The sequence below is a fragment of the Microbacterium sp. 4-7 genome (assembly GCF_014332665.1).
Taxonomy (GTDB): Bacteria; Actinomycetota; Actinomycetes; order Actinomycetales; family Microbacteriaceae; genus Microbacterium.
On the sequence record NZ_MCRH01000001.1, the window covers coordinates 228,564 to 284,466 of the forward strand.

The 55,903-nt window shown below is 67.3% G+C and carries 59 protein-coding genes (2 of these 59 only partly in view); 31 read left to right on the top strand and 28 right to left on the bottom strand.

Annotated elements, in window-relative coordinates:
* From BEP68_RS01010 to BEP68_RS01035, 6 genes are all read right to left on the bottom strand, one after another.
* A protein-coding gene (locus tag BEP68_RS01010) for a FecCD family ABC transporter permease (RefSeq protein WP_072590572.1) crosses the window boundary here: on the bottom strand, positions 1-294 show its 5' portion. Its footprint begins 750 nt before the window's first position; only the first 294 of its 1,044 coding nucleotides appear in the window; it begins with the start codon at positions 292-294; the stop codon falls past the left edge of the window.
* A gap of 32 nt (positions 295-326) precedes the next feature.
* A complete protein-coding gene (locus BEP68_RS01015; RefSeq protein WP_053098526.1) occupies positions 327-1,361 on the bottom strand; it encodes an iron-siderophore ABC transporter substrate-binding protein in 1,035 nt (344 codons plus the stop codon).
* Between the two features lie 266 nt (positions 1,362-1,627).
* Positions 1,628-1,831 (bottom strand): cold-shock protein, encoded by a 204-nt coding sequence (locus BEP68_RS01020; protein WP_042538190.1) that lies wholly within the window; start codon positions 1,829-1,831, stop codon positions 1,628-1,630.
* A 77-nt stretch (positions 1,832-1,908) separates the two neighbouring features.
* Positions 1,909-4,821: a helix-turn-helix transcriptional regulator gene (locus tag BEP68_RS01025; protein WP_187248977.1), complete on the bottom strand. Its 2,913-nt coding sequence runs from the start codon at positions 4,819-4,821 to the stop codon at positions 1,909-1,911.
* Positions 4,822-4,889: 68 nt separating this feature from the next.
* Positions 4,890-5,129, bottom strand: a complete 240-nt coding sequence (locus tag BEP68_RS01030) for a hypothetical protein (RefSeq protein WP_187248978.1) — start codon at positions 5,127-5,129, stop codon at positions 4,890-4,892.
* A 184-nt stretch (positions 5,130-5,313) separates the two neighbouring features.
* Positions 5,314-5,769: an SRPBCC family protein gene (locus BEP68_RS01035; RefSeq protein WP_053098523.1), complete on the bottom strand. Its 456-nt coding sequence runs from the start codon at positions 5,767-5,769 to the stop codon at positions 5,314-5,316.
* 117 nt (positions 5,770-5,886) lie between these two features.
* Between BEP68_RS01035 and BEP68_RS01040 the strand changes: the two genes are divergently transcribed.
* Positions 5,887-6,921: an FUSC family protein gene (locus tag BEP68_RS01040; protein ID WP_056276315.1), complete on the top strand. Its 1,035-nt coding sequence runs from the start codon at positions 5,887-5,889 to the stop codon at positions 6,919-6,921.
* Between the two features lie 22 nt (positions 6,922-6,943).
* On the opposite strand, the gene BEP68_RS01045 is transcribed toward BEP68_RS01040, so the two are convergent.
* Complete coding sequence (locus BEP68_RS01045) at positions 6,944-7,141, bottom strand: hypothetical protein (RefSeq protein ID WP_053098521.1); 198 nt, start codon at positions 7,139-7,141, stop codon at positions 6,944-6,946.
* 101 nt (positions 7,142-7,242) lie between these two features.
* Here BEP68_RS01045 and BEP68_RS01050 point away from each other — a divergent pair, with 101 nt between their 5' ends.
* Complete coding sequence (locus BEP68_RS01050) at positions 7,243-7,911, top strand: DNA alkylation repair protein (protein WP_053098520.1); 669 nt, start codon at positions 7,243-7,245, stop codon at positions 7,909-7,911.
* Between the two features lie 71 nt (positions 7,912-7,982).
* Here BEP68_RS01050 and putP read toward each other — a convergent pair whose 3' ends face one another.
* Positions 7,983-9,494, bottom strand: coding sequence for a sodium/proline symporter PutP (gene putP / locus BEP68_RS01055; RefSeq protein ID WP_187248979.1), 1,512 nt, complete (start codon positions 9,492-9,494; stop codon positions 7,983-7,985).
* A 106-nt stretch (positions 9,495-9,600) separates the two neighbouring features.
* Here putP and deoD point away from each other — a divergent pair, with 106 nt between their 5' ends.
* Both deoD and BEP68_RS01065 read left to right on the top strand, forming a co-directional pair.
* On the top strand, positions 9,601-10,314 hold the full coding sequence (deoD, locus tag BEP68_RS01060; protein ID WP_053098518.1) for a purine-nucleoside phosphorylase: 714 nt from the start codon (positions 9,601-9,603) through the stop codon (positions 10,312-10,314).
* A gap of 170 nt (positions 10,315-10,484) precedes the next feature.
* On the top strand, positions 10,485-12,998 hold the full coding sequence (locus tag BEP68_RS01065) for a DEAD/DEAH box helicase (protein ID WP_187248980.1): 2,514 nt from the start codon (positions 10,485-10,487) through the stop codon (positions 12,996-12,998).
* On the opposite strand, the gene BEP68_RS01070 is transcribed toward BEP68_RS01065, so the two are convergent.
* Genes BEP68_RS01070 through BEP68_RS01080 form a run of 3 tightly spaced genes read right to left on the bottom strand, consistent with a single transcriptional unit; the run spans position 12,995 to position 15,740 of the window.
* Positions 12,995-13,990, bottom strand: a complete 996-nt coding sequence (locus BEP68_RS01070; protein ID WP_187248981.1) for a D-alanine--D-alanine ligase — start codon at positions 13,988-13,990, stop codon at positions 12,995-12,997. The two genes, BEP68_RS01065 and BEP68_RS01070, sit on opposite strands and share 4 nt — an antisense overlap.
* The gene (gene alr, locus BEP68_RS01075; protein ID WP_187248982.1) at positions 13,987-15,135 is read right to left on the bottom strand and encodes an alanine racemase; all 1,149 of its coding nucleotides are present in this window, start codon (positions 15,133-15,135) and stop codon (positions 13,987-13,989) included. Before alr ends, BEP68_RS01070 begins: the two co-directional genes overlap by 4 nt.
* A complete protein-coding gene (locus BEP68_RS01080) occupies positions 15,132-15,740 on the bottom strand; it encodes a M15 family metallopeptidase (RefSeq protein WP_187248983.1) in 609 nt (202 codons plus the stop codon). The genes alr and BEP68_RS01080 overlap by 4 nt, the downstream gene beginning before the upstream one ends.
* Before the next feature lie 102 nt (positions 15,741-15,842).
* Here BEP68_RS01080 and BEP68_RS01085 point away from each other — a divergent pair, with 102 nt between their 5' ends.
* A complete protein-coding gene (locus BEP68_RS01085) occupies positions 15,843-16,514 on the top strand; it encodes a response regulator transcription factor (RefSeq protein WP_053098514.1) in 672 nt (223 codons plus the stop codon).
* Positions 16,515-16,542: 28 nt separating this feature from the next.
* Positions 16,543-17,619 (top strand): sensor histidine kinase, encoded by a 1,077-nt coding sequence (locus tag BEP68_RS01090; protein ID WP_053098513.1) that lies wholly within the window; start codon positions 16,543-16,545, stop codon positions 17,617-17,619.
* Positions 17,620-17,817: 198 nt separating this feature from the next.
* Here BEP68_RS01090 and BEP68_RS01095 read toward each other — a convergent pair whose 3' ends face one another.
* On the bottom strand, positions 17,818-18,474 hold the full coding sequence (locus BEP68_RS01095) for an FMN-dependent NADH-azoreductase (protein ID WP_187248984.1): 657 nt from the start codon (positions 18,472-18,474) through the stop codon (positions 17,818-17,820).
* A 79-nt stretch (positions 18,475-18,553) separates the two neighbouring features.
* Here BEP68_RS01095 and BEP68_RS01100 point away from each other — a divergent pair, with 79 nt between their 5' ends.
* Complete coding sequence (locus BEP68_RS01100) at positions 18,554-18,892, top strand: winged helix-turn-helix transcriptional regulator (protein WP_053098511.1); 339 nt, start codon at positions 18,554-18,556, stop codon at positions 18,890-18,892.
* 164 nt (positions 18,893-19,056) lie between these two features.
* Here the strand turns inward: BEP68_RS01100 and BEP68_RS01105 are convergent, their stop codons facing one another.
* From BEP68_RS01105 to BEP68_RS01115, 3 genes are all read right to left on the bottom strand, one after another.
* Positions 19,057-20,574: an SDR family NAD(P)-dependent oxidoreductase gene (locus tag BEP68_RS01105; RefSeq protein WP_187248985.1), complete on the bottom strand. Its 1,518-nt coding sequence runs from the start codon at positions 20,572-20,574 to the stop codon at positions 19,057-19,059.
* Between the two features lie 181 nt (positions 20,575-20,755).
* Entirely contained in the window at positions 20,756-21,961 is a 1,206-nt protein-coding gene (locus tag BEP68_RS01110) for a hypothetical protein (RefSeq protein WP_187248986.1), read from the bottom strand.
* A 67-nt stretch (positions 21,962-22,028) separates the two neighbouring features.
* Entirely contained in the window at positions 22,029-23,246 is a 1,218-nt protein-coding gene (locus BEP68_RS01115; protein ID WP_187248987.1) for a hypothetical protein, read from the bottom strand.
* Between the two features lie 238 nt (positions 23,247-23,484).
* Here BEP68_RS01115 and BEP68_RS01120 point away from each other — a divergent pair, with 238 nt between their 5' ends.
* Genes BEP68_RS01120 through BEP68_RS01135 form a run of 4 tightly spaced genes read left to right on the top strand, consistent with a single transcriptional unit; the run spans position 23,485 to position 25,506 of the window.
* Positions 23,485-24,549: a M4 family metallopeptidase gene (locus BEP68_RS01120; protein WP_187248988.1), complete on the top strand. Its 1,065-nt coding sequence runs from the start codon at positions 23,485-23,487 to the stop codon at positions 24,547-24,549.
* Positions 24,524-24,829, top strand: a complete 306-nt coding sequence (locus tag BEP68_RS01125; RefSeq protein WP_053098506.1) for a protealysin inhibitor emfourin — start codon at positions 24,524-24,526, stop codon at positions 24,827-24,829. The genes BEP68_RS01120 and BEP68_RS01125 overlap by 26 nt, the downstream gene beginning before the upstream one ends.
* 35 nt (positions 24,830-24,864) lie before the next feature.
* Positions 24,865-25,203, top strand: a complete 339-nt coding sequence (locus tag BEP68_RS01130) for a hypothetical protein (RefSeq protein ID WP_187248989.1) — start codon at positions 24,865-24,867, stop codon at positions 25,201-25,203.
* 60 nt (positions 25,204-25,263) lie between these two features.
* On the top strand, positions 25,264-25,506 hold the full coding sequence (locus BEP68_RS01135) for a hypothetical protein (RefSeq protein WP_053098504.1): 243 nt from the start codon (positions 25,264-25,266) through the stop codon (positions 25,504-25,506).
* Between the two features lie 9 nt (positions 25,507-25,515).
* On the opposite strand, the gene BEP68_RS01140 is transcribed toward BEP68_RS01135, so the two are convergent.
* Positions 25,516-26,571, bottom strand: coding sequence for a mechanosensitive ion channel family protein (locus BEP68_RS01140; RefSeq protein WP_056276280.1), 1,056 nt, complete (start codon positions 26,569-26,571; stop codon positions 25,516-25,518).
* Positions 26,572-26,656: 85 nt separating this feature from the next.
* Here BEP68_RS01140 and BEP68_RS01145 point away from each other — a divergent pair, with 85 nt between their 5' ends.
* Both BEP68_RS01145 and BEP68_RS01150 read left to right on the top strand, forming a co-directional pair.
* A complete protein-coding gene (locus BEP68_RS01145) occupies positions 26,657-27,394 on the top strand; it encodes a ribonuclease H (protein ID WP_053098502.1) in 738 nt (245 codons plus the stop codon).
* A gap of 38 nt (positions 27,395-27,432) precedes the next feature.
* On the top strand, positions 27,433-27,855 hold the full coding sequence (locus BEP68_RS01150) for a DoxX family membrane protein (RefSeq protein ID WP_053098501.1): 423 nt from the start codon (positions 27,433-27,435) through the stop codon (positions 27,853-27,855).
* A gap of 78 nt (positions 27,856-27,933) precedes the next feature.
* On the opposite strand, the gene BEP68_RS01155 is transcribed toward BEP68_RS01150, so the two are convergent.
* The 3 genes from BEP68_RS01155 to BEP68_RS01165 all read right to left on the bottom strand — a co-directional run bounded on the left by BEP68_RS01155 (position 27,934) and on the right by BEP68_RS01165 (position 30,181).
* The gene (locus BEP68_RS01155) at positions 27,934-28,911 is read right to left on the bottom strand and encodes an SRPBCC family protein (protein WP_187248990.1); all 978 of its coding nucleotides are present in this window, start codon (positions 28,909-28,911) and stop codon (positions 27,934-27,936) included.
* Position 28,912: 1 nt separating this feature from the next.
* The gene (locus tag BEP68_RS01160; protein WP_053098499.1) at positions 28,913-29,308 is read right to left on the bottom strand and encodes an ArsR/SmtB family transcription factor; all 396 of its coding nucleotides are present in this window, start codon (positions 29,306-29,308) and stop codon (positions 28,913-28,915) included.
* Positions 29,309-29,827: 519 nt separating this feature from the next.
* Positions 29,828-30,181 (bottom strand): MerR family transcriptional regulator, encoded by a 354-nt coding sequence (locus BEP68_RS01165; protein WP_042538356.1) that lies wholly within the window; start codon positions 30,179-30,181, stop codon positions 29,828-29,830.
* 192 nt (positions 30,182-30,373) lie between these two features.
* On the opposite strand from BEP68_RS01165, the gene BEP68_RS01170 reads away from it, so the two are divergent.
* The 3 genes from BEP68_RS01170 (at position 30,374) to BEP68_RS01180 (ending at position 33,507) form a co-directional block, all read left to right on the top strand.
* Positions 30,374-31,891: a SulP family inorganic anion transporter gene (locus BEP68_RS01170; protein WP_042538242.1), complete on the top strand. Its 1,518-nt coding sequence runs from the start codon at positions 30,374-30,376 to the stop codon at positions 31,889-31,891.
* Between the two features lie 273 nt (positions 31,892-32,164).
* Positions 32,165-32,746 carry a hypothetical protein gene (locus BEP68_RS01175; RefSeq protein ID WP_042538244.1) on the top strand — a complete coding sequence of 194 codons (582 nt, stop codon included), beginning with the start codon at positions 32,165-32,167 and terminating at the stop codon, positions 32,744-32,746.
* Positions 32,747-32,961: 215 nt separating this feature from the next.
* On the top strand, positions 32,962-33,507 hold the full coding sequence (locus BEP68_RS01180) for a hypothetical protein (protein WP_136057006.1): 546 nt from the start codon (positions 32,962-32,964) through the stop codon (positions 33,505-33,507).
* Positions 33,508-33,783: 276 nt separating this feature from the next.
* Here the strand turns inward: BEP68_RS01180 and BEP68_RS01185 are convergent, their stop codons facing one another.
* The 5 genes from BEP68_RS01185 to BEP68_RS01205 form a co-directional block, all read right to left on the bottom strand.
* Positions 33,784-34,149, bottom strand: coding sequence for a rhodanese-like domain-containing protein (locus tag BEP68_RS01185; protein ID WP_042538246.1), 366 nt, complete (start codon positions 34,147-34,149; stop codon positions 33,784-33,786).
* 32 nt (positions 34,150-34,181) lie between these two features.
* Entirely contained in the window at positions 34,182-34,700 is a 519-nt protein-coding gene (locus tag BEP68_RS01190; RefSeq protein WP_042538248.1) for a DUF4395 domain-containing protein, read from the bottom strand.
* A 20-nt stretch (positions 34,701-34,720) separates the two neighbouring features.
* Entirely contained in the window at positions 34,721-35,491 is a 771-nt protein-coding gene (locus BEP68_RS01195; RefSeq protein WP_042538250.1) for a sulfite exporter TauE/SafE family protein, read from the bottom strand.
* 17 nt (positions 35,492-35,508) lie between these two features.
* A complete protein-coding gene (locus tag BEP68_RS01200) occupies positions 35,509-36,918 on the bottom strand; it encodes an MBL fold metallo-hydrolase (RefSeq protein WP_042538252.1) in 1,410 nt (469 codons plus the stop codon).
* 160 nt (positions 36,919-37,078) lie between these two features.
* Positions 37,079-37,444 carry a thioredoxin family protein gene (locus BEP68_RS01205; RefSeq protein WP_042538256.1) on the bottom strand — a complete coding sequence of 122 codons (366 nt, stop codon included), beginning with the start codon at positions 37,442-37,444 and terminating at the stop codon, positions 37,079-37,081.
* 294 nt (positions 37,445-37,738) lie between these two features.
* On the opposite strand from BEP68_RS01205, the gene BEP68_RS01210 reads away from it, so the two are divergent.
* From BEP68_RS01210 to BEP68_RS01225, 4 genes are all read left to right on the top strand, one after another.
* A complete protein-coding gene (locus tag BEP68_RS01210; protein WP_042538258.1) occupies positions 37,739-38,032 on the top strand; it encodes a metal-sensitive transcriptional regulator in 294 nt (97 codons plus the stop codon).
* A gap of 168 nt (positions 38,033-38,200) precedes the next feature.
* Positions 38,201-39,088, top strand: coding sequence for a prolipoprotein diacylglyceryl transferase (lgt, locus tag BEP68_RS01215; RefSeq protein ID WP_052492873.1), 888 nt, complete (start codon positions 38,201-38,203; stop codon positions 39,086-39,088).
* A gap of 236 nt (positions 39,089-39,324) precedes the next feature.
* The gene (locus tag BEP68_RS01220) at positions 39,325-40,038 is read left to right on the top strand and encodes a response regulator transcription factor (protein WP_228385636.1); all 714 of its coding nucleotides are present in this window, start codon (positions 39,325-39,327) and stop codon (positions 40,036-40,038) included.
* Entirely contained in the window at positions 40,035-41,012 is a 978-nt protein-coding gene (locus BEP68_RS01225) for a sensor histidine kinase (RefSeq protein WP_042538261.1), read from the top strand. The genes BEP68_RS01220 and BEP68_RS01225 overlap by 4 nt, the downstream gene beginning before the upstream one ends.
* On the opposite strand, the gene BEP68_RS01230 is transcribed toward BEP68_RS01225, so the two are convergent.
* From BEP68_RS01230 to BEP68_RS01245, 4 genes are all read right to left on the bottom strand, one after another.
* Positions 41,003-41,842, bottom strand: a complete 840-nt coding sequence (locus tag BEP68_RS01230; protein ID WP_052492863.1) for an FAD:protein FMN transferase — start codon at positions 41,840-41,842, stop codon at positions 41,003-41,005. The genes BEP68_RS01225 and BEP68_RS01230 overlap by 10 nt on opposite strands.
* Entirely contained in the window at positions 41,842-42,321 is a 480-nt protein-coding gene (locus tag BEP68_RS01235; RefSeq protein ID WP_042538263.1) for an FMN-binding protein, read from the bottom strand. Before BEP68_RS01235 ends, BEP68_RS01230 begins: the two co-directional genes overlap by 1 nt.
* Before the next feature lie 14 nt (positions 42,322-42,335).
* Positions 42,336-43,757: a ferric reductase-like transmembrane domain-containing protein gene (locus BEP68_RS01240; RefSeq protein ID WP_042538265.1), complete on the bottom strand. Its 1,422-nt coding sequence runs from the start codon at positions 43,755-43,757 to the stop codon at positions 42,336-42,338.
* Between the two features lie 73 nt (positions 43,758-43,830).
* Positions 43,831-44,547, bottom strand: coding sequence for a VIT family protein (locus tag BEP68_RS01245; RefSeq protein ID WP_136042897.1), 717 nt, complete (start codon positions 44,545-44,547; stop codon positions 43,831-43,833).
* A gap of 710 nt (positions 44,548-45,257) precedes the next feature.
* On the opposite strand from BEP68_RS01245, the gene BEP68_RS01250 reads away from it, so the two are divergent.
* From BEP68_RS01250 to BEP68_RS01300, 11 genes are all read left to right on the top strand, one after another.
* On the top strand, positions 45,258-46,034 hold the full coding sequence (locus BEP68_RS01250) for an alpha/beta fold hydrolase (RefSeq protein WP_171821974.1): 777 nt from the start codon (positions 45,258-45,260) through the stop codon (positions 46,032-46,034).
* Positions 46,035-46,176: 142 nt separating this feature from the next.
* Positions 46,177-46,542 (top strand): ArsR/SmtB family transcription factor, encoded by a 366-nt coding sequence (locus tag BEP68_RS01255; RefSeq protein ID WP_042538269.1) that lies wholly within the window; start codon positions 46,177-46,179, stop codon positions 46,540-46,542.
* The gene (locus tag BEP68_RS01260; RefSeq protein WP_042538271.1) at positions 46,539-47,564 is read left to right on the top strand and encodes a cation diffusion facilitator family transporter; all 1,026 of its coding nucleotides are present in this window, start codon (positions 46,539-46,541) and stop codon (positions 47,562-47,564) included. The genes BEP68_RS01255 and BEP68_RS01260 overlap by 4 nt, the downstream gene beginning before the upstream one ends.
* Positions 47,565-47,672: 108 nt before the next feature.
* On the top strand, positions 47,673-47,954 hold the full coding sequence (locus BEP68_RS01265; protein WP_042538273.1) for a metal-sensitive transcriptional regulator: 282 nt from the start codon (positions 47,673-47,675) through the stop codon (positions 47,952-47,954).
* A 32-nt stretch (positions 47,955-47,986) separates the two neighbouring features.
* Positions 47,987-48,313, top strand: a complete 327-nt coding sequence (locus tag BEP68_RS01270; RefSeq protein ID WP_042538275.1) for a heavy-metal-associated domain-containing protein — start codon at positions 47,987-47,989, stop codon at positions 48,311-48,313.
* A gap of 55 nt (positions 48,314-48,368) precedes the next feature.
* Positions 48,369-50,489 (top strand): heavy metal translocating P-type ATPase, encoded by a 2,121-nt coding sequence (locus BEP68_RS01275; RefSeq protein WP_396653629.1) that lies wholly within the window; start codon positions 48,369-48,371, stop codon positions 50,487-50,489.
* A 576-nt stretch (positions 50,490-51,065) separates the two neighbouring features.
* On the top strand, positions 51,066-51,662 hold the full coding sequence (locus tag BEP68_RS01280; RefSeq protein WP_042538281.1) for a DUF305 domain-containing protein: 597 nt from the start codon (positions 51,066-51,068) through the stop codon (positions 51,660-51,662).
* 147 nt (positions 51,663-51,809) lie between these two features.
* Positions 51,810-52,655 (top strand): F510_1955 family glycosylhydrolase, encoded by an 846-nt coding sequence (locus BEP68_RS01285; RefSeq protein WP_042538283.1) that lies wholly within the window; start codon positions 51,810-51,812, stop codon positions 52,653-52,655.
* Positions 52,656-52,926: 271 nt separating this feature from the next.
* A complete protein-coding gene (locus BEP68_RS01290) occupies positions 52,927-53,262 on the top strand; it encodes an ArsR/SmtB family transcription factor (RefSeq protein WP_074731945.1) in 336 nt (111 codons plus the stop codon).
* Positions 53,263-53,468: 206 nt separating this feature from the next.
* On the top strand, positions 53,469-55,349 hold the full coding sequence (locus BEP68_RS01295; protein ID WP_187249295.1) for a heavy metal translocating P-type ATPase: 1,881 nt from the start codon (positions 53,469-53,471) through the stop codon (positions 55,347-55,349).
* A gap of 182 nt (positions 55,350-55,531) precedes the next feature.
* A protein-coding gene (locus BEP68_RS01300; protein WP_139305307.1) for a hypothetical protein crosses the window boundary here: on the top strand, positions 55,532-55,903 show its 5' portion. It continues 102 nt past the right edge of the window; the window shows 372 of its 474 coding nt (coding positions 1-372); it begins with the start codon at positions 55,532-55,534; its stop codon lies beyond the right edge, outside the window.

The following is a 55,903-nucleotide window of genomic DNA, read 5'->3' on the forward strand; positions in this document are numbered from 1 at the left end:
GTTGCGGGTGACCGCCTGCATCGTCGCGCCGGAGAGTGCGAGCGCTGCACCGACGAGGATCGCGAGCACCGTGCGCGGAAGGCGCTTGATGATCGCCGCCTGGGCGAGGGTGTCATCCTGCCCGGCGAGGGCGGCGAAGATGTCGTCGATGCTCACGGAGCGGACGCCGAAGCAGATCGACAGGATGCAGAGCACGAACAGCACTCCCAGGCCGACGAGCAGCCAGAGCGTGCGCGCCCATGCCGGGCGTCGCAGATCTGCGACGCCCGGCAGGGGAACGGTGACAGCGGTCACGGGAATTCAGTGTGCGAAGGTGACGCCGACGGTCACTTCGCGGCGAGCGGTGCTGCCAGCAGGCCGAGGTAGTCGGACAGGCCCCACTGGATCGACAGCGGCGACGGGTTCGCCGACGCCGCGATCGGGGTGGAGTCGGGCAGAATCACGATGTTGCCGGCGGCGATCGCGGGGATCTTCGACAGCAGCGGGTCGGCCTGCATGGTGGCGATGAGCGAGTCGTCGCCGTAGGTCACGAAGACATCGACGTCGTCGAAGGTGTCAGCCTCTTCGGAGCTCACAGAGAGGTAGAACTCCTTGCTGTCCGCGTTCTCCTCGACGATCGACGGAAGCGGAAGACCCAGGTCGTCGTGCAGGTAGCCGGGGCGCGTGTCGATCGCGGTGTAGTAGCCGACCTGGCTCAGGTCGCTCGGGTCGACGTACGCGAACAGCACCTTCTTGTCCTTGAGGGCGCTGTTCTCCTCGAGGGCGGCCTCGGCGTCGGCGTGCAGCTCTTCGATGAGGGCGTCACCCTCCTCCTCGAGGCCGAGCGCCTTCGAGTTCATCTCGATCATGTCGTCGACCGGGGTGCCCCAGGCGACCTCGGGGTAGGCGACGACCGGTGCGATCTTCGAGAGCTGGTCGTACTCCTCCTGCGTCAGACCCGAGTACGCCGCGAGGATGACGTCGGGCTGCGTGTCGGCGACGGCCTCGTAGTCGATGCCGTCGGACTCGTCGAACAGCACGGGCTCTTCGCCGCCGAGCTCGTCGAGCTTGTCCTCGACCCAGGGCAGGATGCCGTTGTCGTCGTCGTCGCCCCACGTGGCCTTGCTCATGCCGACCGGGACGATGCCGAGAGCGAGGGGAACCTCGTGGTTCGCCCAGGCGATCGTCGCGACGCGCTCGGGCTTCTCCTCGATCGTGGTCTCGCCGAACACGTGCTCGATCGTGACGGGGAAGGCACCGTCATCGGCGGGGTTGCCGCCGGCGGAGTCGGAGTTCGAGTCGGTCGATGACGTCGCGCAGGCCGTGAGGCCGACGGCCAGAGCCGCGGCGACACCGGCGGCGATGAGACGAGAGGTGCGCACAGGCGTTCCCTTCGGGTTGGGATGAGGGGGGTGCGGCGCGGAGGGGCGCCAAGGCTTTGGTAAGCCTGGCCTAATCTAACAGAAAGTTAGGCAAGCCTCATCTTGGGTCCCTGGCCCGGGCGTCATCCTCGCCTCTCGCGCGGGGTCGACATCACACCGCACCGCCCGATGCGGGGGGGCACGGGCACGGGCAGAAAACACCCGGACATGCAGAAAGCCGGCCGGATCCGTGAGGATCCGACCGGCTTCAGGAAGCCTATGCGCGCTCAGAGAGCGCGGATGTTCGCAGCCTGCATGCCCTTGGGGCCACGCTCAGCGTCGAATTCGACCTTCTGGTTCTCACGAAGCTCCTTGAAACCGGAGCCGGTGATTGCCGAGTAGTGGGCGAAGAGGTCGTCCGTGCCGTCATCGGGAGCGATGAAGCCGAAGCCCTTTTCCGCGTTGAACCATTTCACAGTGCCAGTGGCCATGTGTTTTCTACTTTCTGTTTTCAAACGGCCGCTTGCGCGGCCCGCGCCGTGACGGAACGTCCGACATACGCGCCTGCTCAACGTACCACGGCAGGCTGACCGGTGTCCCGGAAGTTCGGATTCTTCTGAAGAACAGCCGCCTCGGTGCGGGTGCTCACCCCGAGTTTGCGCAGCACGGCCGACACGTGGACGCTCACCGTCTTGACGCTGATGAAGAGCCGCTCCCCGATCTGGCGGTTGCTCAGACCCTCGGCGATCAGCTCGAGCACCTGCCGCTCCCGGGCGGTGAGCGGGTCGGCATCCGGTTCGACGCCGGTGGTGCCGGATGCCGCAGTGCCGGATGCGGTGCCGGATGCTGCGGCGAGGCCAGCCGCCGCTTGGAAACCACCGACGATCCGCCCCAGGGGAACGTGGCCGAGGCGCTCCGCCTGGCGCATCGCGGCCGAGAGCACGGCGCTCGCCTCTCCTCGGTCTCCCGCGTCGACGAGTGCGCGAGCGAGAGCGAGACGCGTGGTCACCGCGAACGTCACGGGCACATCGCGGTCGTCTGCGTGCTCGACCGCCTGGCGCAGGGCTGCGACGGACGGGAAGAGGAATGCCTCGAGGATCGTCTCCCACCTGTCGCCTCGCAACTGCGGAGGTTGGGCGCGCCACGCGTCGCGCACGTCCGCGACCGCCGCCTCGACCTCGACGCCGGATGCCCGCAGCTCGGCGATGAACCATGCCGCCTCGAGCAGCAGTCGACGCTGATGCAGGGACACCGGCCCCTGATCGGCGAGCATCGCCCTGACCTCACCGAGAGCCCCCGCGAGGTCGCCCCGCCCCTCGGCGACGGCCACGCGCATCATGACCTCGTCGTACCAGATCTGACGTTCGACCCGACCGGTCTCCTCGAATGCGGGGTGCCACTCGCGAAGGATCTCGGCCGCCTCCTCGTGTCTGCCTCGCCACGAGAGCACTCGCACGCGCGTCATCGTGGAGTACATGTGCGAGATGCGCAGGGTCCGCTGAGCGAGCTCGCGCGCCAGCATCCCCTCGACCCGTTCGATCTCGCCCATCTCGAGCAGTGGCACGGCCATGTTCTGCGTCATCAGCGCGCCCGTGGTGCGCTCGACGCCGAAAGCGCGCGCGGGCGCGAGCCCCTCTTCAGCGACCCTGACGGCATCGCGATAGCGCCCCAGCAGGCCGAGCAGATCCGAATAGTTGACCCGGTATCTCATCTCGGCGTTCGTGCCTTTGGCGAGTTGCAGGGCGAGCGCGTACTCGCGGTGCCCCGCGTCGAGGTCGCCGAGGTGCGCGCGGGCTCCGCCCCGGACGTTCGCGGCGATCGATGCCTCGTCGTCCGACCCGGCGCGCGCGGCCCGCTCGCCCGCCTCCGCCGCCAACGCGATCGCCTCGTCGAGTCGCCCCGAGATCATGTAGCGACTGGCGAGCTGGTTCAGCACCGAGGCGCGCAGCCGGTCGTCGTCGACGCCCGCCTCGAGAATTTCGAGCGCCTGCTGCAGCAGCGGGACCGCGCCGGCGCGGCCGAGGTTCATCGTGTAGTACGCCTTGTCGCGCAGCAGCCGGGCGTGCATGCGGGGGTCGACCGTCGTCGGATCGACCTCGGCGAGCGCGAGGTCGACCACGGCGAGCGCCCGTTCTCCGTCTCCCGCGTTGCGCAGCACGGAACCGAGAGTGCGCAGCACCTCGAGGCGCGCCACACCCACGACGGCCTCGGCATCCGGCACCTGGATCCACAGGTCGAGGGCGAGCTCGCCGAAGCGGGCAGCGCTCGCGAAGGCGAACCGCGACTTGGCGTCGGCCATCGCGGTGACGGCCGCGGCGAGCGCTCGCCGGTCGTCTTGCGCGAGCTGCCAGTGATAGGCGAGCGCGGCGGAGTCGGCGGTTTCGGCCCCTGAGCAGTTCTCCTCGAGCGCCTCGGCATACGCCCGGTGCAGCCGCGCTCTCTCGCCCGGGAGCAGATCGTCGTGCACGGCTTCGCGCAGCAGCGCATGCCGGAACCGGTAGTCGTCGTCGACCACGACGAGGATGCCGCTGAGCGTCGCCTCGCGGATCGCCTCGTCGAGGCGGGCTTCGGGCAGACCCGCGAGGCGGTTGACGAGCGGGTGGGTCAGCGGACGCTCGGCTCCCGAGACGACCTGCACCACCCGCCGGGCGTCATCGCTGAGACGGTCGAATCGGGCGAGCAGCAGGTCGCGCAGACTTCCGGGCAGGGGACCGGTCGAGCACCCGGCGAGCTCTTCGACGAAGAAGGGCACGCCCTCGGCTCGATCGTGGATGCGATCGAGCGCCGCGTCTGTCACGGGCTGCCCGGTGAGCGATTCGACGAGCGCACGGACAGCCGAGGTGTCGAGCCGATCGATCGCGACCCTCTCGAGCAGACGCGCGCGGGTGGACTCGCCGATGAAGCGGCTCACGGCATCGCCGCGTCGCACGTCGTCGGAGCGGCAGGTCAGGATCAGGAGGATGCGGCCGTGCCCGAGGGTGCGCAGCAGGAAGGAGAGCAGCGCCAGGGTCGACTCGTCAGCCCAGTGCAGGTCTTCGACGACGAGCACCTGCGGCGCGTGTTCGGCGGCCGCCTCGATGAGCGCCGCGATCGCATCGCGCAGGCGGTCAGGGCTGGTCTGCGATCGCTCGGTGGGGTTGAGCTCGGGCAGCAGCATGCCCAGCGCCTCGACGCCGACGCCGATCTCCTCCCGCACCCGGTCGGCGCCCATGCTCGCGACGATCGACCGGAGGATGCCGGCGAGCGGCCCGAAGGGCGTGCGCGACGTCCCGAGATCGAGGCACCAGCCGACATGCACGTCTGCGCGGTTCGCCACCTCGGCGCTGAACTCGCGCAGCAGTCGCGACTTGCCGATGCCCGCCTCGCCCTCGATGAGCGCGGCCACCGGGACCCCGTCGACCGCTCGCCGGAACAGCTCGCGGATGGTCGCGAGCTCGGTCTCTCGGCCGACCATCGCGGCGCTGGGAGCGGACGGGGGCATGAATTCATCGTGCCACTCCCCTCCGACATCCGGCGTCGCGCTGCCGTCTGCCCGCAGCGGAGCGACGATCACCGGGCGGGTGCCGGTTCGCGGCCCGCGGATGCGCGGCGCTCGGGCTGCCGTGCAGCATCCGTCGCCGCGTCGGTCGTGTGCAGCAGCCGGCCGGCCAGACGCCGGACCGGGCCGGGCTGTCTGCGGACCAGCTGATCGCTGCGCTCCTCGATGACGCGACGGCGTTCCGCCGCGCGAGCGAGCTGCTCCTGGTCGAACTCGGTCGATCTGTAGGCGAGATACGGGTGCTCGAACATGACGTCTCCTCGGTGTGCGATGTCCTCAGAATCCGCTCTGAGTCACCCCGACGACATCGGGAGGATGCCCTATCTTCCGTTCGTGAGTTCCCTAGTCGACGCCGGGCGTGCCGTCCTCCGGGCAGCGAAAGAGGTCCGAGCGGTGATGGGGGCACCACCGCTCGGACCTCAGCTCAGGGGTCGATCAGGCGTCGACGTCGCCGCGCCACGCACCGGTCTCGGTGCCGCGCTTCTCCATGAACTCCTTGAAGTTCTGGAGATCCTTCTTCACCGCGTGCGAGCCCGCGCCCACGAGCGAGCCGACCTTCTCGAGAAGCCCCTCGGGCTCCCAGTCGATCTGCACGGTCACGCGGGTCGTGAGGTCTTCGAGCTTGTGGAACGTCACGACGCCCGCATGCTCGGTCTCACCGCCGATGCTGTTCCACGCGACTCGCTCGTCGGGGTGCTGCTCGGTGATCTCCGCGTCGAACTCGCGCGTCGCGCCGCCCACGTTCACCTTCCAGCGGGTGTGCGTGTCGTCCAGCTGGACGATCGACTCCACCTCGTCGAGGAACTGCGGGAAGCTCTCGAACTGCGTCCACTGGTTGTACGCCACGTCGATGGGAACGTGTACGTCGATGGTCTCGATGATCTGCACCATGTGATGATCCTCACTGTTCGTCGGTCGTGTCATCCCATTCAGCGGCGTTCGACGACTCTTGGCGACGGGGTTGACATCTCCCCTGACGGCACTCGCTAGCCGAGTAGCGTTGCAGGCATGCGCATCCACGCCGCGATCCGCGCCTCGAAGCGCTCACCCCTGCTGCAGGTGGTGAAGTCCGCCGCGGCGACGATCGCCGCATGGATGCTCGCGGGATGGGTGGTTCCGGGACAGCTCCCCGTCTTCGCCGCGATCGCCGCTCTGCTCGTCGTGCAGCCCAGCGTCAACCAGTCGCTGTCGAAGGCGCTCGAACGCAGCATCGGCGTGATCGTCGGCGTGGTGATCGCGGTCGCCCTGGGCCTTCTCCTGGGGTCACCGAGCTGGATCGTGCTGCTCGCCATCGTGGTGGCCATGCTCGTCGCGTGGGCCTTCCGGGCGACGCCCGGCACCGGCAACCAGGTGGCCATCTCGGCGATGCTCGTACTCGCGCTGGGCTCGACTCCCGACTATGCGATCGCGCGCATCTTCGAGACCCTGATCGGCGTGGTCATCGGCATCGTCGTGAACGCCCTGATCGTGCCGCCCGTGCTGGTCGCCCCGGCCCGACGCGATCTCGGGCTGCTGGGCAGCGAGCTCGCCTCGAGCCTCGACCGACTCGCCGATGCGCTGCCCGAACCCCAGACTCCCGCCAGGCTGCATCAGCTCATGCTCGAAGCCAGACTGCTGCGCCCGATGAAGGACGCGGCAGAGGCATCCATCGCTGCGGGTGAGGAATCCCTCACTCTGAACCCGCGCCGGTCGACGCACCGTGAAGAGCTCGTCGAGATGCGCGCACTGCTCGAACGGCTGACGCCCATCGTGACGCAGACCATCGGGATGACGCGCGCCTACTTCGACCACTACGACGACTCCATCGGGGAGGAGCCGGCCGTCACGGCCATCGCGGAGCAGCTGCGGCGCGCAGGGCACGATGTGCGACTGGCTGTGCAGATCGCCGACGTGTCCCCGGAGCCCGAGACACTGACCTCGGCAATCCCGGCACTGACCGCGCCTCTCGTCATCCGGCCGCCCTCGTCGACGCACTGGATCCTCATCGGGTCGCTGATGGAGGACCTCAGGCGCATCCGCGCGGAGCTCGTCGACGAGGAATGACAGGGCGACGCGGCGGCGCCGGTCAGTCCTGCTCGGGGTCGTCGGCGAGCACGTCGCCGTCGTCGTCGTCGCTCTCGTCGCCCGAGCCGGAGGGGACGACCGTCGGCGGCTCTCCCTTGTTGTCCTCGGCGCCGAGGTTGTCGTTCTCCTCGGGGCCGGGCGACGGCTCCGTGCTGATGTCGTTGCGGTCGGTGCTGATGTCGTCGCTGTCGCGAGTCATGGCATTCTCCCTTCGTCGGAGTTCGATCTCCTGCGAGGTTAGGGCCGCATGCCCGCAGAAAGCCCGGGCCTTGACAAGCGCTCCGGGCCTACCCTGGTGACATGTCCGACATGACCGTTCCCGAGGCTCTGGCCGAGCTCGCCGCCCTCGAGGATCCGAAGATGCGCGCCGCGAACGAGAAGCGCGGCGACGACCACGGCATCAATCTCAGCCGCATGCGCACCCTCGCGAAGCGCATCAAGACAGACCAGCCCCTGGCGAAAGAGCTGTGGGCGACCGGCGACACCGCCGCCCGGCTGCTGGCGCTGCTGATCTGCACGCCGCGCGCGTTCACCGCCGACGAGCTCGACGCGATGCTGCGACAGACTCAGGCCCCCAAGGTCAACGACTGGTTCGTGAACTACGTCGCGAAGAAGACCCCCCTCGCGGAGGAGCTGCGGCTGCGCTGGTTCGACGACTCCGACCCGACCGTCGCCGCGGCCGCATGGTCGCTCACGACGGTGCGCGTCGCGAAGGATGCTGAGGGCCTCGACCTCGATCACCTGCTCGATCTGATCGAGCGCGATCTGCAGAACGCGCCCTCGCGGTTGCAGTGGGCGATGAACGAGACGCTCGCCAACATCGGCATCTTCCACCCGGAGCTGCGGTCCAGGGCGCTCGAGATCGGTGAGCGCCTGCAGGTGCTCGCCGACTACCCCACCGCGCCCGGCTGCACCTCGCCGTTCGCGCCGATCTGGATCGGCGAGATCGTGCGGCGGCGCGAGGGCTGAGACCCGACGCGAGGGCTGATCCCCGCATCCGGCGACTCAGCCCTGCGTCCCGCGACTCAGCCCTGCGTCCGTCAGCGAGCGCTGCCGACTGCGGCCCGCGGTGCCGTCAGCATCGCTTCGGCGTCGGTGAACTCCTTCTCGATGTCGTCGTTGCGCGTGTAGGTGACGAGGCTCACCACGACGGCCGCGACGAACGCGAACACGAACGCGGGGAGCAGCTCGTACAGGTCGGTGTCGAGGGCCTTCCAGACGAACACCGTGACCGCTCCGACGAACATGCCCGCGAGAGCACCCCAGTTCGTGAGCTTGCGCCAGAACAGGCTGAGCAGGATGATCGGGCCGAACGCGGCGCCGAATCCCGCCCAGGCGAACGACACGAGCCCGAGGATCGAGTCGTTCGGCGTGATCGCGAGGATGATCGCGATGATCGCGACGACGAGCACCGCCAGGCGGCCCAGCAGCACCAGCCGCTTGTCGGACGGCGGGGTCTTGCGCACCACCTTGTAGAGGTCCTCGACCAGCGCAGACGAGCACACGACCAGCTGGCTCGACACGGTGCTCATGATCGCCGCGAGCACGGCCGCCAGCACGAGTCCGGCGACGAACGGATGCAGCAGCGTCTGCGACATCAGCAGCACCACGGTCTCGGGGTTGTCGAGGGTGATGCCCTGCTGCGCCATGTAGGCGATGCCGACGAGGCCCGAGATGATCGCGCCGAACATCGAGACGACCATCCAGGAGATGCCGATGCGACGCGCGCTCTTCGCCTCCTGCGGCGAGCGCAGCGCCATGAAGCGCACGATGATGTGCGGCTGCCCGAAGTACCCGAGGCCCCACGCCAGGGCCGAGGCGATGGCGAGGAAGGTGCCGCCGGTGACGGCCCCTCCGCCGAGCAGCGACAGGAATCCCTCTCCGGCGTTCTCGGTGATGAGCGTCGACGTCTCCTCGAGTCCGCCGATCGCGATGACGGCGGCGACCGGCACGACGATCAGCGCGATCACCATCATCAGCCCCTGCACGACGTCGGTGAGGGAGGCCCCGAGGAATCCGCCGAAGAGCGTGTACAGCAGCGTGATGCCGCCGACCAGCAGCATCCCGAACAGGTAGTCGCCGTTGAACGAGCTCTCGAAGAAGACGCCGGCGGCGACCATGCCCGACGAGATGTACAGCGTGAAGAACACCAGGATGATGAGCCCCGAGACGATGCGCAGCGACCGGCTGGTGTCGCGGAGCCGGTTCTCGAAGAAGCTCGGGATCGTGATCGAGTTGCGAGACACCTCGGTGTAGGCGCGAAGCCGTGGGGCCACCAGCAGCCAGTTGAGGTAGGCGCCGATCGTCAGCCCGATCGCGATCCAGGCCTCGATCAGTCCAGCGGCGTAGATCGCGCCGGGAAGACCCATCACGAGCCAGCCCGACATGTCGGCCGCACCGGCGCTGATCGCGGCGACCCACGACGGCAGGTTGCGTCCGCCGAGCATGTAGTCCTCGTGGTCGGAGGTGCGCTTGTAGGCGAAGTATCCGATGAGCAGCATGCCGGCGAAGTACAGCCCGAGCGCCCCATACAAGAAGATCTGATCGGACATCGTCGTCCCTTTTCCGCGGTGCCGATCACCGCTCGGTACCGATGATCTCAAGGCGGACGCCGTGGTCCGGGCGCGCCACGCAGAGACCGCTGGTTACGCTGAAGCCATGAGCACGCACATCGCCGCACAGCCCGGTCAGATCGCCCCCGTCGTCCTGTTCCCCGGCGATCCGCTGCGGGCGAAGTGGATCGCCGAGACCTTCCTCGACGACGCCGAGCTGTACTCCGAGACCCGCGGGATGCTGGGCTTCACCGGCACCTGGGAGGGCCACCGCGTCTCGGTGCAGGGTTCGGGCATGGGTCAGCCGTCGATGGCCATCTATGCGACCGAGCTGTTCGAGGAGTACGACGTGCAGACGATCGTGCGCGTCGGCTCGTGCGGGGCGCTGACCGAGAAGCTGCAGGTGCGGGACATCATCATCGCGAACGGCGCCTGCACCGATTCGGGCATCAACAGGGTGCGCTTCCACGGACTCGACTACGCACCTGTCGCGGACTTCGGACTGCTGCGCGCGGCGGTCGAGGCGAGCGAGGCCGAGCCGCTGGACTCGGCCGTCCACGTCGGTCTGCTGTTCTCGAGCGACCAGTTCTACAGCACCCGACCCGAGCTGACCGAGCCGTTCGTGCAGCACGGCGCCCTCGGAGTGGAGATGGAGGCCGCGGGGCTGTACACCCTCGCCGCGTACCACGGGCGTCGCGCTCTGGCCATCTGCACGGTGTCGGATCACATCGTCACCGGCGAGCAGACCACCGCTCAGGAGCGCGAGCAGACCTTCGGCGACATGATCCGCATCGCGCTGCGCGCCGCGACGTCCGTCTGAGTCGTTGCGGGCCGGCCGGCGCGCTCGCTTGCAGGCTCGCTCGCTCGCTCGCTCCCTTGCAGCGAAGGAGATCTCACGCTGCGAAGGACCGCATCCAGCATCCGCTCCTGCACAGCACGTGTTCCCCTTCGCAGGAGGTGCCCTGCCGGAGGTGGGATGATCGACAGACCATGCCTGCGATCCTCGACCACACGACGCTGACCGACGGATCCGATGCGGATGCCGTCTACACGGCGTTCGTCGAATGGGCCGAGTCGACCGGCATCAGCCTCTACCCCGCCCAGGACGAGGCGGTCATCGAGATCGTCTCGGGCAACAACCTGATCCTGTCGACGCCCACCGGCACCGGCAAGTCGCTCGTCGCGGTCGGCGCGCATTTCGCCGCGCTGGTCGAGGGGCGCCGCTCGTTCTACACCGCCCCGATCAAGGCGCTCGTGAGCGAGAAGTTCTTCTCCCTCGTCGACGTCTTCGGCGCCTCGAACGTTGGCATGATCACGGGCGACTCCTCGGTCAACCCGGATGCCCCGATCATCTGCTGCACGGCCGAGATCCTCGCGAACCTCGCACTGCGCCAGGGCACGGATGCCGCGGTGCATCAGGTCGTCATGGACGAGTTCCATTTCTATGCCGACCCCGACCGCGGATGGGCCTGGCAGGTACCGCTGCTCGAGCTGCCGCAGGCGCAGTTCATCCTCATGTCGGCCACCCTGGGCGACGTGTCGCAGCTGTCGAGCGACCTCACCCGCAGGACCGGCCGTGACACGGCATCCGTCACCGGCGTCGAGCGCCCGGTTCCGCTGCACTACTTCTATGAGACGACGCCGATCCACGAGACGATCGACGACCTGCTGAGCACGGGCCAGGCGCCGATCTACGTCGTGCACTTCTCGCAGGCCGCTGCGATGGAGCGGGCCCAGGCGCTGTCGAGCACGAAGGTCGCCACGCGCGAGCAGCGCGACGAGATCGCGGCCCTGATCGGCGGTTTCCGCTTCACGACCGCCTTCGGCAAGACCCTCTCCCGCTTCCTCCGCGCGGGCATCGGCGTGCACCATGCCGGGATGCTCCCGAAGTATCGACGTCTGGTCGAGCAGCTCGCCCAGCGAGGTCTGCTGCGCGTGATCTGCGGCACCGACACGCTCGGCGTCGGCATCAACGTGCCGATCCGCACGGTGCTGCTGACCGCTCTGACCAAGTTCGACGGCACCCGGATGCGGCAGCTCAGCGCCCGCGAGTTCCACCAGATCGCCGGGCGGGCGGGCCGCGCGGGCTTCGACACGGCCGGCACCGTGGTCGCCCAGGCTCCGGAGCACGAGAGCGAGAACGTCGCCGCGATCAAGAAGGCCGGCGACGACCCGAAGAAGAAGCGCAAGATCGTGCGCAAGAAGGCTCCTGATGGCTTCGTCTCGTGGGGCGAGCCGTCGTTCCGCAAGCTGATCGACGCCGAGCCCGAGACCCTCACCTCGCACATGCAGATCACGAGCGCCATGATGCTCAACGTGATCGGGCGCGGCGGCGACGTCTTCGGCAACATGCGCGCACTCGTCTACGACAACCACGAACCTCGCAAACGACAGCGCGAACTCGCTCTGCGCGCCATCGGCATCTACCGCACGCTGCTCGAATCGGGCGTCGTCGAGCAGACGGCCGACGGCGAGATCCGCCTGACCGTCGATCTGCAGCCGAACTTCGCCCTGAACCAGCCGCTGTCTCCGTTCGCTCTCGCCGCCTTCGAACTGCTCGACCGCGACCCGGCTGCCGGCACTGGAACCGGGTCGTACGCCCTGGACATGATCTCGATCGTCGAGTCGACGCTCGATGATCCGCGGGCGATCCTCGGACAGCAGGAGTTCCTGGCACGGGGCGAGGCCGTCGCCGTCATGAAGCGCGAGGGCATCGAGTACGACGAGCGCATGGAGCTGCTCGAGGAGATCACATATCCGAAGCCTCTCGACGAGCTGCTGACCGCCGCATTCGAGACGTTCAGCGCCGCGCAGCCGTGGATCCGCGACTTCGAGCTGCATCCGAAATCCGTCGTCCGCGACATGTACGAGCGAGCCATGTCGTTCGGGGAATATGTCGCGTACTACAAGATCGCGCGGTCGGAGGGCGTCGTGCTGCGCTACCTCTCCGACGCCTATCGGGCGGCCTCGCAGACCATCCCCGAAGAGGCGAAGGACGAGGATCTCCGCGACCTGATCGAGTGGTTGGGCGAGCTGGTGCGCCAGGTGGATTCGAGCCTGCTCGACGAGTGGGAGGAGCTGGTCAACGGCGTGCTCCACGGCCCGGACGACGAGCCGATCGTTCCGCCGGCGCCGAAGAGACTGACATCGAACGTCCGCGCCTTCCGCACTCTCGTGCGCAACGAGCTGTTCCGTCGAGTGCAGCTGGCCGCCCGCGAGGACGTCGCCGCCCTCGCCGAACTCGACCCGAGCTTCGGCGCCGACGCCTGGTCGGATGCGCTCGACGGATACTTCGCCGATCACGACGAGATCCTCACGGGCGCGAACGCCCGCAGCTCTCAGCTGCTGCTCCTGACCGAGGGTGCGACGGAGTGGACCGTCCGTCAGATCCTCGACGACCCGGCGGGCGACCACGACTGGGGCATCTCGGCCACCGTCGACCTCGCCGCCTCCGACGAAGAGGGCGCGGCCGTGGTCACCGTGACGGGCGTCGACCGCCTCTAGGCGACCCGCTCGAGGCCGGCCCTCCGGCGCGCACCGTCACCGCCTGGCACCTCAGCGGCTCGCACGAGGCGCGACACGAGGTCGACGTACGACACATCGGCCGCCGCGAACATGCGCGGCGCCTGCGAGGCCGCGGTGAGCCCCGGCATCGTGTTGACCTCGTTCAGCACCGGGCCCTCGGCGGTGAGGAAGAAGTCCATCCTGGCGACCCCGGCGCATCCGAGGGCGTCGAACATGGTCAGCGCCGCACGCGTGAGCGAGGTCGACTCGGCCGTCGACAGCTGCGCGGGCACGGTGAATCGCGCGCTGCCGTCGTACTTCGTGGCGGTGTCGAAGAGGCCGGCGGCGTGGATCTCGAGCGGCGGCGCCGCCCAGCGGACGCCACCGGCTTCGCGCAGGACGGCGACATCGATCTCCCTCCCCTGCACGACCTCTTCGATGAGGATGCGGCGGTCGAACCGCGCCGCCTCGCGGAGCGCCGGCCCCAGTTCATGCTCTCCCCGCACGAGCGAGACGCCGTAGCTCGAACCGGCCGACAACGGCTTCACCACCACGGGCCCCTCGAACTCGGCATCGCCGCAGTCCGCCGCATCGACGACGCGTCCCCGTGCCGTGCGCAGCCCTGCCGCTTCGGCGACGAGCTTGGTGGCCCACTTGTCCATGCCGATGGCGCCGGCCCGCGGACCCGATCCGACCACGCGCACCCCTGCGAGACCGCACAGTGCCGCGAGTGCTCCGTCCTCCCCCAGGGGTCCATGCACGGCGGGGAATACGACGTCGCAGTCGGCGAGGAGCGGCATCGCGAGAGCGAGGGATCCGGCGGCGGTGGCACCCTCCGAGACGCCCGCCACCTCCCACACGCCCTGCCGCGAGATCGTCACCGTGCTCACGTCGTATCCCCCGAGCCGCAGGGCCTCTGCGACCGCTGCCGCAGAGGCGAGCGACACCTCGTGCTCGGCGTTCTGCCCTCCCCCGATCACCAGCACTCTCATGCGATGGCCCTCTCGACGCGGGAGCCGATGCCCGTCACGACGGTGTGCGGGATGCTCCCCGCCCACCGCGCCCACTCCTGCATACTCGGCACCGCGCCCCCCTCGGGTCCGAAGACCACGACCGTGGTGCCCCTCGGCATCGAGACGTCACCCGTGTCGATCACGATCTGATCCATCGACACGCGACCGACGATCGGGCACCGGATGCCGTCGACCGCCACCCCTGCGCCCGCACCGAGCTCCCGCGGGATGCCGTCGGCATACCCGACCCCGATCACGCTCAGATGCGAGGTGCGCGTCGTCACATATGCGCCGCCGTAGCCGATCGCGGTGCCCGCCGGCACGACACTGCTGTGCACGACCGATGCCGTCAACCGCGCCGCCCCCTGCAGCGGCACCGTCTCCGACGGATCGATGCCGACGAGCCCAGCGCCGACCCTGACCATGCCGAAGTGCGTGGCGGCATCCGTCAGCGTTCCGGACGTCGCCGCGAGATGCACGAGCAGAGGACCGAATCCGGCACGCAGCACGGCATCCCTCGCCTGTCGCATCCGGAGCACGGCGGGCGCGTTCTTCGCCGGGTCGGCGGCGTCGGCGTCTGGCAGGTGCCCCATCACCCCGACGACGTCGATGCGTGCACGACCCGAGTCGCGGCCCGTGCGAGCCACCCGCAGCAGCTCGGCCCAGTCCTCGAGCGGTACGCCGCCCCGCGACATGCCCGTGTCCATGTGCAGATGCACGCGAACGCACCCGTTCGGCAGCGCCGACGCATCCGCGATCAGCTGCCGCAGCTCCTCGACAGAGCCGACAGCCAGATCGACGCGATCCGCGACGACCTGCGCGACGTCGACCCCGGCGGGGTTGAGCCAGGCGAGGATCGGCACCTCGACACCCGCCGCACGCAGCGGGGCGGCATCCTCGGCATCCGTGATCCCGAGCCACTCGGCCCCGGCCGCGATCGCCGCGAGAGCGACGGTCACGGCGCCGAGGCCGTAGCCGTCGGCCTTGACGACCGCCATGATGCGGGCATCCGTGGCCGATCGGATCCGCTCGACGTTCGCTCCGATCGCGTCAGGGATCGTGTGCAGTGTCGGCGGGTGAACGCGCGAGAGGGTGAGGCGTGGAGTGGTGAGCGCCGTGGTCATCGCTGCGTCCTGGGATCGGTGGTCGGGTCGTCGTACATCAGCGGGCACCCGTTCGCCGGGGCCGCCGGCCGCAGCTCGAAGTGCCAGCGCTCATTCGCGTAGATCTGGCAGAGGCCGAAGTCCGCGCCGTGGCGTGACAGCCAGTCCTGAGCGGCGAGAGGGCCGAGGTCGACCGCGTCTCCGGATACGTGCTCGGAGTTCTCGGGGGTGGCGACCCAGCGCGCGGCCTCCTCTTCGGAGCCGTACTCGACGACCGCATCCTGACGCAGCACCTGCTGGTAGTCGGCCGACCGCCAGCCGCTGTTCACATGCATCCGCACGCCGTCGTGCTCGGCAGCGGATGCGGCAGCGCGCACGGCGGCGAGCAGGTCGGAGTCGAGATTCGTCACGGCGGGCGTGTCGTCGAACACCGAGACGGCGCCCTCCTCGCGGATCATCCCGTCCGCCTCGCTGAGGGACGACGGCGCGACGGTCGGCACGACGGATGCCGACGCCAGAGACTGCTGACCGATCAGCACGACCGAGACCGTGAGAGCGACGGCGAGCAGGGCGGCACCGACGATCGCGGTGAGGCGTCGCCGTGAGGAGGTGGAGCGAGTGTTCATGTCCTCAGTCAAGAAGGAGGCGTGTTGCGACGACGTATGCGATTTCTCATATGCTCCCGATATGTCCGGGTGCGTAAGCTCTGAGCACATGGGAGCTGTGTCGTGCGTGTGCTGATCGTCGAGGACGAGCCCTATCTCGCGGAGGCTGTTCGAGACGGCCTGAGGCTCGAGGCGATCGCGGCGGACATCGCCGGCGACGGCGACACGGCCCTCGAGCTGCTCAGCATCAACTCCTACGATCTCGCGGTACTCGACCGCGATATCCCCGGTCCGTCGGGAGACGATGTGGCGAGGTCGATCGTGGCCTCGGGCAGCGGCATCCCGATCCTCATGCTCACCGCGGCCGATCGCCTCGACGACAAGGAGTCGGGTTTCGAGATCGGCGCCGACGACTATCTCACCAAGCCGTTCGAGCTGCGCGAGCTCGTGCTGCGCCTGCGGGCGCTCGACCGTCGTCGCCACCGCGCCAGGCCGCCGGTTCTCGAGGTCGCAGGGCTGCGTCTCGATCCGTTCCGCCGCGAGGTCTTCCGTGACGGCAAGTACGTGGCCCTGACGCGCAAGCAGTTCGCGGTGCTCGAGGTGCTCGTCGATGCGGGCGGCGGAGTCGTGAGCGCCGAGCAGCTGCTCGAGCGCGCGTGGGATGAGAACGCCGACCCGTTCACGAACGCTGTGCGCATCACGGTCTCGTCGCTGCGCAAGCGACTGGGCGAGCCGTGGCTGATCCTCACCGTCCCCGGCGTCGGCTACCGCATCGGAACGGATGCCGATGGCTGATCCCGTTCGGCCCGTGAGGCGCCGCGGCATGAGCGCCCGCTGGAAGCTCACGCTGAGCTATGCGGGCGTCGTGGTCGTGTCAGGCATCGGTCTGCTCGCGGCCGTCGCCGTATACCTGCTGCGGTATGTACCGGATGCCGCGATCATCGCCGACCGCTTCGTGCCGAACCGCTCGGACCTGATCCGCGCATTCATTCCGGCTGCGATCGTGATGATGCTCGTGCTGCTCGCGATCGGAATCGGCGGCGGATGGATCATCGCCGGACGGATGCTGGCCCCCCTCGACCGCATCGGACGGGCAGCGCAGCTCGCCGCGCAGGGGTCGCTGTCGCACCGGGTCGCCCTCGAGGGACCGCGCGACGAGTTCCGTGATCTGGCCGATGTCTTCGACTCGATGCTCGAGCAGCTCGAGGCGCACATGGGCGAGCAGCAGCGGTTCGCCGCCAACGCCTCGCACGAGCTGCGTACCCCGCTCGCGATCTCGCAGGCGATGCTGGAGGTCGCCCGCAACGACCCCGACCGCGACGTCGACGCGCTGATCGACCGACTGCACGAGGTCAATGCGCGCGCGATCGAGCTGACCGAGGCCCTGCTGATGCTGAGCCGTGCCGAGCGCCGCGCGTTCACCCGCGAGCCGGTCGACCTGTCACTGCTCGCCGAGGAGTCGACCGAGACGCTCCTGCCGTCGGCCGAGCGACGTGGTGTGTCCATCGACGTCGGCGGTGACACCGCGAACGTGCTCGGATCCCCCGCCCTGCTCCAGCAGCTGATCACGAACCTGGTGCACAACGCGATCGTTCACAACCTGCCCGCAGGCGGCACGGTCATCGTGCGGACGCATGTTCTGCCGCAGGCGGTGGCGTTGGTGGTCGAGAACACGGGCGACGTGCTGCCCGCCCATCTCGTCGCGACGCTCGCGGAGCCGTTCCAGAGAGGTGCCGACCGCACGCGCGGCGAGGATCACGGCGGTGTCGGCCTGGGCCTCGCCATCGTGCAGCGCATCGCCCAGGCGCATGACGGATCGCTCGTGCTCACCGCTCGGCACGGCGGGGGTCTGAACGTGACGGTGTGGCTGCCGCATCCGTTCCCCCGCCCCCTCGCCTGAGGCGGCGGTCGGTCGTCTGGAGGTCCGGGTCCTGCACGGTCGTCCGGTTCCTGTGCCGTCTGCAGGACCGAGGCACGGATGCAGGACCAGAAACCGTGTTCTGACCCCGCATCCGTGCCCTGATCCTGCAGACGGGACGCCTGGAGGGGCGGGACCAGACGGGATGCCTGGAGGGGCGGGACCGCTCAGGATGCCGCGTCAGGCGACCTGGTCGCCCCGCAGTGCGGCGAGCTCGCGTCCGTACGTGCGCGCCGACTCCTCGGCGTTCTCCTTGAGCTCGCGGGCGGTGTCGGCGAAGGCGTCGAGAGCGGGGTTCACGCCGACCAGGGTGAACGGACGCTCGACGATGCGCAGGTCGAGGCCCCAGACGTCCTCGAGCACGCGGCGCAGCCATCCGGTGGAGTGGTCCCAGCCCTCCTTGGGCGTTCCGGGGGCGTAGTTGCCGCCGAGCACGGTGACGAGGGTCGCCGGCTTACCGCGCAATGCGGTGCCCTGCGGGTCGATGCGGGAGTCGGTGTAGGCCAGGTCGAACCAGGTCTTGAAGTGCTGCGAGACGCCGTAGTTGTAGAGCGGCACGGCGAAGAGCAGCGCGTCGGCGCCGATCAGCTCGTCGGCGAAGGTGGTGGCGAGGGCGCGCGCTGCGCGCTGAGCGTCGGTGCGCTCGGCGTCGTCGACGAATCCGCCGGTCACGGCATCCGCCCATGCCGTCGCGGGCACGGGGTCGGCGGCGAGGTCGCGGCGGGTGACCGTGGAGTCCGGGTGCGAGGCGGTCCACTCGGCTTCGACGAGGTCGGCGAGCGAACGGCTGGCGGACGACGCGGGCAGGATGCTGGCATCCAGGCGGAACAGGGACATGAGGAGTGCCTTTCGTTTTTCGTAGTCACTCTGTTTTTCTTAGCGACTCGCGTTAACGTAGCACAGGTATGATGGGCGCATGGCCGAGATCGACGAAGAGCGTCACGTCTGCGACGCCGCCGTCACACTGGCCTTCAGCGTGCTCGGCAAGCGCTGGAACGGCATGATCGTCTCGTCGCTCGGCGGCGGTCCTTCGACGTTCGTCGCGCTGCGCCGCGGGGTGTCAGGCATCAGCGACACCGTGCTCTCCGACCGGCTGGCAGAGCTCGCCGAGGCCGGGCTCGTGGCCCGCGCGGTCGACGCCGGTCCGCCTGTCACGGTCTCGTACTCACTGACCGACAGCGGACGTGGGCTGCTGCCCATCCTCGATCAGCTCGGCACCTGGGCGTCCGAGAACCTCGAGATCCGCGCGCACTGACCGTCGCGTGCGGCCCAGGGTGGCGACCGGCACACCGTTCGCAGGACCGAAGCCCGGACGCAGGACCAGATTCCCCGTCCCATCCTGCAGACGGGATCCCATCCTGCAGACGGCACAGGTCCGGCGGTGCAGTCACGGCAGCCCGCAGCTCAGAGGCCGCCGACTCACCAGGGGCTGGGCTCGTAGTCCTTCAGGAACACGCCGTGAATGTCTTCGCCGGCCTCGCCGCGCACGATCGGGTCGTACACGCGGGCCGCTCCGTCAACGAGGTCGAGCGGGGCGTGGAAGCCCTCCTCGGCCAGGCGCACCTTGGTGAAGTGGGGGCGCTCGTCGGTGATCCAACCGGTGTCGACGGCGGTCATGAGGATGCCGTCGGTCTCGAGCATCTCGCCGGCGCTCGTGCGCGTCAGCATGTTCAGCGCCGCCTTGGCCATGTTCGTGTGCGGGTGACCGGGACCCTTGTACCGGCGCGAGAACTGCCCCTCCATCGCCGAGACGTTGACCACGTACTTGCGGTTCGCCGACGAGGCCGCCATCGAGGCGCGCAGGCGACTGATCAACAGGAACGGCGCCGTCGTGTTGGCCAGCTGCACCTCGAGCATCTCGAGCGGATCGACCTGGTCGATCGACTGCACCCAGCTGTTCGTGCGGTTGACGTCGGGCACGAGTCCGCCGGCGTCGATGGCGGTGCCGTCGGCGTGCTTCTCGAGCGACGACGATCCGGGGGCCATCGCGAGGCGTGCGAGGTCTTCGGCCGTCAGCGCCTGACCGCCCTGTTCGGCGACGGTGCCGCCGAGCGCCGCGACGGACAGCAGCGGATGCGCATCGACCGAAGCCTGCAGCGCCTGCGGATGCGGATCGGCGGTGTGTCCGAACGTCTCCATCTCGGGCAGCGGTCCGTCGGGAAGCGGCTGCAGCTCGGCATCCGCCAGGAGAGAGTATGACCCCGGTGAGCGGCGCACGGTCTGCGCGGCGTTGTTGATCAGGATGTCGAGCGGTCCCTGAGCCGCGACCGAGTCGGCGAGGCCGATCACCTGAGCGGGGTCGCGCAGGTCGATGCCGACCACGCGCAGGCGGTGTAGCCAGTCGCCCGAGTCGGGCAGCGCCGAGAACCGACGAACCGCATCGCGGGGGAATCGTGTCGTGATCGTCGTGTGCGCGCCGTCGCGCAGCAGTCGCAGGGCGATGTGCATGCCGATCTTCGCGCGGCCGCCGGTCAGAAGCGCTCGCTTGCCGGTCAGATCGGTGCGGGCGTTTCGCTTGCCGTGACTGAAGCGGGCGCAGTCCGGGCAGAGCTGGTGATAGAACGCATCGACCACCGTGTAGGGCTGCTTGCAGATGTAGCAGTTGCGCGGCTTGAGCAGCTCGCCGGCGATCGGGGCGTCGACGACGCTGGTCGCGAGGTCGTGCCCGCGGGTCTCGTCGTCGATGCGGTCGGGAGCGCCGGTCGCCGTGCGGGCGACGACCGCCTTGTCGGCGTCGGCGATCGCGTCGCGGATCTCCTTGCGACGCACGCGCTTGACCGCCTTGAACATCGCGGCCGTCGCATGACGCACGGCCACGAAGTCGGGGTGCTCGTTGTCGATCTGGTGCAGCTCCGACAGGACTCGCAGGGTGGTGGCGAGATCCTCGGGGTCGATACCGGCACCCAGGTCGGAGGCGGCGTCGGGTGCATCGGTCATTGTGCCGATTTTACGCGACTTCTCGGGGTGTCTTCCTGGGAGCGCGGGCGGGGCGCCGGGGCTCGACCTCCACAACTCCGGAGACGCGCGCACCACCGGGTTCGCGCTCCCCGGAACGGCGCACCTCGGGGAACGAGAGCCACGTGGATCTCCGGAGTTGTGGAGCGGTACCTCGCGCCGGTCAGTGGCCGGCGGCGCCGACCACGACGAACTCGCCGGGCACGACGTCGAGCGTCGCCTCGGCCGCGACCTCGCCGGTGTGCAGATCGACGGCGACGATGCGGTTCTCTGCCGGCTCGGTCACGTAGGCGACGTCGCCGACCACGCGGAGTCCCGGGTGCGGCTGCTGCCATTCGTCGGGGCTCTCCCACGGCTCGATGACATCCCACGAGTCGACCATCGCGCCGGTCTCGTCGAGCACGTTCAGGGTGCCGTCTGATGCGAGCACGATGATGTTGTCGTGCCCGTCGCGGCCGACTCCGCGCCACGTGTACTCGACGCCCTCCGGGAGGTCGACCACCGACAGGCTCTGCGCGTCGGTGTCGACGAGCGCGAGCTGCGACAGCAGGTAGCCCTCCTGATCGGGGTCGGACTTGTAGTCCAGGGCGGCGATCGCACTCGTCTCGGTCACGTACGCGTTGCCCGAGCGACCGAAGTCGTCAGGCGCCTCGAGCTTGGTGAACGCTCCGTCGGCGAACACCAGCACGCCGTCTTCGCAGCCGAACACGATGGTCTCGCCCTTGAGCGCGCCTTCGCCGTGCACCCCGGGGCACTGCTCGTTGCGGGCGAGCTCGCCGCCATCCTCGGCGAGCAGGCGGGCGCCGCTGCGCGACTCCGACGTGCCGATGGTCGACAGCAGCGTGCCGTCGGACAGCTCGATCGCGACTCCGTGATGAGCGGCCTCCGATGCGACGGTCCGCGAGTCCGGCAGCGTGCCGGTGCCGACGGCATCCGTGTCGAAGAGCGTCACGTCTCCGGTGCCGTCGTCGAACAGAGCGGTGCGCCCGGCATGCGGGGTGGCGTGGCCCGGGGTGACGGCGTCGAAGATCTCGCCGGTGAACTCCACGGTGTCCGAGGCGAGGCCGGTGTCGAGCACGTGGAATCCGTCGGCCGCGGTGACGAAGACGTGTCCGTCGTGGTCGCCGGCCGGGTTGACGCGCAGGAAGCCGTCGAGCTCGGCGGAGTCGACGGTCTCGAGGGTCTCGCCGTCGAGCACGGTGATGCCGCCGTCATAGGCGATGGCGACTCTGGTGTCGCCTTCGTGGTCCGACGACGACTCGGGCTCTCCGGATGCCGACGGCGCGGCGGTCGCGCATCCGACGAGTGCGACCACGGCGAGCGTGGCGATCGCGCCGGCCGCGAGGCGGCTGCGGGCGGGTCGATGCATGGGTGTCTCCTTCTTCTGGGGGGTGCGCGGGTGCGCGTGACGGCGGATGCCGTCGATGAGTCCGGTGTCAGCCGACGAGCTGGAGGTACTGCGGATCGAGGCCGTCGAAAGTGCGGGAGACCGTGCCGTCGCCGTGGTTGATCTCGTGCACCGCGCCTGTGGCCGGGTCGGAGACGTACGCGTGATCGGCGTCGATGACGAGGTGCACGAGGTCGCGCAGGGCAGGGTCCGCGACGGATGCGGCGAGCAGGGCGCTCGTGCGCACGAGTTCCGAGCCGTCGGCGGCCAGCACCCGCACGGTGCCGTCCGCCGCGATCACGACGGTGCGGCTGTCGTCGTCGCCGATGGCCACGGCGCGCAGCAGCGGGGTGTCCGTGGCGAGCAGCATCCATTCGCGGGCTCGGGAGTCGAGCAGCCAGGCGCCTCTGTCGCCGGCGACGCCTGCGAGATCCGGTCGGTCCGCGCGTCCGGCGAGAATCGGTGCCGCGACGGCGCCTGCGGGGTAGGGGATCGACTCGGCGACGAGCGCACCGCCGACTTCGCGGGTCACGACCACGGCACCGGCGTCGCACGCGAAGACGGCGCCGACACGGGTGAGGTCGACGTCGGTCGCGTTCGTGCAGGGCACGGTGTTGCCGGTCGCGGTGCCTTCCGCGTCGAGGATCTCGATCGTCTCGCCGGTGGCGGCGAGGAGGTGCCCAGAGAAAGGCAGCACGGGACCGGCCGGGTCGACGGGGAGGGTGAGGCGAGGTGTGTCGTCGAGATCGGCGAGCTTCTCGTGATCGATGAGGGCGACGTCGCTGCCGAAGCGGATGGCGGTCGCACTGTCACCGACTCGGATGTCGACAGGGCCCTCTCCGTCGATGGTTCCGAGCACCCCCGCGTCGCCGAAGAAGGAGTGCGAGTGGTCGCCGTGCGGCACCGTCCAGCGGCCGGAGTCGATCACGTCGACGACCGTGCGGTCTCCCTCGACATGGGTCACGTGGGCGAAGCGGCCGACGCCGAGCACGGCATCCGCATCCGCGTCCCCCTCTGCGAGCGTCGAGCGTTCTTCGGTCTCGAGGTCGAGCAGGGTCAGCTCGCCGTCCGCGTCGGCGACGACGAGCGCGAGAGCCGGCGATGCGACCTCGGCCGCTCCCCCGCCGGCGACCCCGTCGTTCGGCGGAATGCTCGCGCTCGATGCAGGAGCCGGGGCATCGGATGCTGCGCACGAGGTCACCGTCAGGGTGGCCGCGAGCAATGACACGAACAGGAGAGTGCGGCCGGCGCGGGGAGAGGGGGTCACAGGAGCCCACTTTATTGATAACGATTCTCAGTATCAAGTCGGGGCCATTTCCGGTCATCGTCGTGTCGTTCCGACACCGTCCGTGTGCGCCGGCTCGGTGACACATGCTTCCCTCGGCCAGAGGCCCGGAATCCGGCCGATGCAGGCGCATCCGGCCGACCGAGGCGCACGTACGGCGACTCCGCACGGCCCCGCCAGCCCTCGCCCGAACGTCGGACCCCCGGCGTAGGGTCTGAACATGAGCAGCCACACCGAGATCCCCGGAGTCGTCCCGTCCTACCTGCTCGCGCGCCTGGCCGAGTCGGGCCGCTATCCCCGTGCGGCCGCCGCCGCACGGCAGACACTGACGGCGGGCAGACCGCCGTTCCGTGCGCGCATCGATCTGTCGATCGACGAGAACGGAGACCTGGTCGCCGAGCTGTCGGACGCGCCGAACCGCACGATCAGCGACGCCGGCAACACCCAGAACCTCCCCGGGGCGATCGTCCGCGCCGAAGACGACGAGCCGGTGGCCGACACGTCGGTCAACGAGGCGTTCGACGGACTCGGGGCGACGTTCGAGATGCTGCTCTCCGCCTTCGGGCGCAACTCGCTCAACGACGCCGGCGCCCCTCTCGACGCCACCGTGCACTACGGCATCGACTACGACAATGCCTTCTGGGACGGCGAGCGCATGGTGTTCGGCGACGGCGACGGCGAGGTGTTCGTCGGCTTCACCTCATCGACCACGGTGATCGGCCACGAACTCGCGCACGGCGTGGTGCAGTACACCGCGAACCTCGAGTACCAGGGTCAGCCCGGCGCGCTGAACGAGTCGATCGCCGATGTCTTCGGCGCGCTCACCGAGCAGTACCTCCTCGGGCAGACCGCCGCAGATGCCACCTGGCTCATCGGGGCGGAGATCTTCACGGATGCCGTGCAGGGCAGTGCACTGCGGTCGATGATCGCCCCGGGCACGGCCTACGACGACGACGAGCTCGGCAAAGACCCGCAGCCCGATCACATGAGCGGATTCGTGCGCACGACAGAAGACAACGGCGGCGTGCACATCAACTCGGGCATCCCCAACCGGGCCTTCGCCCTCTTCGCGATCGACCTCGGCGGCAACGCCTGGGAGACCGCCGGAACGGTCTGGTACCGCGCGCTCACCGGCGGACTGTCGAGCACTGCGAGTTTCACGGAGTTCGCCGACGCGACCCTCGCTGCGGCATCCGCCATCGACGACGCGACCGCCGCGGCCGCTCGACGTGCGTGGGCGACCGTGGGAGTCTATGAGGATGAGCGAGTCCCCAGAGTCGAGTGACGCGCCGGTCGTCATCGCGGTGGTGCGGACGGGCGGCATCGCCGGCATCCGTCGCAAGTGGCGGGTGGAACCAGACCCGACCGAGACGCACCACTGGATCGCGATGATCGACAGCTGCCCGTGGGATGCCGACAGCGATGCCGATTCTGGCGCAGACCGCTTCGTGTGGCTGATCCGCGTGCGCACACCGTCGGAGGAACGCGAACGCGAGCTCCCCGACTCCGCACTCGACGGGCCGTGGCGAGAACTCGTCGATGCGGTGCGCGAGGCCGCGGCCTGACCGAACGATCCACAGACGACGAGAGGCACAACCCCGTGACGACCGAAGAGGCCGCCCGACTGCTGCAGCTGGCCCGAGACGCCTACGACCGCGCTGACGCGTTGCTGCACCTCAACGTCGAGGTCAGCCGACTCACCGGCGAGGCCTCGACCTGGGGATCCGCGCAGAACGGATTCATGAGCGATGACAGCATCGGCTATTTCCTGAGCGAGGTCGAACGCGTGGGCTGGCGGCTCGATCACACGGGGTACACATTCGTCGAGTCCGGGGCGACCACCTCGGCGCGCATGCTCAGCACCGGCACCGGCGTCGTCAATCACGGCGCTGTCGAGGGGTACTTCACATTCCGTCGCCGCCAGCCGGCTGAGGCCTGACCCGATCAATCCGGTGTGAATCCGGCCGCCCCGTCGCGAGGCGGGTCGAGAATGGGACCCATGGGACTTTTCCAGCAGCGCTCCGATGACGAAGAGAATCAGTGGACTCTGCCCTCCGAGCCGCTCGAGCGGTCGGAGACCGAGGTGCTCGACGCCGCGCCGGCGGTCGACCCGCTGGCCATCGGACTCGGCCTCGGTGCCGGCGCATCGATCAGCTCCGTCGCCTTCCCCGTCGCCCCGCCCGCTCCCGCGGCGTTCTCGATCGAAGATCGCGAGCCCGAAGACCGCGAGCCCGAAGGCTGACCCGCCTTCTCAGTCCGCGAGCTGCGGGGCACCCAGGTCGACTCGCGTCCGGGGAAGTGCCTCGGGATGCTCACGCTGCAGCCAGCCGATCATCTTCTCCCGTACCTCGCAGCGCAGTGTCCACTGATCGCCCGAGTCCTTGGCCGACATCACCAGGCGCACCGTGACGTAACCGCCCTGTGCCTCCGTCACCGCGGAGTCGTAGGAACGGCCGTCCCAGGCGGGTGACGCCTCGACGATGCGCTGGAACTCCTGCCGCAGCTCATCCATCGGCACTCGCCAGTCGAGATCGAGGTAGACCGTGCCGAGGATCTTGTCGGAACGTCGCGTCCAGGTCTCGATCGGTGTCGTCGTGAAGTAGCTGCACGGAATGACCAGGCGGCGCTCGTCCCAGATGTAGACGACCACGTAGGACAGGTTGATCTCGCCGACCCGCCCCCATTCGCCTTCGACGACGACCACGTCGCCGACTCGGATCGCATCGGTGAAAGCGACCTGCACCCCTGCGATGAGGTTGCCGAGGATCGACTGCGCAGCGAGTCCGGCGATGATGCTGACGATGCCGGCCGAGGCCAGCAGGCTCGTGCCGACGGCCCTCATCTCGGGGAAGCTGAAGAGCACGGCGCCCAGAGACAGCACGGCGATCGTGACGAGGACGAGCCGGTGGATGACGAGCAGCTGCGTGCGACGGCGGCGGGCTTCCGGACCGACGAGCAGCGTCTCCTCTCTGGCCATCAATCGCTCGAAGCCGAATGAGATCGATGCGCCGAGCAACCACGAGCCGGTGAGGATCGTGGCGATCAGGAACAGCCGGGACACCACCGGCCACCATTCCTGTGTCGCCGGCTCTGAGATCGCACCCGCGATCCAGATCGCGACCACAGCGGTCGTCGCGATCATCGCGTTGCGCACGCGTCTGGCGAGATCGCGCACCCATGGCACACGACGGCTGATCAGCGAGGCGGCGAGCGCCAGCACCGCGAGTGCGGCGGCAGAGATCACCGTGAGGATGGCGATCGACGCGGCGGTGCCGACCCAGGAATCCCAGGAGAAGTCGGTAGGCATCGATCCACACTATGTCCCGCGGCGGGCGGAGGCGAACGCACGTAGCCGCGCAAGGAGTGTCGCCGCGCGCGGCTACGGTTGAGGGATGACGATCACCGCCGCCGCAGACGGCTCCGCCCTGGGCAACCCCGGCCCGAACGGCTGGGCCTGGTACATCGACGACGCCAACTGGGCCGCGGGCGGCTCCCCGCATGGCACGAACAACCAGGGTGAGCTGCGGGCCGTGCTCGAACTGCTGCAGGCGACGGCCGGCATCTCCGAGAAGCTGATGATCGAGTGCGACAGCCGCTACGTGATCGATTCGGTGACCAAGTGGATGCCGGGCTGGAAGCGCAAGGGCTGGCGCAAGTCGGACGGCGGGCCCGTGCTCAACCGCGACCTGCTCGAGGGCATCGACGAGGCGATCCGCGGGCGCGACGTCGAGTTCTCGTGGGTCAAGGGCCACGCCGGGCACCCCCTGAACGAGGCGGCCGACGAGCGCGCGAACGCCGCAGCGAAGGCCTACCAGGCACAGCAGGAGCCGCGCCGCGGGCCCGGGTTCACCATGGCGACGGATGCCGGGGCCGCTGCTGCAGCATCCGCTCCGATCGCCGCCGCAGCGACACGCGGCGAGCAGGATGCTGCGGCATCCCCGGCCGTCGCGACGTCTCTCGCCGAACCCCTGTGGGCCGAGCCATCCGACCTGCTCGACAGCCTCTATGCGCCGGTCGACGATCCGATCGAGGTGCGACTCGCGTTGTCGAGCGACGAGCACGCCCGCCTGCGCGATCGCGCCGAGGCACAGGGCGTCACGCTCGAAGAGGCGCTCCGCCGCCTGATCTGACGGCCCTCACCCCTGAGGGCCACGCGTACACTCGCACCATGGCGAAGAATGTCGCACGCACCATCGGCCGGGTCTTCCTGGGTTCCTCGCTCGTCTTCGCGGGCGTCTCGCATCTGACGTTCGCGCGCGAGGAGTTCCAGGCGCAGGTGCCGGAGTGGGTGCCCATCGACCCGGACGTGACCGTGCTCGCCTCCGGTGTCGTCGAGATCGGACTCGGCACCGCGCTGCTCGTCGCGCGCAAGCACCGCGGACTGGTCGGCGTGATCACCGCACTGTTCTTCGTCGCGGTCTTCCCCGGCAACATCGCGCAGTGGACGCATCACCGCGACGGCTTCGGCCTCGACACCGACATGAAGCGATTCGTGCGCCTGTTCTTCCAGCCCGTGCTGATCGCCCTGGCCATCTGGTCGACGCGCCGCCCGCGCCGCGACGCGGCCGGCTCCGCTCCCGCCGCTCCATAACTCCGAAGCTCTGCACCGGAACGGCGGAAGACCGGCCGTTCCCCGAGGGATGCGACCGGCCTTCCGGAGTCGTGGAGCTCAGGCCGCGAGCAGCTCCCGCTCGAGGCGGGCGTACGAGGTCTCCATGCCGTCGGCCATGCCGGTGGCGAGGATCATGTCGCGCGTCTCCTTGTCGGGGTACTCGATGTAGAGCGTGATGAGCGTCGCCCCGTCCTCTTCGTAGAGGTTCAGGTCGTTCAGCGTCTCGACCGGCATCCCGATCATCCGCTCGGTCTGCACCGACCGCCGCGGTGCGTCGATCAGCAGCGCCTCGCCCTCGAATCCGAACGGCTGCCCCTCGGTGTCACCTACGGGTGCCCAGGAGTTGCGGTAGGTCTGACCGACCTCGGTGGCGACGACGCACTCGGTCATCTCCCACCCGTCGGGTCCGAGCAGCCACTGCTTCATGAGCTCGGGGTCGTTGTGCGCACGCCAGACCAGTTCGCGCGGTCCCTCGACGAGACGCGTGATGCGCACGTGGGTGTCGTCGAGCAGCTCGACCTGCGTGCCCTTGCCCTGCGCGTAGTCGCGCAGATCCTGCAGCACGGCGTCGAGCTGGCTCATCGCCAGCTTCAGACCCTCGATCTGGCCCATCTCGACGACCTGCTCGATCGCCTCGACCGAGTCGAAGTGACTGGTCGTGACCATGCGGGTGCCATCGGCGGTGGACTCGAACGCGAACGACATCCGCTGCGCGGGGAAGCCGTCGAGAGGGTTGCCCTCATCGTCGACGAACGAGTCGAGCACCTCGAAGCTGTGCGGGGCATCGATCGAGAGGAACTCCCACGACCCCGACGACTTCTCGCCGCGCGGCCCGCTCATCGAGTACTGCGCACGTCCGCCGACCGTGTGGTCCCAGGCGGTGAAGGTGGCCGGCCATCCGGGAGGGCCCCAGAAGCGCTCGAGCTGGCGCGGGTCGCTGTATGCAGCCCAGACCCGCTCGATCGGCGCCGCGAAATCGGCGACGACGGTCATGGTGAGGTTGTCGGCATCGGTGGTGACATCCGTGACGGGCATGTCAGTCTCCTTCTTCGGTTCGTGGAACATCGGTGGTGTCGGTCGTATCGGTGCGGGATGCCGGCGTCTCGGCCAGCAGCTCGTCGAGCCGGGCGATGCGCGACCGCCACAGCTCTTCGTATCGGGCGAGGAGCGCCCTGGCGCGGGCGATCATCTCGGGGTTCGCGCGGACGAGCCGCTCGCGTCCCTCGGCGCGCTTGACGATGAGATTCGCCGCTTCGAGCACGGCCACGTGCTTCTGCACCGCGGCGAACGACATCTCGTATTCGGAGGCGAGGGTCGAGACGGACTGCTCCCGCTCGATCGTCCGACGCAGGATGTCGCGTCGGGTCGACGTCGCCAATGCGTGGAACACACGGTCGACCTCCGCTTCGCTCAGTTCTCTTTGTGCAACCATTTGGTTGTACGTTAGACCCGAGAGAGAGCGGATGTCAAGGGTTCTTGTGAGTTACGTCTTTAGATCGGACTAACCGCTTTACATCGGATTACCCGCCGCTCGATCGGACTTAGTCCGGGCTAAAGCAAGTGTCGGGAGATTGACAGCGGTGTGCGGCGCTGATCCTGCGGGCAAGCCACAACGCGTGACGAACCTGACGCTCCGCCCTCGGGATGGCAATGCAGCCAGCTGAGGTCACGCAGACGAGTCAGATCTTCAGACTGGCCCATGAGCGACGACGGTTTGACGAGTGAACCTCTAGACCTCGATTACGGGTGCTTTCTTGCTGACAGAGCCTGCGCCGAAACCCACACATCACCTGTTTCGGTGCCCTACGGTTTCGGCAGGGGGTTACGGCGGAGCGAGGCACGGCGTGTCGCGCTTCCCACCAGCACCGAGGATCCCCGGCCGCAAACGATCGTTTTCGGCAGACCGATCGACTATGGGCCGAGGCCTCCAACGCGGTGCATCCGTCTCTCTTTAGAGCTGACCGAGCAGTTGCACGAACTCGTCGGCCATGGCGAGCTGCTCCGTGAGTTTCTGGCGACGCTGGTCGGCGCCGTCGCGGATGTCATCGATCCGGGCGCGCAACGCCACGTCGCTCGGGTCGACGGTGAGGGCGTCGACGACGTCGAGGAGTTCGCGCATCTCGTCGAGGGTGTATCCCAACGGTTTCATTCTGCGGATGATGAGGATGCGATCGACATCTTTCTCGGTGTAAAGCCGGAACCCGCCCTCCGTGCGCGCGGACGGCTGCACGAGCCCCACGTCGTCCCAGTGTCGAAGCGAGCGGAACGAGAGCGCCGTGCGCTCGGCCACTTCGCCGATCCGCATCGTCTCGACGGTCCTGTGTTCGTCTTCCACTGATTTCCCCACAACACTCACGTTACGTTAGAGTCTAGATCGGCGCGGCTCTCGCGCCCGCTCCCCTTATCTTTCCGTGTCGGCCTGACCGACGCCTGCGCACCGCTGCGCTCCCATTCGTTTCCCGCGCTCTCACGAGAGAGCCCAGCACCCGGAGGGCACATGACTGCCGTCACCCCCACCCGCGACTCCGCGTCGCGTTACCGCATCGAACCCACCGTCATGCAGGCGCTGCGCAGCCCGCGCCTTTTGACCCGTGAAGTCCTCGCGGGCCTCGTCGTCGCCCTTGCCCTGATCCCGGAGGCGATCGCGTTCTCGATCATCGCGGGCGTCGACCCCCGAGTCGGCCTGTTCTCGTCCTTCATCATGGCCGTCGCGATCGCGTTCCTCGGCGGACGCCCTGCCATGATCACCGCGGCCACCGGAGCAATCGCGCTCGTCATCGCGCCCGTCGCTCGTGAGTACGGCATGGACTACTTCATCGCCACGGTCCTGCTCGGTGGACTCATCCAGATCGTCCTCGCGTTGCTCGGGGTCGCCAAGCTGATGCGGTTCATCCCGCGCTCGGTGATGGTCGGGTTCGTGAACGCTCTGGCGATCTTGATCTTCACTTCGCAGTTTCCGCAGCTCATCGGCGTTCCCTGGCTGGTCTACCCGCTCGTCGCGGTCGGCCTGCTGGTGATGTATCTCATGCCGCGGATCACGAAGGTGATCCCGGCGCCACTCGTCGCGATCGTGCTGCTCACCGCGGCAGTCGTGGTCTTCGCGTGGAACGTGCCGAACGTGGGCGATCAGGGAGAACTTCCCGAGAGCTTGCCGGCGCTGTTCATTCCGAATGTGCCGCTCACCTTCGAGACGCTGCAGATCATCGCTCCCTACGCGCTGGCTATGGCCGTGGTCGGCCTGCTCGAGTCGCTCATGACCGCGAAGCTCGTTGACGACATCACCGACACCCACTCCCGCAAGACCCGCGAGGCACTTGGACAGGGCGCCGCGAACGTTCTCTCCGGCGCGTTCGGCGGCATGGGTGGCTGCGCGATGATCGGCCAGACCATGATCAACGTCAAAGCCTCCGGCGCACGCACCCGGATCTCGACCTTCCTCGCCGGCGTCTTCCTGCTGGTCCTCGTGCTCGCGCTCGGCGACGTGGTGGCGATCATTCCCATGGCAGCGCTCGTCGCCGTCATGATCCTCGTCTCGATTGCGACTTTCGACTGGCACAGCATCCGCCTGAGCACGCTCAAGCGCATGCCGAAGAGCGAGACCGCCGTCATGCTCATCACCGTCATCGCCACCGTCTGGACCCACAACCTCGCCGTTGGCGTCATCCTCGGAGTCGTGGCCGCGATGATCATGTTCGCCCGACGCGTCGCACACTTCGTCAGCGTCACCCGCACCCTCAGTGACGACGGCGACACAGCGCATTACGCCGTCGATGGAGAACTCTTCTTCGCCTCCAGCAACGACCTCACCACCCAGTTCGAGTACGGCGACGACCCCGACACGGTAGTCATCGACATGAGTCACTCCCACGTCTGGGACGCTTCCACCGTGGCCGCCCTCGACGCCATCGTCACCAAGTACGAAAACCACGGGAAGACCGTCACCATCCAAGGCCTGAACGACACCGCAGCAGCGTTCCACGGCCGCCTCACCGGAAACCTCGGCGCCGGGCACTGAGTCACGATTCACGCAAGAAGAAGGGGCGGCCTCGGGTCGCCCCTTCTTCGTCATCCACCGACGCCGCCGCTCCTCGACCCTCAAGCTCGGCATCGAGCGCGAGGCTCGGCCCTCCAGCGCGCCGAAATAGTCTGCCGAAACCGGCTTCCGGTGCACGTTTGCGGCACCCCTCGCAGAGCAGAATACGAAATCACGCCGTAAACGATCGTTTTCGGCACTCCACAACTACGGAGTATGCCCTTCGTCAGATGAGACCCACCGTAGGCTCAGAGGATGAGCACGGGTCAGGTGTTGCGCATCCCGTTCGAGTCGAAGGGGTTTGCAGGCGTCGTCACTGTAGACACGGTGACGAGCACGAACATTTCGCAGACTGGGCTGAACGCCCTTCTGAACGATGTGCCACACGAACGGCTCATCGGCTACCCGATCATGACGGCAACCGTTGAGCATGCCGGCTCCGGCTACAACGCTGTGTTCGCCTGGGTTCAGTTCGTGGAGATGACCCCCGCAGATGAATCGCCCTCGACAGCGTTCTTGGACAATATGCCGAGCCTGAACCAGCAGGGTCCTTTCAGTTCGCTTGGGTTTCTGCCGACGCTGTTTGACGCCCCCGCGAATCCCAACGCGCCAGACCTTCAATGGCGCGCCCATTCATATCTTGTCCGGTTCTCTGTTTACGAACCGCGAGTGATCACGCCGATTGCAGCGTTCCAATGGGGGTACGACCTATGCGCGGGAAAGCCCAGCGTCGTACATGCGACCCCTCTTCCCTGGCAAGACATGCTGCGCTGGACGAGCTCGCTGCCTGACTCGTTAGGCGGTTGGGACGTTAACGTAGCTCCCGACGCTGACTAGTGGCGAGCTCCTAGCGTCGCTGTCACCCGCACGCTCAGCCGAAAACCTCTGCCGCTTGGTGGTTACGCCGCGCGTTTTCGGCAGGCCTTCCGTTGCACACGCCAGGATCGCGCCGTAAACGATCGATTTCGGCTGCGATCGCGGCTATTCTCCGGGGGATCCCGTTGAACCACATCTCCGACATTTCTCGAGCTTCGGAGTGAGAGAGTGAGAGCGTGGAGATGAGGCGGAAGGGCAGAGCGGGCGCGATGTTCCTCTGCGCAATCGTGGCGACGACAACATTCACAGGATGCGCTGTCGAATACCATGGCTATCCCAGCGGAATAGATGGTGTGCTCTGGCGACAAGTCGCATCCTTCGAAGATCCTCTATCCCAGCGTCTCTACAGTCCCCCAGTTGATGGTCCGACGGCTTACCTCGACACCCTTCCTGGCGCACGGTGGGATGGCGACGCCCTCTCAGCGGCTGAGTTCGAGATCGAGCAGGGTGGCATCGTCCTCTACAACATCTCTTCGACGGATGCCTTCGCTCACGTCTCGGTGTTCATCGCCTCAGGACCACGACCGGCCATCCCGACCGATGATGGCTATGCCTACAACGGGCCAAGCGAGGTTTACACCTGCTACGACGTGAGGGCCGATTTTCGCTCGCAGCCAATGCCGTCAGCAGAACGAGACATCCTCACGAAGTGTCCAACACCCCTCGTGGAACTCTTAGCCGAGGATGCCGCATTTGCTAGTGGTGAGGTGTTCGACGGGTAGGCATCGACTTTTTCCGTCCGCCGGCGATCAACGGGAGCTGCCGAAAGCGCCTGCCGAAACGCGCTTCCGGCGAACGTTAGTGGCACCCTCGAAAGCGCACGACACCTGACCTCACCGTAAACGATCGTTTTCGGTGGGCTAAGGCGAGCAGGTTTGAACAGTCGGGGCGGGCATCTGGCGACCCCGCCCCGACTGTGCATCGCGAGGCAGTGCTCGAGCGATGCGGTGGCGTGCTGTGCACGCAGGTACGTGCTCGTGGGGGCGAGCACGTACGTCTCAGGGCTGCACGACGGGGAGGCCTGTCGTGGCGGCGGCGTCTTCCAGGGAGCCGAGGTTGAGGAGGTCGGTGAAGCCGGCCTGCTTCATCAGGTCGATGGCGACTCCTGCCCGGTTACCTGAACGGCAGTAGACGAGGTAGGTGGCTTCGGGGTCAAGGTCCGGCAGCGCAGCTTGGAGGTCGCCGCCCGTGACGTCGAGCAGGAGGGCGCCGTCGAGGTGGCCGGTGGCGCGCTCGGCGGGGGTGCGCACGTCGATGATGACCGCGTCGGGGCCGAGGTCAGCCTGTGGTGTGGGTGTGCTGGCGCAGGAGGTGAGCGTGAGTGCGGTGATGACGGCGAGGGTGGTGAGGGTTAGGCGGCCCATGTGCGTCCTTTCGTTGTGAGGGAGCGAGAGTGTCAGCGGTCGCAGGCGCCGTTGGCGCAGTGGCGGGTGGGCTGCCTACTGAAGCGTTGGTGCAGGGCACATCCCGCGCACCACCCGAGGGTGGCTTCTAGGAGCAGGACTGTGAAGCAGACTCCGCAGAGCCCGAGAGTCACGGGTAGCGGGACCATTCCAGCGCTCATCGTCACGCACGAGATAGCAGCGAGACCGAGGGCGAGCCACCAGGCGAAGACCTTCTGCGGCGCGCCCACCCAGTGCCGACGGCGGCGGCGTGTCAGAGCACGGCCGAGGGCGAGAGTGAGGGACAGCCGGTCGCTGATGAGTACGCGCGTCGTCATGTCGAGGAGGAAGAACATGCCGAACATCTGCAGCGGCCTGATGCTGTCGGAGGCGAGCGTGATGGTAAGGGCGGTGATGCCTATGGCGAGGAGGATGCCGGCGGCGATGCGGACGGCGTGCTCGTCGAGGACGGGCACCTCGTATCCGTCGACGTGTTCCCCGGTGCGGGGCGCGGTGTCGGTCGCGTGAGGCATGGGCTTCTTTCTGGTGGTGGTCAGGCGGAGAGCGTCTGAATGATGAGGGTGGCGAGCATGGTCAGCCCCACGGCCAGCACCAGAACCCCGAACCCGGTGCGGATGCCGGCAGCCGGGAGGCGATGCGACAGTGCCAGACCGATGAAGGATCCGGCGACGGCGAGCGCGGTGAAGGTGAGGACGATGGGCCAGTGGATGGCCACGGTCGTGATCTGGGTGAGGAAGCCGGCGGACGAGTTCACGGCGATGACTAGTAGCGATGTCCCCACTGCAGCGGCGATGGGCTGGCCGAGGAAGGTGAGGGCGGGGACGATGAGGAACCCGCCGCCTGCTCCCAGTGCCCCTGTGAGGACTCCCACGCCGAGTCCCGTACCTGTCGTTCGGATTCCACGGACGACCGGCCGCGTCGGAGGGCGCGCCGCGCGTTCTCGTCGCGGCCGCATCATGGCGATCGCTGTGACGATCATGATCGCCGCGAACAGAACGGTGAGCACGGTTTCTGGTAGCAGCTGACCAACCATCCCGCCACCGATTCCCCCGATCAAGCCGGTCGCCGCGAAGACGCCGGCGACTTTCCAGCGCACCTCGCGTCGGCGCACACGGAAGGCGGCGGAGACGGCGCTGGTGATAGCGACGACGAAGAGAGAGGAGACGATCGTCTCCCTCGTTCCGATGCCCAGGACGAGGGAGAAGATGGGGAAAGTGAGGATGGAGCCCCCGCCGCCGAGGAGCCCGAGTGCGACACCGACAAGGGCCGCGAGAGTCATCGCGAGGATGATGGAGGTGTCCACTCGAGCTCCTCGGCCGCTCAGGCGGCCGTCGGCCGAGACGGCGTCGCGGCGAGCCAGGCGTTGTAGCTGCCTTCGATCTCGATGACGTCGAGGCCGGCCCGGCGCAGGGCGCTGGCGGCGACGCTGTTGCGGACGCCGCTCTGGCAGTAGGTGAGGATCTTGCCGGCGGGCAGTTCGTCGGTGTGCCAGAGGGCCCGACCACCGGAGAGCTGCGCGGCGCCGGGGATGTGCCCGGCGTTGTACTCGGTACGGTTTCGCACGTCGAGGAGGAGCGCCGCGTCGACCTGGTCCAGGTCGGTGGGGGCGATCGTCTTGGGCTGCACCGTGGGGAGGCCATCGAGTGTGGTGATGAACCCGTCGACCTGATCGATGCCGACCCGCAGCAGATGATCCCGGAACCGGGCCGCGGCGTCCCCCGAGTCGATGATGAGGACGAGCGGCCGCGTCTCGGTGTCGGGGTCGTAGACCCAGGCGCCGTAGCTGGCTGCTTTCGCGACTCCGGGCACGTTCAGCGCGCCCTGAACAGTGCCCTCGTGCACGAGGGAGTGGTGGCGGGTGTCGACCATGATGACCCGGTCGGCGTCGATGTCGGCGTCAAGATCGAAGACGCTGCGCTCGAGGAGCGGAGGAAGTTCGCCCAGCACGGCCGGTCCGACGCGGTTCTGCCGCTTCATTCGTGCGAAGTAGGCGTGTGCGTCGGGCTGATCGTTCAACAGCGTGTCGATGAATCCCTGCTCATCGCCGGCCTCGAGGTAGGGAGCCCACCAGGCGAAACGCCGCTCGTATCCGACTGTCGAGCTTGGGACGGCGCCGAGCGCCTTGCCGCAGGCGGACCCCGACCCGTGCGCGGGGAGCACCTGCACGTAGTCGGGCAGGGTGAGGAAGTGGTCGCGGAGGCTCGCGAATAGATCCCGTGCGCCGTCGAAGCGGGTGTCGATGCCGCCTGCGGCCTCGTCCAGCAGGTCCGGGCGTCCGACGTCCCCGACGAACACGAAGTCACCGGTGAGGACATAGCCCGGCTCGGAGGTCGTGGCGCCGTCGATGACGAGGAAGGACAGGTGCTCGGGGGTGTGCCCGGGAGTGTGGACCGCCTCGACCGTGATGTTGCCGACCGTGATGCGGTGACCGTGCATTATCCGGGTGGCGTCTTGGAACCCGACACCGTACTGCCAGTCCGGGCCGCCCTCGCCGGAGACATACATCGTCGCCCCGGTACGGGCTGCGAGCTCGCGGGTGCCGGAGAGGTAGTCGGCGTGGATGTGGGTCTCGGTGACCGCGGTGATGGTCATGCTGTTCTTCGCGGCGAGGTCGAGGTAGACCTGGATGTCGCGGCGCGGGTCGACGACGATCGCTTCACCGGTGCGCTGGCAGCCGATGATGTAGCTGGCGTGGGCGAGGTCGTCGTCGTAGAGGCGTTCGAGGAGCATAAGGGTCTCCGTCGCTTTCTTCTGGGTCAGTGCGTGCAAGTGCAGCGCTGGGATACGGGGACGCCCGCGAGGGCTTGTTCGATGTGCTGGCCGCAGCCGTCCCAGGTGGGCTTGCCGCAGGAGGAGCAGGTGATTCGTGCGCACATGGTGCCAGGTCCTTTCAGGGGGTAGCGGTGTTGGCGAGCTGGCGGCGGACGTCGTCCATGTCCAGTTCGCGGGCCTTCTCGATGAGCAGCTCGAGCTGCGGTTCGGCAAGAGCTCCCGGCTGCCGGTAGACCAGGACGCCGTCGCGGACGACCATCAGGGTCGGAATCGAGGTGATGCGGTGGGCGGAGGCCAGAGCGGTCTCGGCCTCGGTGTCGACCTTCCCGAAGAGGATGTCGGGGTGCCTGTCGGATGCTGCATCGAATACCGGGGCGAAGGCCCGGCAGGGTCCACACCACTCAGCCCAGAAGTCGATCAGCGCGATGCCCTCGGCGTGGGTGAGCTGTTCGAAGTTCCCGGTGGTCAGTTCAACAGTTGCCATCGCCGATCACCGTCCGAACAGGCGGGCGAAGAAGCCACCCCGCTGAGACTGGGCGGCCTGGACTTCGGCACGGGTATGGCTGCCATTGCACCAGTCGGATGCGGGCACGGATTTCCGCACGGATGCGACGTGCTGACCGCACCCGGTCCAGGTCGTCTTTCCACAGGTGTGGCACTTCGTTGCTCTGCACATACGCTGATCTCCTTGCTCGGCGATACCCCGGGGAGTATCAGTTCATGTGAATACGATACCCCAGGGGGTATAGTGGTTGTCAACTCGACGGAAGGACCACCCATGACCGACACCCTCGTCACCGGCGACCCGCTCGTCCACGACCCCGAAGCCAAGCGCAAAGTCGTCAACCGCCTCAAGCGAGCTCAGGGCCAGCTGGCGGCGGTCATTACGGCCGTCGAGGACGACGCGCACTGCCGCGACGTCGTGCAGCAGCTCTCCGCCGTCTCGAAGGCCCTCGACCGGGCCGGATTCCTCGTGATCTCGACCGCGCTGCGGGAATGCCTCACCGATCCGGACGCCGACGACGTCACCTCCCCCGCCGAGTTGGAGAAGCTCTTCCTCTCCCTGGCCTGAACCGGTCAGGCCCGCTCCTCGGGGCCCTCGCCTGGTGACCTGGGAGGAGTTCGACGATTCCCGTGTCGAACACCGTTAGTCTTCCCAGGGCGCTGTTCGCATGGGACCGGCGCTGAACAATGATGTGTTGAAGCATTCACAGTGATGCCAGATGAGGAGCGGTGCTTCGTGCTTTTGACGAGTCTTCCCAGCCCCCCACCGTCGTGGGCACAGTTCACCCTCGGGCCGCTCACAATCCACACCTACGCGCTGTGCATCATCGCCGGGATCATCGCCGCCGTGATCATCACCCAACGACGCCTGTCGGCACGAGGCGCGGAGGACGGCGTGGTTGTCGACATCGTCATCTGGGCTGTCCCGATCGGCATCATCGGAGCCCGGTTCTATCACGTGTTCACCCACGTCGGGGACTACTTCTATCCGGGCGCGAACCTCGGGAACATCTTCGCCATCTGGGACGGCGGCAACGCCCTCTACGGGTCCCTCCTGGGCGGCGCTGTCGGTGCGTACATCGGCTGCCGACGAACCGGTATCCGGCTGTGGTCCTTCGCCGACGCTCTCGCGCCCGCGATGCTCATCGCGCAGTCCATGGGTCGGATCGGCAACTACTTCAACCACGAACTCTTCGGGCTGCCCACCACGCTGCCGTGGGGGCTCGAGATCCTGCCGACGGACACCATGTTCCCGGACGGCCTCCCGGCCGGAACGCTGTTCCACCCGCTGTTCCTGTACGAGATCATCTGGAACCTGATCGGCGTGGCGATCATCCTCCTCCTCGAGCGCAGATACCGGTTCCGGTGGGGACGAACCTTCGCCCTCTATATGATCTGGTACGGCCTCGGACGCAGCTGGCTCGAGGCCATCAGGATCGACCCCACCAGCGACGCCCTGTTCGGCATCCCCGCGAACGTCTGGGCATCCGTCGTCGTCGTCGCCCTCGGCATCGCGCTATTCGTCGTCCAGGGGCGACGACACCCCGAACCCGAACCCTCCGTGTACCAAGAAGGACGCGCGCCAGCGGTGGAACATCAGCCCAGCAGCGCAGACGAGAGCTGAACGCCACCCACACCTCCAGCTGTCAGCTAGTTCTGTCTAAGCGATCACGGACACAACGCCTCTTGACGTGGTGCGCCGAAAATCCCTGCCGAGAGGGGTTTCCGAAGATCGTTTGTGGCGCCTCATAAGGAGCCACCGGGCCAGTGACGCCAAAACGATCGTTTCTGGTGTGACGGACGACGGCATGCGGAAGATCATCCGGGTTACCCGACCCGGTTTGCGCCGGGCGTACGCTGATGGTCTCGATCGCGGAAGACGGGACGACGACCATGGGCGACTCGGCACAGGGGCCACGCGGTTCGCTGCTCTATGTTGAAGATGATGCGGAGATCGCTGCGCTGACCGTCGAAGTGCTGGAAGAGGTGTACGACGTCGAGCATGCCGCGGACGGCGAGACCGCGCTCCGGCTCGCGCTGAGCAGGCGATACGACGCCATGGTGGTCGATCGACGCCTCCCCGGCATGGACGGCGTCGATTTCATCTGTGCCGTGCGTACCGCGCACATCACGACGCCGGTCCTGATGCTGACCGCGCTCGGCACCGTGGACGATCGTGTCACCGGTCTCGACGGCGGAGCGAACGACTACCTGGTGAAGCCGTTCGATTACGACGAGCTGCTGGCGCGCCTTCGGGCGCTGCGACGCGCGTTCAGGGCTGATGGGGTACGTCGACGCCTCGGCGAGTGGGTGTTCACGCCGGACGCCCAGGCCGCGTACGATCCATCTGGAATCCGAGTGGCGCTGACGGCGACGGAGAGCGCGCTCCTGGAGCTGTTGAGCACCAGCCCCGAGCACGTGTTCAGTCGGGACGAGATCCTCCGCGCCGTGTTCCATGAAGGAGATACGACGAGTTCGGTGGACACGTACGTGCACTATGTGCGGCGCAAGACGTCCCCCGACATGATCGAGACCGTCCGCGCACGCGGCTACCGCGCGGGAACACCGTCATGAGCGACGCCGATAATCGACGCGTGCGTCGCGCAGCGCTATCCATCGGACTCTGGGTCGGAGTCTCGTCGGGTGTGATCGTCGCGATCGGCATCGGCGTGCTGATCGCGGTGGTGCTCTCAACGTCGCGCCGCGAAGGCGAGGAGCACGGCGGCGGCTGGTTCGGCGGTCCCGCCGGAACGCGGGACGACTTCATCGTCGACATCGACGTGATCGTTCCGGCCGTGATCATCATCGGAGTGATCGGCGTGGTGCTGCTCGGGGTTGTCGCCGCGGTCGCCGCTCGACGATCGGTCCGCCCGCTCGGGGAGGCGCTGCGTCGGCAGCGAAACTTCGTGGCCGACGCGAGCCACGAACTGCGTACGCCGCTGACGGCGCTGACGAGCCGTATCCAGGTGTTGCAACGCCGTCATGACCGAGGCGAGGACCTCGGAGCGGGTCTCACCAACCTCCGGCGCGATGCGGACATGATGGCCGACGTGCTCAACGACCTGCTCATCGCCGCGGAAGGAGAATCGTTCGCCGACGGGAACGCGGACGTCGCGACAGCGGCGGCGACAGCGGTCGCAGCGATGACGACGAGCGAGAAGCGCTCCGAGGTCTCGCTCGCGATCACCGTGGATCAGGAGGTGAAGGCGCAGCTGCCGGAAGTCACGCTCGTCCGCATCCTGGTCGCGCTGCTCGACAACGCCGTGCAGCACTCCCCGGCGCGAGGTACCGTCTCGATCCGCATCGCGCGGGACGCCCGCAACGTGACGGTGCGCGTCATCGACGAGGGCTCCGGGATCGAAGGCATCTCGCCCGAGCAGGTCTTCGAGCGCTTCGCGCGTCCGCGCGAGAGTGGGCGCCCTCGCAGCTTCGGTCTCGGACTCTCACTCGTGCGAGATGTCGCTCGCCGTGCCGGAGGGTCCATCGAGGTCGAACGGTCGACAGCATCCGGCACGACTTTCCTGCTCACACTGCCGGCTCATCCCTGAACGAGTGCGTCTCCTCCGATCGGATGCGAACCGACCGTCGTCGTCTGCACGTCCACCATCGTCGTGCCGAGCCAGCGGGTCACGCGACGATCAGCATCGACGACGATGCCGGTGCGCGACCCCGCAGCCGCGATCCACGAGCGGTTCGCCGGGCCGGCCACCACGGCAGCGGTCGCCCAGACGTCCGCTTGCGTGAGACCGTCGGTCACGATCGTGGCCGACGCGGTGCCTGTCGCGGGCCTACCGGTGCGCGGATCGAGGATATGATGCCCGCGCTCCGCCGTCCCTGAGGTCGCCACCGCACCGTTCACCACGTCGACCACCGCGATCAACTGACCGCGGTCGTGCGGGTCGGCGATTCCCACCGGCCATCGCCAGTCGGCTCCCTCGGCTGTGAACAGCTGCAGGTCTCCTCCGGCGTTGATGCCGACCGCGGTCGCGGCAGCCAGCAGCGGCTCGAGGTGCCGACGGCCCGCAGCTTCCACCGCCCAGCCCTTGACGTATCCCGTCGGGTCGAACCTTCCCCGCCACCGGGCGGAGACCAGGCCGCCAGTCTCCTCTTCGGCGCGTTCGCAGGCATCCGCGACCAGCGCCACCCTGCTGTCAGCGTCGGCGATGGAGAGTTCACCGCGACGGATGCGGCTGATGTCGGAATCAGTGCGATATGTCGAGAAGACCCGGTCGATGTCACGCAGTTCGTCGAAGCATGCTCGCACTGCCCGGTCGGCGCCCTCGTCGGTCATTTCCCCCGGAGCAATCAGATGGATGCTCATCGGAATGCCCATGATCTCCTCGACCCAGACCCGCGTCACCTCATTCGCGGTACGCATCAGCTCTGCGCCTGGTCGATCGCGCTCTGCAGCGACGAGAGGTAGCCACCGCTCGTGTATGTGGCACCGGACACCATCTGGATCTTCGAGCTCTGCGCCTGGATCGTCTCCGAGACGAGCCTCGGGATCGCGGTGCCGTTGATCTGCCGGTCCCGACCGTTGCTGTTCGGGTAATCGACCGCCTGTGCGTCCGTGATCTGTCCACCGGAGACGGTTATCTGCACCTGCACCGGCCCGTAGCGGGTCTGCGATGATGCGCCGGTGTAGGTTCCGTCGGCGAGGCCGGTGCCAGACATGGTTCCCGAGTTCGTCGATGTGGTTCCCGAGCCGCTCGCGCCGGTCTCGGCGGTCGTCAATGAACTGCCCGCTGTCGCCGCACTGGCGTCGGTCGGGGTGACCGCCTCCAGAGACGTTCGGTAGCTGAACAGCAGCACGAGTCCGCTGACGGTCGCGAGCAGCGTGTAGAGGATCTTCTTCATGGCCGTCTCCCTGCTCAGATCGTGAACGATTCGGAATGGATGCGATGGGCGGGGAACCCGGCGCCAACCAGGTCGCGCCTGAGGTCTTTCATCCAGGCCTCACCGCCACAGATGAACACGTCGTGGTCCTTCGGCTCCGGCACGAGATGGCGGAGGAGATCTGCGCCCGACCACGCCTCGTGCGTGGCAGGGATCCAGCTCGACGCGCCGGAAGATCGCGGGCCGATGAACGGCAGGTAGCTCAGGCCACGGGTACTGATGAGGTGAGCGATGGCCTCCTGCCGAAGAGCGTCCTCGGCCGCGGACTCCCGGGTGATAAGCATCGCTTCTCCCGGTCCGTAGCCTTCCGTCTCGAGCAGCGAGACGAGCGGTGCGACCCCGGCGCCTGCGCCGATCATAAGCAGCTTCGTCCCGGTCCTGCGCTCACCGGTCATCTCCCCGTATGGTCCTTCCACGATGACCCTGGTGCCAGGGAGCAGCGCGGTGAGGCGTCGCGTGCCGTCGCCCAGCACACGGGCAGTCAACGTCAGCTCGCTTCCCGGCGCAGCGGAGAGCGAGAACGGGTGCGCGCGAGTCCAGCCTGGTCCATCGAGGAACCGCCAGACGAAGAACTGACCAGCCCTGGCACCGAGCGTCGCGAGGTCGCGACCGGTGACCCGGATGGTGACGCCCCGAGCACCGTCCGCCTCGACCCCCGCCACCCGCAGGGCCCGACGAGTGGACCGCAGCAGCGGCATCCCGATGCGGAAGAGCAGTACCGATCCTGCGGAGAGCGCCCAGATCGACCACCAGTAGACGGTCGCGATCGGTGAGGACAGGAAGTCGGCGCCCGTCCACAGCTGGTGCGGCAGCGCGAGCCCGACGCCCAGGTACGCGTACAGGTGCAGGAGGTGCCAGGACTCGTACCGCAGGTGCCGACGAGCACGCCGGATCGAGGTGACGACCACGAGCAGGATCAGCAGAGTGCCGGCAGTCGCCAGGAGCATGCCGGGGTATTCCCAGATGAAGCTCCACAGCTGGACGAGCGGGTTGATGCCGGCAGCCATCGCGTAGCCCACCGCGAGCAGTGCGATGTGCGCGCCCATCAACCAGAACGACCAGAATCCGACGAAGCGATGCAGCCGCGTGATCCCGTCGCGACCGAATCCGCGCTCGAACAGCGGGACGCGCGCCATCAGCAGCACCTGATAGAGCAGCAGATTCGCCGCGACCAACCCGGTGAGGCGTCCGAGCGTCGTGACGGTCTCGGCGTTGACTCCCAGGACTGCGGTCACTCCACCACAGGCGATCCACAAAGCGACGACGAACAGGCTGGTCGCCCAGATCACCGTGATCGCCGCTGCACGCCAGACCCGCGCGCGGCCATGGGCTGCCCGCCGTGGCTCAGGGGAAGCGGCGGGGACGGAAGCACGCGGTCTCGTCGTCAGAGTGGTCATAGGGGAATCGTGCTGCGCCGACTCTGAGACAGGTCTAAGGAACGGCTCCCGATAGGCAACTCATATCTGTCTCTCAGGCAACGCCACTCGTCCCGAGCAGCGTACCGATCGCGAACGTGACCACCAGCGCGATCGCCCCACCGAGCACCACCCTGATCGTGGGCCTCAGCGCGGGGTTCCCGCCGATCCTCGCGCTCAGGAATCCGGTCAGCGCGAGCGCCAGCAGCACCACCGCGAAAGCGACCGGCACCCGGATCTCGGGAGGCGGGAGCAGTATCGCCAAGAGCGGAAGCAGCGCTCCGAGTGCGAAGGCAAGTGCGGAGGCCCCCGCCGCCGCCCACGGACTGACCACCTGATTCTCCGTGATGCCTAGTTCCGCTTCGAGGTGCGCGGTCAGCGGGTCGTGCGCGGTGAGCTCCTCCGCAACGAGGCGTGCGGTCGCCGGGCTAAGACCTTTCGCCTGATAGATGCCCGCCAGCTCCTCGAGCTCGGTCGCAGGATTATCGGCCAGCTCTCCTCGTTCCTTCTCGATCAGAGCCCGTTGGCTGTCTCGCTGGCTGCTCACCGACACGTACTCCCCGAGCGCCATCGAGATCGCACCGCCGACGAGACCGGCGACACCCGCGGCGAGCAGCGTCGCGGAATCGGTCGTCGCCCCCGCGACACCGACGACGAGCGACGCGACCGACACGATGCCGTCGTTCGCGCCGAGCACTCCGGCTCTGAGCCAGTTGAGCCGCCCAGCGAGATCGCCGCGGTGGGGTTCACCCGGATGCGTCGCCAACATCATCGCCCCGTTCTTTCTCCCGGCGCGGCTATGGAAGGCACATCCCGACGTAGGTCGAGCTCTGCGTGCGCGGAATGCCACTTCGTGAGAGGTCGAGTCATCGGACAAGAGTACGCCCGCCACAAACGCGCCCTCCGCAGCTCGACCGCTAGCAAGTCCGGTCGCGGCACCAACCGAAGGCCCATGCCAGAACGGGGTTCCGGCTCCCGTTAGCGGCGACCGCCCCGGCAACCAAGTGATACCGCGCCGGAAACGATCGTTTTCGGTGGGTTGAACAGAGGCAGTAGCCGTACCAGTCAACAGGCGCTTCCGGCACACCCACCAGACCTCCGCAAAGCGATCTTCAGGTAGGTCCGACCGCCCCTGCCATCGGCGTCGTCGACGGGCTTGCCTGGGACGTTTGACACCCGTTCGAGTTCGAGACCATCATGAACCACAACCCGCCCGCCCCTCGGCTTAGCCGAAATGTCGCTATCCATTCAGTAGACCTTCCGCGTCCGATCGATAGAGAGGTAAATGGGATGGCATCGAGATCGAAGACGACGGCAGCACGGTGCGTTGTCGGGACCGCTCTGGGCGCAGCGGTCGCATTGTGGGGAGGGACTCACCTGCTCTCCCGCCGACGGGCGCGCTGGCGTCCCGGCGCGGGAGTGGTGTCGCGGCACGGTCCACTCAGCATCCGAACATTCGGCGACGGTGACCCGATCGTGGTCTTGCTGCCCGGAATCGCCGCAAGCGGATCGTTCTACGGTGCCGCCTTCGATCAGCTCGGTGACATCGCCACCGTCCTCGTGATCGACCCGCTCGGGTTCGGCCAATCGATGGTCGAACCCGACGGCGATGCTCTATTCGGAATCTCCGATCATCAGAACGCGATCATCGATGTGCTGTCTTCTTCCCCTTTAGCATCTCGCCCGGTGACCCTGGTCGGCCACTCGATGGGCGCCTCCCTCGCGATCATCACCGCCGCCGCCGCCGCCGACACCGCGATCACCATTGCAGGGGTGATCGCCTTCGACGCCCCCCTGTTCGTGTCAGAGCAGGAAGCCCGGCAACGAATCTCGGGCATGGGCTGGTTCGAAACCCTGCTGGCCAGCGGTCCGATCGCCCATCTGGTCTGCTCATGGATGTGCCGCCATCGGCGATTCGCCTCCTATGCCGCCATCGCGGTGAACCCATCACTGCCCATAACCGTGGCCAGAGACGGTGTCAGGCACACATGGCTGTCGTACTCCGGCGCCCTGAACTCGATCGTGATGTCGGATGACTGGTTACCCGCACTGGAGGCCCTGGGGCGGCGCAACATCGCCGTCCTCCTTGTCAACGGCACCGATGACCCCGTGCCGGTGCCCGGACTGGCCGATCGGCTCGCACGCTCCTATCCGAACCTCACCGTCTCGACTCATCGGGGTGGACACCAGCTTCCACTGAGTGATCCCGACTGGTGCGCCGAGACCGTGGCAAGGGCGATCAACGGCGACCCGTCCTGAAAAGCAAGCGTATTGAGGGATGTGCGAGAGACATCCTGCCTGACGGGCATCGGACAAGCCGCGGGCCACATCGAGAATCGGTCCCCGAAGGCGATCTCGAGCTGCTGCCAGCGCTGATGCAGAGATGTCGTAGTATCTGCGTATGAGTGCAGATACGCAAGGATGTGGGTATCGGCCGGATAGTTCCTTCGTTGAGCTGGCGGTGGAAGTGTTTGGGATGCTCGCGGATGCAACACGGGTGCGGATCATTCTCGCTCTTCAGGAAGCCTCGGAACTGTCGGTGAACAGCCTCGCCGACGCGGTTGGCAAGTCACCAGCCGCGGTATCGCAGCACCTGGCGAAACTTCGTCTGGCTCGCATCGTCTCCACCCGTCAGGACGGGCAAAGGGTCTTCTACCGGCTAGACAACGAGCACGCATCCCGACTGGTCGCGGACGCCATCTTCCAAGCCGAACACTCCCTGGGTGGCACACCCCGACACCATCATGCGGATCGGGCGAGCGAATGAGTCCGACCCACGATCACTCGCACGGCGGGCACCACGACCACGGCGCCCCGCACGCACACCATGACCACCCGACCGGCATCAAGGGGTTCTTCTACGGACTCTTCGTGCCCCACTCCCATGACGCGGCAGATTCCATCGATGATGCGTTGGAGGCGAACCGGTCAGGCATCCGTGCTCTGAAGATCAGCCTTCTGATCCTGCTGGTCACAACCGTCCTTCAGGCTGTCGTGGTCATCTTCAGCGGTTCCGTCGCGCTCTTGGCTGATACCGTCCATAATTTCTCCGACGCGCTCACCGCTGTTCCTTTGTGGGTTGCCTTCATCCTCGGCCGGCGTGCAGCCTCGCGCCGCTACACCTACGGGCTCGGCCGTGCCGAAGATCTCGCGGGGCTGTTCATCGTTTTCGTGGTCGCCCTCTCCGCAATCGCCGCCGCCTGGCAATCCATCCACCGCATCCTGAACCCGCAGCCCCTCACAAACATCGGCTGGGTCATCGCCGCGGGCATCATCGGATTCCTCGGCAACGAGATCGTCGCCGTCTACCGCATCCGAGTCGGGCAGCGAATCGGCTCCGCCGCCCTTGTTGCCGACGGCATCCATGCCCGCACAGACGGATTCACCTCACTCGCCGTCGTGGCCGGCGGGATCGGCGTGCTCCTCGGCTTCCCTCTGGCAGATCCCATCGTCGGCCTGGTCATCTCGGTCGCGATCTTCGTCCTCCTCATCGGAACGGTCCGCAGCGTCGGACGGCGCCTGCTGGACGGCGTCGAACCAGAACTCGTCGACAAGGTTGCGCACGCCCTCGATCATGTCGACGGCATCACCGCTGTCGACCGCATCAGACTCCGCTGGAACGGACATCGCCTGGAAGGCGACGCGATCCTCGCTGTCGACGCGCACGCCACCCGTGAACGGGTAGATGAAGTCACTGAGCGCGCACGCCGAAGTGTCCACTCCCACCTCCCCAACCTGGATGAGTTTCTTGTCAGCACCCGCAGCTCGATGGCCACAAGCAACACCTGATCCAGAGTCCGCACAGGGGTGACGAAGCTCACGCCTGAGGTCGGTCCGACCCGCGGGAATGATCTGCGTGCCATTGTGTTGGATACCCCCAGGGGGTATCTTGGAAGTATGAACGGCTACGAGAACAACAAGGCTGATCTGCGTAAGCGGTTGAACCGTGTCGAGGGTCAGGTGCGGGGTATCGCGCGGATGGTCGACGACGACAAGTGCTGCATCGACATCCTCACGCAGGTCTCTGCGGCGACGAAGGCTCTCGAAACGGTCGCATTGTCGCTCTTGGGGGACCATCTCAGTCATTGCGTCGCCCAGGCGAGTACCGAGGGCGGCGAGGTTGCGGCAGAGAAGGTCCGCGAGGCCAACGAAGCAATCGCCCGTCTTGTCCGTTCATGACCACCACGTCTGCTGAATTGAAGGAGCGCACCATGACTGATCGCATCGAACTCGGACTCAAGGACGCATCCGCCGACGGTTGCGCCTGCTGCGCTGTCCCATCGACCACCGAGGTATCCGTTTCGGGTGTGTCTCTGGTGTCGGAGGAGATTCTGGTTGCCGGGATGACGTGCTCGCATTGCGTATCCAGCGTCAGCGACGAGCTGAGCACTGTCGATGGTGTCGAATCCGTCACCATCGACCTGAACGCTGGCGCCACCTCCCGGGTGACCATCCACAGTGCCGCACCCGTCGATCACGCCGCCGTGAAGGCTGCGGTCGAAGAGGCCGGCTACACGCTCGCGACCGGCCAGGCCTGAGCGGCTATCTGTCTGCGCCCGGCTTGACCCGGGCGCATCCGAGCAAGGAGTTCCGATGAGCCAGCACGACGAGCACACCAATCAGGCCGCGCACCCCAATCACGGCGGGTTCCCTACCACGGAGCACGACCACGCGGCGATGAGCCACGAGCACGGTGCTTCTCAAGAGCACGCCGGTCAGGAGGGCCACGGTGGGCACGCTGGCCATGCCGATCATGTGGGCCAGTTCCGGCGGTTGTTCTGGATCATGCTGGTCCTCGCGGTCCCGGTTGTCGGGTTCTCGATGATGTTCTCGATGCTGCTCGGATACCCGCTGCCAGACGCCCCGTGGGTCGGGTGGGTGTCTCCGGTTCTCGGAACGGTCATGTATGTGTGGGGTGGGGCGCCGTTCCTCACCGGCGCGGTGAGTGAACTCCGTGCGCGTAAGCCCGGGATGATGCTGCTGATCGCGCTCGCGATCACGGTGGCATTCTTGGCGTCGTGGGGTGCGAGCCTGGGTGTGCTGCATCACGAGCTCGACTTCTGGTGGGAACTCGCGCTGCTCATCGTGATCATGCTGCTCGGTCACTGGATCGAGATGCGCTCCCTCGCCCAGACGACGTCAGCGTTGGATTCTTTGGCCGCGCTGCTCCCCGACGAGGCGGAGAAGGTGGAAGGCGACACGACGGTCACGGTCGCCCCGGCCGACCTGTTGGTGGGGGATGTTGTGGTGGTTCGCCCCGGCGGCCGGGTCCCCGCGGACGGGCGGATCGTGCAGGGCTCGGCCAGCATGGACGAGTCGATGATCACCGGAGAGTCCCGGCCCGTGCGCCGCAGCGACGGCGACCAGGTCATCGCCGGCACGGTCGCGACCGATTCTGGTGTGCGGGTGGAGATCACCGCGATCGGTGAGGACACTGCTCTCGCGGGAATCCAGAAACTCGTCACCGAAGCGCAGAGTTCGTCGTCGCGCGCGCAGCGGCTCGCGGATAAGGCTGCGGGGTGGTTGTTCTGGTTCGCACTGGGCGCTGCCGCGATCACCGCCGTTGTCTGGACGATCGTCGGTCAGCCTGACGCGGCCGTCATCCGCACGATCACCGTGCTGGTGATCGCCTGCCCGCATGCTCTGGGCCTGGCGATCCCACTCGTCGTGTCGATCGCAACCGAGCGGGCCGCTCGCGGTGGCGTCCTGATCAAGGATCGTCTCGCGCTGGAGAGCATGCGCACGGTCGACACCGTCCTGTTCGACAAGACCGGCACCCTCACCAAGGGCACCCCCGCCGTTACTGCAATCGATCCTGTCCTGGAGACTGACCCTGACCAGCTGCTGGCATGGGCCGCCGCGGCAGAGGCGGATTCCGAGCACCCCCTCGCTCGCGCGATCGTAAACGCGGCGAAGGACAAGACTCTCCGTGTCCCGTCCTCGTCGGACTTCGAGTCGTCCCCGGCGGTCGGGGTGCGTGCGCGTGTCGATGGACACGTCGTGCAGGTCGGTGGCCCGTATATGCTCGAGCAGGAGAACGCCCATGAGCTGCCTGTTGCCGACGAGTGGCGTCACGAGGGTGCGATCATCCTCCACGTGCTCGTCGACGGGCAGGTCGCGGGCGCACTGCGCCTCGCGGATGAGATCCGGTCGGAGTCGCGTCACGCGGTCGATGCTCTCCATGAGCGTGGTGTGCAGGTGGTCATGATCACCGGTGACGCTGACGCGGTCGCCGCATCGGTGGCGGGCGATCTGGGTATCGACCGGTACTTCGCGGGAGTGCGGCCGGAGGACAAGGCCTCGAAGGTGAAAGAGCTGCAGAGCGAAGGCCGCAAGGTCGCAATGGTCGGTGACGGCGTGAACGACGCCCCTGCGCTCGCGCAGGCGGATGTCGGGATTGCGATCGGTGCGGGTACGGACGTCGCGATCGCTTCGGCGGGCGTGATCCTCGCCAGCGACGACCCCCGGTCCGTGATCTCCGTAATCGAGCTGTCGCGGGCCAGCTACCAGAAGATGAAGCAGAACCTCTGGTGGGCCGCCGGGTACAACCTCCTCTCCGTCCCGCTCGCGGCTGGCGTGCTCGCACCCATCGGGTTTGTGCTTCCGATGTCCGTGGGGGCGGTGTTGATGTCGCTGTCCACGATCGTTGTCGCTTTGAACGCGCAGCTGCTGCGCCGGCTGAACCTGAGCCCGGACGCCGTCGTCAACGAGTAGGCGCATGGGCGGCGGCGACGTACCCTGGAGGAAAGAGAGGTGGGACGGTGTTGATCACGATTGCACGGCGCGTGCATGACCAGCGCACGCTCACCCGCACTCTCCTCACCGTCGTCGCCGTCGCTCTCTCCGTCATCTTCGGACTCTTAGCGATGCATTCGATGAACACGCACTCGATGCCCTCCGGGCACAGTGAGACCATCACCGTCACGCCCGCTTCTGCCGACGTTCACCCTGCACCCATGCCTGGGGAAGACGCAGCGATCGACGGGGCGGGATGTGCCACGTGTTCTGACGATCCAGGTATGGCGTGGATGGCCTGCGTACTCGCGCTCCTCATCGCCGTCGTGCTGCTTGCGCGACCGTCCGCCTGGTCGCGAGCCCTTGGACGCTCCCCGGGAGCGCCCGTATCGCTCCTGAGCCTCCGAGATTCGTTGCATCCACTGCGGCCCCCATCCCTCACCGTTCTCTGCATCAGTCGCACGTGATGGACGCGCTACCCGCATTCTGCGGGTAACGCCCTTCGCCCAGCCTGTCTCGCTGGGTGCCATCATCGACTCTTGGAGAGAACTCATCATGAAGACCCGTTTTGCGGCGACTGCCGCGCTCACCCTCGTTGCGTTGCTTGGACTCGCCGGCTGCGCCGGAACCACGTCCGGCGGCGGCGATATGCCCGGCATGGACCACGAGAGCAGCAGCTCCGCCCCGGCATCCGCGGACGCCAACGATGCCGACATCATGTTCGCCAGCATGATGAAAGAACACCACGCTCAGGCCATCGACATGTCTGACATGCTCCTCAGCAAGAACGGCGTCGACGCACGTGTCGTCGCTCTCGCTGAAGAGATCAAGGCCGCGCAGGAACCCGAGATCCAGAAGATGGATCAGTGGCTCGAAGAGTGGGGCGCTGACACCGCCGACATGGAGGGCATGGATCACAGCGGCGGCATGATGTCCGACGAGGACATGCAGGCTCTCGAAGATGCCACCGGTGCGGACGCCAGCCGCCTGTTCCTCGAGCAGATGATCCAGCACCACGAGGGTGCCGTCGAGATGGCCCAGGAAGAGGTCGACAACGGTCAGAACAGCGACGCGGTCGCTCTGGCCGAAACGATCATCGAGGCGCAGACCACGGAGATCGCCACGATGGAAGACCTCCTCGCCACGCTCTGATTCACGCCTGGGGTGCGGGATTCCTCCCGCACCCCTCGGCTGGCTCTTCCCCGCAGCTCTCGCCATCACACCGGTGACGCCACGCTGCGTGTCTCATTCGCGCACCCCGGGTGCGTACCCGCACGCACTTCTTCAAGTCGGAGCCATATGAACCGCTACTCACCCCTACCCGCTTTTGCGATCGCTCTTATAGCCGTCACCGCCACCGGATGCGCCGCACCACAAACCTCCGGCACCGATGCGGTTCCCCCCGTCATCGAACACATTCACGGTGTCGCCGCTGACCCAAACAGTGAGAACCTCTTCGTAGCCACCCACGGGGGAATCTTCACCCTCACACCCGAAGGTGCGCTCGCCGGTCCCATCGGAGGCTACGACTTCGATGCGATGGGATTCACCGTCCTCGACGATGCCCTCTTAGCATCCGGACACCCGGGCACGCAGACACCCGCAGAGCTCGGCTCCCCAAACCTGGGCGTCATTCGCAGTGACGACTTCGGCGAAACCTGGTCACCGATCGCTCTCACCGGCACTACGGACTTCCATACCCTCACCGCTGGACCGGACGGCACTCTCTACGGGATCGCTTCTGACGGGGTCGACCTGCTCATCAGCACTGACAACGGTCGCGAATGGAACCGCGGCGCCACACTTGCCGCGGCAGACCTCGCAGCCACCAACGACGGTCTCTACGCGGCGGCAGAAGAAGGACTACTTCTCAGCACCGATAACGGCGCCAGCTTCGCCCCCGTCGCGGACGCCCCACTGCTCTACGCCCTCGACGTCCGACCCGACGGCACGCTCGCAGGAGTCGGAACGGACGGCGCCCTCTGGTCTCAGAACACCGAAGGAACATGGCAGCGCCTCGACCCCCTCCAAGGGGCCGCCCAGGCCTTCACCGCGATCGGTGACGACAGCTTCGTTGTGGTCGATGACCGCGGCATCGTCCAGATCGCACCCGATGACACGACCGTCCTCGCCCCCGTCCGGTAGGTGGCTCACACCAGAACGGTCGCCATGATCAGCGCTGCAACCTCTCCGGACGCATGCCGGTCTTCATCGCCTGCGCCACGGTCCTCGCCATATCGAGCTTCCACCTCATCGGAGCTTTCACGGCACTCCCGGGGGGGGTATCAACCGCACTATGGGTGAGTCTATTCTCGACCGGCAAGCGCTAGAAAGTTCACAGACGCGAAGCAGAGGCGGTTCCCCGACGGTCAGCCCAGGCCGCATGATTGGTCAGCTTGGCCTGTATAGTCATCGTGTGCTGACTATTGCTTCTCGTCTTGATGTGATGAACCGTCTCGGTCGCGCGATGGCAGACCCGTCGCGCTCGCGGATCCTTCTTGCGCTCTTGAATGTGCCTGGCTATCCAGCTGAGCTCGCTCGCGAACTGGATCTCACACGTACGAATGTCTCCAATCATCTGACGTGCCTGCGCGGGTGCGGTCTGGTTGTTGCGACCCCGGAAGGCCGGCGCACGCGTTACGAGATCGCGGACCCGCATCTCGCAGTGGGCCTACGACACATGCTGGAAGCGGTCGTCGCCGTTGACGAGGGTTTTCCGTGCACGGACGAGAAGTGTGAGTGCTGCGCATGAGTGAAGAGTGCTGCGGCCCAGACGAGCCCCGGAAGGCTCGCACGATTCAGCGCGTTGAGTTGACGCGTTCCCACAGGACGGGAGACGCATGTTGCGAGCCCGACCCGGTGCGAAATGCCACGTCCTCCGAGGCCCATGAGGAAGGCGATGCTTGCTGCGGACCGGCGCTGCCGTCCAAGGCAGGCGTGGATGACGATGAGATCGAGGTGCGTCCGCCGTGGTGGCGCGACATCGCGCTACTGCCGTCCGCGCTGTCGGGCCTTTTCCTGGTCGCCGGGTACGCGTTCGAGTGGGCGGGTATCGAAATCCCCGCGCTTGTGCTGCAATGGGCTGCTCTGCTGACCGGCGCCTACACCTTCGTTCCTGGTGCGATCCGCCGGTTGATCCGGGGTCGACTTGGCGTCGGGCTGCTGATGACGATTGCCGCGATCGGTGCGGTTCTGCTCGGCCATGTCGGTGAGGCTGCGACCTTGGCGTTCCTGTTTTCGCTGGCGGAGGCTCTCGAGGACCGTGCGATGGATCGGGCGAAAGAGGGTCTGCGTGCCCTGCTGTCCCTGATCCCGGAGACCGTGCGTGTCTCTCGTCTCGCCGGCGACACGACGATCCCGGCCGCGGATGTCCGTGAGCTCGATATCCTCATCGTTGGAGCAGGCGAGCGTGTTGCCACCGATGGTGTTGTTGTCGAAGGGCGTTCGAGCCTGGACACATCCGCGATCACCGGTGAGTCCATCCCGGTCGACGTGCATCCCGGCACTGCGGTCGCGGCGGGCTCGGTGAACGGTGCATCGACGCTGCGGATCGAGGCGACCGCGGACGGGCGCGACAACTCGCTCACCCAGATCGTGTCCCTCGTGGAGCAGGCCCACGCCCGCAAGGGCGACCGCGCGCGGCTTGCTGACCGGATCGCCCGCCCCCTCGTCCCCGTGGTGCTGATCGCCGCGGCCCTTGTCGCCGTGTTCGGATTCATCGTCGGAGATCCGTCGACCTGGATCGAGCGTGCACTCGTCGTCCTCGTCGCCGCGTCTCCTTGTGCTCTTGCGATCGCGGTGCCGGTCACGGTGATCAGCGCCATCGGGTCCGCGTCGAAGTTCGGCGTCGTGATCAAGTCCGGGGAAGCGTTCGAGCAGCTCGGCACCATCCAGGCGGTGGCGCTGGACAAGACCGGTACCCTCACCCGCAACGAGCCGGCCGTCGTCGACGTGCGCCCCGCAGCCGGCATCTCACGGGACGAGCTGTTGACCTGGGCGGGAGCAGTCGAAGAGACAAGCAGCCACCCGCTCGCCGCCGCGATCACCACGGCCGCCCCCGGCGCAGCTGGAGCCGTGGACGTCGTCGAAGACGCCGGCCACGGCATCACCGGCCGCGTCAACGGCACCCTGGTCCGCGTCGGCAACGTCCGGTGGCTCGCCCCCGGAGTCCTCCACTCGGCCGCTGATGAGATGGCCGAAGACGGCATGACCGTGGTCGTCGTTGAAGCCGAGGGCGAGATTGCCGGGCTCATCGGCATCCGCGACGAGCTGCGCCCTGAATCCGCCGCAACCGTGCGACTGCTGCAGGATGCCGGTATCGGGATCACGATGCTCACCGGGGACAACGAACGCACCGCCCGCGCGATTGCGGCACAGGCGGGCATCACCGACGTCCGCGCAGAGCAGCTCCCTGCGGACAAGGCCACGGTCATCGAACAACTCGCCGCCGCGCGCCCGACAGCCATGGTCGGTGACGGCATCAACGACGCCCCCGCCCTCGCGACCGCCACCGTCGGTGTCGCCATGGGGCTGAAGGGCTCGGCTGCTGCCATCGAGTCTGCCGACGTCGCCTTTACCGGGAACGATCTCCGATTGATCCCCGGCGCGCTCGCGCACGCTCGTCGCGGTCGCCGGATCATGACCGCCAACATCGTGCTCGCCTTGGCGATCATCCTCGTGTTGTTCCCGCTCGCCCTCTTCGGCGTGCTCGGGCTTGCCGGTGTAGTTCTCGTGCACGAGATCGCGGAAGTGTTCGTCATCCTCAACGGGGTGCGCGCGGCGCGGCGCCCTGCTGCCCTGCGGTCACCTGCCGCAACCTCCGTACCCGCCCAGGTCTGAACCATCCCGCTTCGACGGCACTACCCCGCTCCCACGGAGCCACTTTCGAAGGCCCCGAAATCAACTGGGTTGCTCGGTTGTGGGACGCGGACGCTGACAGTAACTTCAGTTTGACCTTCGGGCGCGTGGCTCTCGGGTTCGCAACAGATCTTGATTGGTGGGGCTGGTACCATCCTGAGGTCATGGTCGTCCAAGGTCGCATTCGCAATAGCGACAGCCGCGCCGACGAGTTCATGATAACGAAGATCATTACGGCCCTCGGATTGGCACTTCTTCTCATCGTCGGAGCGTGGCCGGGCGGCCATCGTGACGCGACGGATGCGACTGCGTATCTGAGCACGACATCCTCGTCGTCACTAGGTACGTCTTCTGCTGGCCCTGTCGCGGCGGGTTCGGGTGAAAGCGGTGTCGGCGCAACTGCGGAACATGTCGTGGCTGGGGATACTGCGAACGACATCATGATCGGCGTCGCCGGGTGCCTCTTGGGTATCCTCTGCTGCTTCTTGGTGCTCATCGTCACGCGGATCTTCCGCCGTCACGTCCCCTCTTCTCGC

Coding starts and splice junctions, on each gene's coding strand:
- BEP68_RS01190 (WP_042538248.1), bottom strand. CDS start 34,700: ATGCCTCACGCGACCGACACCGCGCCCCGCACCGGGGAACACGTCGAC.
- BEP68_RS01025 (WP_187248977.1), bottom strand. CDS start 4,821: ATGCCCCCGTCCGCTCCCAGCGCCGCGATGGTCGGCCGAGAGACCGAG.
- BEP68_RS01030 (WP_187248978.1), bottom strand. CDS start 5,129: ATGTTCGAGCACCCGTATCTCGCCTACAGATCGACCGAGTTCGACCAG.
- BEP68_RS01170 (WP_042538242.1), top strand. CDS start 30,374: ATGACTGCCGTCACCCCCACCCGCGACTCCGCGTCGCGTTACCGCATC.
- BEP68_RS01155 (WP_187248990.1), bottom strand. CDS start 28,911: ATGCCCGTCACGGATGTCACCACCGATGCCGACAACCTCACCATGACC.
- deoD (WP_053098518.1), top strand. CDS start 9,601: ATGAGCACGCACATCGCCGCACAGCCCGGTCAGATCGCCCCCGTCGTC.
- BEP68_RS01285 (WP_042538283.1), top strand. CDS start 51,810: ATGAACCGCTACTCACCCCTACCCGCTTTTGCGATCGCTCTTATAGCC.
- BEP68_RS01040 (WP_056276315.1), top strand. CDS start 5,887: ATGCGCATCCACGCCGCGATCCGCGCCTCGAAGCGCTCACCCCTGCTG.
- BEP68_RS01185 (WP_042538246.1), bottom strand. CDS start 34,149: ATGGGCCGCCTAACCCTCACCACCCTCGCCGTCATCACCGCACTCACG.
- alr (WP_187248982.1), bottom strand. CDS start 15,135: ATGACCACGGCGCTCACCACTCCACGCCTCACCCTCTCGCGCGTTCAC.
- BEP68_RS01275 (WP_396653629.1), top strand. CDS start 48,369: ATGAGCCAGCACGACGAGCACACCAATCAGGCCGCGCACCCCAATCAC.
- BEP68_RS01150 (WP_053098501.1), top strand. CDS start 27,433: ATGGCGAAGAATGTCGCACGCACCATCGGCCGGGTCTTCCTGGGTTCC.
- BEP68_RS01200 (WP_042538252.1), bottom strand. CDS start 36,918: ATGCTCCTCGAACGCCTCTACGACGACGACCTCGCCCACGCCAGCTAC.
- BEP68_RS01035 (WP_053098523.1), bottom strand. CDS start 5,769: ATGGTGCAGATCATCGAGACCATCGACGTACACGTTCCCATCGACGTG.
- BEP68_RS01270 (WP_042538275.1), top strand. CDS start 47,987: ATGACTGATCGCATCGAACTCGGACTCAAGGACGCATCCGCCGACGGT.
- BEP68_RS01145 (WP_053098502.1), top strand. CDS start 26,657: ATGACGATCACCGCCGCCGCAGACGGCTCCGCCCTGGGCAACCCCGGC.
- BEP68_RS01240 (WP_042538265.1), bottom strand. CDS start 43,757: ATGACCACTCTGACGACGAGACCGCGTGCTTCCGTCCCCGCCGCTTCC.
- BEP68_RS01210 (WP_042538258.1), top strand. CDS start 37,739: ATGACCGACACCCTCGTCACCGGCGACCCGCTCGTCCACGACCCCGAA.
- BEP68_RS01125 (WP_053098506.1), top strand. CDS start 24,524: ATGAGCGAGTCCCCAGAGTCGAGTGACGCGCCGGTCGTCATCGCGGTG.
- BEP68_RS01230 (WP_052492863.1), bottom strand. CDS start 41,842: ATGCGTACCGCGAATGAGGTGACGCGGGTCTGGGTCGAGGAGATCATG.
- BEP68_RS01095 (WP_187248984.1), bottom strand. CDS start 18,474: ATGTCCCTGTTCCGCCTGGATGCCAGCATCCTGCCCGCGTCGTCCGCC.
- BEP68_RS01120 (WP_187248988.1), top strand. CDS start 23,485: ATGAGCAGCCACACCGAGATCCCCGGAGTCGTCCCGTCCTACCTGCTC.
- BEP68_RS01225 (WP_042538261.1), top strand. CDS start 40,035: ATGAGCGACGCCGATAATCGACGCGTGCGTCGCGCAGCGCTATCCATC.
- BEP68_RS01100 (WP_053098511.1), top strand. CDS start 18,554: ATGGCCGAGATCGACGAAGAGCGTCACGTCTGCGACGCCGCCGTCACA.
- BEP68_RS01260 (WP_042538271.1), top strand. CDS start 46,539: ATGAGTCCGACCCACGATCACTCGCACGGCGGGCACCACGACCACGGC.
- BEP68_RS01020 (WP_042538190.1), bottom strand. CDS start 1,831: ATGGCCACTGGCACTGTGAAATGGTTCAACGCGGAAAAGGGCTTCGGC.
- BEP68_RS01175 (WP_042538244.1), top strand. CDS start 32,165: ATGAGCACGGGTCAGGTGTTGCGCATCCCGTTCGAGTCGAAGGGGTTT.
- BEP68_RS01110 (WP_187248986.1), bottom strand. CDS start 21,961: ATGCATCGACCCGCCCGCAGCCGCCTCGCGGCCGGCGCGATCGCCACG.
- BEP68_RS01245 (WP_136042897.1), bottom strand. CDS start 44,547: ATGATGTTGGCGACGCATCCGGGTGAACCCCACCGCGGCGATCTCGCT.
- BEP68_RS01065 (WP_187248980.1), top strand. CDS start 10,485: ATGCCTGCGATCCTCGACCACACGACGCTGACCGACGGATCCGATGCG.
- putP (WP_187248979.1), bottom strand. CDS start 9,494: ATGTCCGATCAGATCTTCTTGTATGGGGCGCTCGGGCTGTACTTCGCC.
- BEP68_RS01160 (WP_053098499.1), bottom strand. CDS start 29,308: ATGGTTGCACAAAGAGAACTGAGCGAAGCGGAGGTCGACCGTGTGTTC.
- BEP68_RS01220 (WP_228385636.1), top strand. CDS start 39,325: ATGGTCTCGATCGCGGAAGACGGGACGACGACCATGGGCGACTCGGCA.
- BEP68_RS01070 (WP_187248981.1), bottom strand. CDS start 13,990: ATGAGAGTGCTGGTGATCGGGGGAGGGCAGAACGCCGAGCACGAGGTG.
- BEP68_RS01265 (WP_042538273.1), top strand. CDS start 47,673: ATGAACGGCTACGAGAACAACAAGGCTGATCTGCGTAAGCGGTTGAAC.
- BEP68_RS01045 (WP_053098521.1), bottom strand. CDS start 7,141: ATGACTCGCGACAGCGACGACATCAGCACCGACCGCAACGACATCAGC.
- BEP68_RS01135 (WP_053098504.1), top strand. CDS start 25,264: ATGGGACTTTTCCAGCAGCGCTCCGATGACGAAGAGAATCAGTGGACT.
- BEP68_RS01050 (WP_053098520.1), top strand. CDS start 7,243: ATGTCCGACATGACCGTTCCCGAGGCTCTGGCCGAGCTCGCCGCCCTC.
- BEP68_RS01090 (WP_053098513.1), top strand. CDS start 16,543: ATGAGCGCCCGCTGGAAGCTCACGCTGAGCTATGCGGGCGTCGTGGTC.
- BEP68_RS01280 (WP_042538281.1), top strand. CDS start 51,066: ATGAAGACCCGTTTTGCGGCGACTGCCGCGCTCACCCTCGTTGCGTTG.
- BEP68_RS01140 (WP_056276280.1), bottom strand. CDS start 26,571: ATGCCTACCGACTTCTCCTGGGATTCCTGGGTCGGCACCGCCGCGTCG.
- BEP68_RS01080 (WP_187248983.1), bottom strand. CDS start 15,740: ATGAACACTCGCTCCACCTCCTCACGGCGACGCCTCACCGCGATCGTC.
- BEP68_RS01255 (WP_042538269.1), top strand. CDS start 46,177: ATGAGTGCAGATACGCAAGGATGTGGGTATCGGCCGGATAGTTCCTTC.
- BEP68_RS01105 (WP_187248985.1), bottom strand. CDS start 20,574: ATGACCGATGCACCCGACGCCGCCTCCGACCTGGGTGCCGGTATCGAC.
- BEP68_RS01205 (WP_042538256.1), bottom strand. CDS start 37,444: ATGGCAACTGTTGAACTGACCACCGGGAACTTCGAACAGCTCACCCAC.
- BEP68_RS01165 (WP_042538356.1), bottom strand. CDS start 30,181: ATGCGGATCGGCGAAGTGGCCGAGCGCACGGCGCTCTCGTTCCGCTCG.
- BEP68_RS01235 (WP_042538263.1), bottom strand. CDS start 42,321: ATGAAGAAGATCCTCTACACGCTGCTCGCGACCGTCAGCGGACTCGTG.